Annotated in this window: 33 protein-coding genes and 2 pseudogenes; 14 read left to right on the forward strand and 21 right to left on the reverse strand. The window is 57.6% G+C overall.

Annotated features, from left to right (window positions below; translation table 11 throughout):
- Positions 1-119: 119 nt before the first annotated feature.
- Together IV01_RS07905 and IV01_RS07900 are read right to left on the reverse strand one after the other, a co-directional pair.
- A complete protein-coding gene (locus tag IV01_RS07905) occupies positions 120-1,094 on the reverse strand; it encodes a 2-hydroxyacid dehydrogenase (protein WP_032630068.1) in 975 nt (324 codons plus the stop codon).
- A 312-nt stretch (positions 1,095-1,406) separates the two neighbouring features.
- Positions 1,407-2,354 carry a LysR family transcriptional regulator gene (locus IV01_RS07900; RefSeq protein WP_032630069.1) on the reverse strand — a complete coding sequence of 316 codons (948 nt, stop codon included), beginning with the start codon at positions 2,352-2,354 and terminating at the stop codon, positions 1,407-1,409.
- Positions 2,355-2,536: 182 nt separating this feature from the next.
- Here IV01_RS07900 and IV01_RS07895 point away from each other — a divergent pair, with 182 nt between their 5' ends.
- The 4 genes from IV01_RS07895 (at position 2,537) to IV01_RS07880 (ending at position 7,432) form a co-directional block, all read left to right on the forward strand.
- On the forward strand, positions 2,537-4,045 hold the full coding sequence (locus IV01_RS07895) for an efflux transporter outer membrane subunit (RefSeq protein ID WP_032630070.1): 1,509 nt from the start codon (positions 2,537-2,539) through the stop codon (positions 4,043-4,045).
- A 130-nt stretch (positions 4,046-4,175) separates the two neighbouring features.
- Positions 4,176-6,362: an FUSC family protein gene (locus IV01_RS07890; RefSeq protein WP_032630071.1), complete on the forward strand. Its 2,187-nt coding sequence runs from the start codon at positions 4,176-4,178 to the stop codon at positions 6,360-6,362.
- Positions 6,352-6,552 carry a DUF1656 domain-containing protein gene (locus IV01_RS07885; RefSeq protein WP_032630072.1) on the forward strand — a complete coding sequence of 67 codons (201 nt, stop codon included), beginning with the start codon at positions 6,352-6,354 and terminating at the stop codon, positions 6,550-6,552. Before IV01_RS07890 ends, IV01_RS07885 begins: the two co-directional genes overlap by 11 nt.
- Before the next feature lie 16 nt (positions 6,553-6,568).
- Entirely contained in the window at positions 6,569-7,432 is an 864-nt protein-coding gene (locus IV01_RS07880; protein ID WP_032630073.1) for an HlyD family secretion protein, read from the forward strand.
- Positions 7,433-7,618: 186 nt separating this feature from the next.
- Here IV01_RS07880 and IV01_RS25950 read toward each other — a convergent pair whose 3' ends face one another.
- The 4 genes from IV01_RS25950 to IV01_RS07865 all read right to left on the reverse strand — a co-directional run bounded on the left by IV01_RS25950 (position 7,619) and on the right by IV01_RS07865 (position 11,944).
- The gene (locus IV01_RS25950) at positions 7,619-9,727 is read right to left on the reverse strand and encodes a hypothetical protein (RefSeq protein ID WP_050507800.1); all 2,109 of its coding nucleotides are present in this window, start codon (positions 9,725-9,727) and stop codon (positions 7,619-7,621) included.
- Between the two features lie 231 nt (positions 9,728-9,958).
- Positions 9,959-10,366: a hypothetical protein gene (locus tag IV01_RS07875; RefSeq protein ID WP_032630074.1), complete on the reverse strand. Its 408-nt coding sequence runs from the start codon at positions 10,364-10,366 to the stop codon at positions 9,959-9,961.
- Positions 10,367-10,648: 282 nt separating this feature from the next.
- The gene (locus IV01_RS07870; RefSeq protein WP_032630075.1) at positions 10,649-11,461 is read right to left on the reverse strand and encodes an SDR family oxidoreductase; all 813 of its coding nucleotides are present in this window, start codon (positions 11,459-11,461) and stop codon (positions 10,649-10,651) included.
- An 18-nt stretch (positions 11,462-11,479) separates the two neighbouring features.
- Positions 11,480-11,944, reverse strand: a complete 465-nt coding sequence (locus IV01_RS07865; protein ID WP_032630076.1) for a hypothetical protein — start codon at positions 11,942-11,944, stop codon at positions 11,480-11,482.
- Positions 11,945-12,156: 212 nt separating this feature from the next.
- Here IV01_RS07865 and IV01_RS26415 point away from each other — a divergent pair.
- Positions 12,157-12,588: pseudogene (locus IV01_RS26415) on the forward strand (REP-associated tyrosine transposase).
- A 208-nt stretch (positions 12,589-12,796) separates the two neighbouring features.
- Here IV01_RS26415 and IV01_RS07860 read toward each other — a convergent pair.
- From IV01_RS07860 to yaaA, 13 genes are all read right to left on the reverse strand, one after another.
- Entirely contained in the window at positions 12,797-14,248 is a 1,452-nt protein-coding gene (locus IV01_RS07860) for a mannose-1-phosphate guanylyltransferase/mannose-6-phosphate isomerase (protein ID WP_032630077.1), read from the reverse strand.
- Between the two features lie 133 nt (positions 14,249-14,381).
- Positions 14,382-15,065 (reverse strand): alginate O-acetyltransferase AlgF, encoded by a 684-nt coding sequence (locus tag IV01_RS07855; protein WP_050507802.1) that lies wholly within the window; start codon positions 15,063-15,065, stop codon positions 14,382-14,384.
- A gap of 13 nt (positions 15,066-15,078) precedes the next feature.
- Positions 15,079-16,254, reverse strand: coding sequence for an alginate O-acetyltransferase (locus tag IV01_RS07850; RefSeq protein ID WP_032630078.1), 1,176 nt, complete (start codon positions 16,252-16,254; stop codon positions 15,079-15,081).
- 10 nt (positions 16,255-16,264) lie between these two features.
- Entirely contained in the window at positions 16,265-17,842 is a 1,578-nt protein-coding gene (locus IV01_RS07845; protein WP_032630079.1) for an MBOAT family O-acyltransferase, read from the reverse strand.
- A 202-nt stretch (positions 17,843-18,044) separates the two neighbouring features.
- A complete protein-coding gene (locus IV01_RS07840) occupies positions 18,045-19,157 on the reverse strand; it encodes a mannuronate-specific alginate lyase (protein WP_032630080.1) in 1,113 nt (370 codons plus the stop codon).
- Positions 19,158-19,165: 8 nt separating this feature from the next.
- Positions 19,166-20,605 carry an alginate O-acetyltransferase AlgX-related protein gene (locus IV01_RS07835; RefSeq protein WP_032630081.1) on the reverse strand — a complete coding sequence of 480 codons (1,440 nt, stop codon included), beginning with the start codon at positions 20,603-20,605 and terminating at the stop codon, positions 19,166-19,168.
- A gap of 13 nt (positions 20,606-20,618) precedes the next feature.
- Complete coding sequence (gene algG, locus IV01_RS07830; protein ID WP_032630082.1) at positions 20,619-22,235, reverse strand: mannuronan 5-epimerase AlgG; 1,617 nt, start codon at positions 22,233-22,235, stop codon at positions 20,619-20,621.
- A 26-nt stretch (positions 22,236-22,261) separates the two neighbouring features.
- On the reverse strand, positions 22,262-23,743 hold the full coding sequence (locus IV01_RS07825; protein WP_032630083.1) for an alginate export family protein: 1,482 nt from the start codon (positions 23,741-23,743) through the stop codon (positions 22,262-22,264).
- Positions 23,740-25,155 carry an alginate biosynthesis TPR repeat lipoprotein AlgK gene (gene algK, locus IV01_RS07820; protein ID WP_032630084.1) on the reverse strand — a complete coding sequence of 472 codons (1,416 nt, stop codon included), beginning with the start codon at positions 25,153-25,155 and terminating at the stop codon, positions 23,740-23,742. Before algK ends, IV01_RS07825 begins: the two co-directional genes overlap by 4 nt.
- Position 25,156: 1 nt before the next feature.
- Positions 25,157-26,329, reverse strand: a complete 1,173-nt coding sequence (locus IV01_RS07815; RefSeq protein WP_032630085.1) for an alginate biosynthesis protein Alg44 — start codon at positions 26,327-26,329, stop codon at positions 25,157-25,159.
- Positions 26,330-26,369: 40 nt separating this feature from the next.
- Positions 26,370-27,851: a mannuronan synthase gene (gene alg8 / locus IV01_RS07810; protein ID WP_032630086.1), complete on the reverse strand. Its 1,482-nt coding sequence runs from the start codon at positions 27,849-27,851 to the stop codon at positions 26,370-26,372.
- 132 nt (positions 27,852-27,983) lie between these two features.
- Positions 27,984-29,300, reverse strand: a complete 1,317-nt coding sequence (locus tag IV01_RS07805; protein WP_032630087.1) for a nucleotide sugar dehydrogenase — start codon at positions 29,298-29,300, stop codon at positions 27,984-27,986.
- An 814-nt stretch (positions 29,301-30,114) separates the two neighbouring features.
- Complete coding sequence (gene yaaA, locus IV01_RS07800) at positions 30,115-30,894, reverse strand: peroxide stress protein YaaA (RefSeq protein ID WP_032630088.1); 780 nt, start codon at positions 30,892-30,894, stop codon at positions 30,115-30,117.
- Between the two features lie 536 nt (positions 30,895-31,430).
- On the opposite strand from yaaA, the gene IV01_RS0125325 reads away from it, so the two are divergent.
- The 5 genes from IV01_RS0125325 to moaE all read left to right on the forward strand — a co-directional run bounded on the left by IV01_RS0125325 (position 31,431) and on the right by moaE (position 35,609).
- Positions 31,431-32,567, forward strand: a complete 1,137-nt coding sequence (locus IV01_RS0125325; RefSeq protein ID WP_032630101.1) for a polysaccharide deacetylase family protein — start codon at positions 31,431-31,433, stop codon at positions 32,565-32,567.
- A gap of 333 nt (positions 32,568-32,900) precedes the next feature.
- On the forward strand, positions 32,901-34,295 hold the full coding sequence (locus IV01_RS07795) for a PhoH family protein (RefSeq protein WP_032630089.1): 1,395 nt from the start codon (positions 32,901-32,903) through the stop codon (positions 34,293-34,295).
- A gap of 131 nt (positions 34,296-34,426) precedes the next feature.
- Positions 34,427-34,909, forward strand: a complete 483-nt coding sequence (gene moaC / locus IV01_RS07790) for a cyclic pyranopterin monophosphate synthase MoaC (protein WP_032630090.1) — start codon at positions 34,427-34,429, stop codon at positions 34,907-34,909.
- On the forward strand, positions 34,906-35,151 hold the full coding sequence (locus IV01_RS07785; protein WP_032630091.1) for a MoaD/ThiS family protein: 246 nt from the start codon (positions 34,906-34,908) through the stop codon (positions 35,149-35,151). Before moaC ends, IV01_RS07785 begins: the two co-directional genes overlap by 4 nt.
- A gap of 2 nt (positions 35,152-35,153) precedes the next feature.
- Complete coding sequence (gene moaE / locus IV01_RS07780; protein ID WP_032630092.1) at positions 35,154-35,609, forward strand: molybdopterin synthase catalytic subunit MoaE; 456 nt, start codon at positions 35,154-35,156, stop codon at positions 35,607-35,609.
- A gap of 123 nt (positions 35,610-35,732) precedes the next feature.
- Here the strand turns inward: moaE and rhlB are convergent, their stop codons facing one another.
- Together rhlB and IV01_RS07770 are read right to left on the reverse strand one after the other, a co-directional pair.
- Positions 35,733-37,226 carry an ATP-dependent RNA helicase RhlB gene (gene rhlB, locus IV01_RS07775; protein ID WP_032630093.1) on the reverse strand — a complete coding sequence of 498 codons (1,494 nt, stop codon included), beginning with the start codon at positions 37,224-37,226 and terminating at the stop codon, positions 35,733-35,735.
- A 196-nt stretch (positions 37,227-37,422) separates the two neighbouring features.
- Positions 37,423-38,079 (reverse strand): alpha/beta hydrolase, encoded by a 657-nt coding sequence (locus IV01_RS07770; RefSeq protein WP_032630094.1) that lies wholly within the window; start codon positions 38,077-38,079, stop codon positions 37,423-37,425.
- A 479-nt stretch (positions 38,080-38,558) separates the two neighbouring features.
- Here IV01_RS07770 and IV01_RS07765 point away from each other — a divergent pair, with 479 nt between their 5' ends.
- The 4 genes and pseudogenes from IV01_RS07765 to glnQ form a co-directional block, all read left to right on the forward strand.
- Complete coding sequence (locus IV01_RS07765) at positions 38,559-39,587, forward strand: amino acid ABC transporter substrate-binding protein (RefSeq protein ID WP_032630095.1); 1,029 nt, start codon at positions 38,559-38,561, stop codon at positions 39,585-39,587.
- A 69-nt stretch (positions 39,588-39,656) separates the two neighbouring features.
- The gene (locus tag IV01_RS07760) at positions 39,657-40,838 is read left to right on the forward strand and encodes an amino acid ABC transporter permease (RefSeq protein WP_032630096.1); all 1,182 of its coding nucleotides are present in this window, start codon (positions 39,657-39,659) and stop codon (positions 40,836-40,838) included.
- A gap of 10 nt (positions 40,839-40,848) precedes the next feature.
- Positions 40,849-41,946, forward strand: a complete 1,098-nt coding sequence (locus IV01_RS07755; protein WP_032630097.1) for an amino acid ABC transporter permease — start codon at positions 40,849-40,851, stop codon at positions 41,944-41,946.
- A gap of 10 nt (positions 41,947-41,956) precedes the next feature.
- Positions 41,957-42,110: pseudogene (gene glnQ / locus IV01_RS07750) on the forward strand (glutamine ABC transporter ATP-binding protein GlnQ); the annotation flags it as partial.

The following is a 42,110-nucleotide window of genomic DNA, read 5'->3' on the forward strand; positions in this document are numbered from 1 at the left end:
CACAACCCTGTGGGAGCGGTGCTTGCCCGCGATGAACGATAGCGCGTTGTCACTGAATACCGCGTCATCGTTCATCGCGGGCAAGCACCGCTCCCACAGGGGGAGATCTCCAGTGTTTGTTACCCCTTCCATACCTGCGGATTCACCAGGCTCTGCGGCTTCTCGCCCAGCAATGCGGCGCGCAGGTTGGTGTAGGCCAGGTCAGCCATGGCCTGACGGGTTTCAGTGGTGGCTGAGCCGATGTGCGGCAAGGTCACGGCGTTGCTCAGCTTGAACAGCGGCGAATCGCTCAACGGCTCTTTCTCGTAGACGTCCAGCCCGGCACCGCGGATGGTGCCGTTCTGTAGCGCTTCGATCAGTGCAGCTTCGTCAACAATCGGCCCGCGAGCAATGTTGATCAAGATCGCGCTGGACTTCATCAAGCCCAGTTCACGGCGGCTGATCAGGTGTTTGGTTTTTTCACTCAATGGCACCACAAGGCAGACGAAGTCCGCTTCGGCCAGCAACTCGTCAAGGCTGCGAAATTGTGCGCCCAGCTCCTGTTCCAGCTCGGGCTTGCGGCTGTTGCCACTGTACAGGATCGGCATGTTGAAACCCAGACGGCCGCGTCGCGCAACCGCCGCGCCGATGTTGCCCATGCCGACGATACCCAGGGTCTTGCCATGTACATCAGTGCCGAACTGTGGCGCCTCGACACTGCGCTTCCAGTTGCCAGCCTTGGTCCAGGCATCCAGCTCCGCTACGCGACGGGCGCTGCTCATGATCAATGAAAAGCCCAGGTCGGCGGTGCTTTCGGTCAGCACGTCCGGGGTGTTGGTGAGCATGATGCCGCGCTCGTTGAAATAGCCGACGTCGTAGTTGTCGTAACCCACCGAAATACTCGACACCACTTCAAGCTGGGTGGCTGCCGCCAGTTGCTCACGTCCGAGTTGCTTACCCGCGCCGATCATGCCGTGGCATTTGGGCAGCGCTTCGTTGAACTGGGCATTCAAGTCGCCCAGCTTCGGGTCGGGCACGATAACGTTGAAATCCCGCGCCAGGCGCTCGGCCATTTCGGGGGATACACGGCTGAAGGCAAGTACAGTCTTTTTCATCGGGCAGCTACTCCTCGGACTTTTGTTAGAGATGGGTAGCACGCTAACATTCTTGGCCGTCCTGAGGCATCCGGTTTTTACGCAGTGTTGTTGTAGGAGCGCGCTTGCCCGCGATGAACGATAACGCGGTGTGTCTCACACACCGCAGTTCGCAGCCTTCGGCAGCTCCTACAAATCCAGCGTTTTTTCAGGCACAACTCCAAACCTGTAGGAGCGCACGAGCACCGCGAGGCCGCGATGACGGTGTGCCTGACTCACCGCGATCGCTGGCCTCGTAACCTCGGTGAGCTCCTACAGGAAATGCATTTCAGATCACGCGATATCCCGCAGCGCATGGCTCTGCAGATCAGCCTCATGGGCGGCGAGAATTTCCGGTAGCGAGCCGCGCAGGTATTCCACCCAGGTCTTGATCTTCGCATCCAGGTATTGGCGCGACGGGTAGATGGCGTACAGGTTCAGCTCATGGGAACGATACTCAGGCAGCACCCGCACCAGTGTGCCGTTGCGCAGTCCTTCGATGGCGCAGTAGATCGGCAGGATACCAACGCCCATTCCGCTGCTGATCGCGGCTTCCATGGCGTCCGCCGAATTGACCTGGAAGGGCGAGGTGTTGATGGTGACCATCTCCTGACCTTCAGGGCCGTTGAACAGCCATTTCTCCAGCGGGAATACCGGGCTGACCAGGCGCAGGCAGGCGTGGTTAAGCAGATCAGTCGGTTTGATCGCCATGCCGAAGGTTTTGACGTACTCCGGTGAAGCGCAAACGATGCTGTAAGTGATCCCCAGGCGCTGAGACACAAACCCTGAGTCCGGCAGCTCGCTGGCCAGCACGATGGACACGTCATAGCCTTCTTCGAGCAGGTCCGGCACGCGGTTGGCCATGGTCAGGTCGAACGATACGTCCGGGTGGTTGCGCCGATAGCGGGCAATGGCATCAATCACGTAATGCTGACCCACGCCGGTCATGGAGTGCACCTTGAGCTGCCCGGCCGGGCGCGAATGAGCATCGCTGGCTTCGGCTTCGGCCTCCTCGACGTACCCGAGGATCTGTTCGCAACGCAGCAGGTATCGCTTGCCGGCTTCTGTGAGCGCGATTCGGCGAGTGGTGCGGTTGAGCAGGCGGGTTTGCAAATGAGCTTCGAGGTTCGAAACGGCGCGGGAAACGTTCGCGGTGGTGGTGTCGAGCTGCACAGCGGCAGCGGTAAAGCTTCCCGCTTGCGCCACACAACTGAACGCGCGCATGTTTTGCAGGGTATCCATGGGCAGTTCTCTGGAGAGATGGCAAATTGTGACACGAAGTAACTGATCCATGTCAGCATACCAAAGGATTATCTCCGTTTTTGTAACAAAGAATCACACTTCTCCCGGCTTATCGGCGTACGTGGCGACCCCTAGAATCGCGGCACTCAGGTCGTTTCACCTTACGTCGGGAAGCTCTAGCAGTGCGTCGCATTATCCGGGGGGCCGCGCCCTTCAGTGTCTGGGCTTTAACGTTAGTCATCAGCGGCTGCATCGGAACCGGCGGGATCGCACCTCAAGGCAGCGCTTTGCCTGTCGAAAGCCTGGCCACCGATCAGGCCATCCAGAACGCCGACCGCGACGCCCACTGGCCCGCTGCGCAGTGGTGGCAGGCCTATGGCGATCCGCAGCTCAATCACTGGATAGAACTGGCCGCCGCCAGCGCACCGAGTCTGGCCATGGCGGCTGCGCGAGTGCGTCAGGCTCGCGCCCTGGCTGGCGTGGCTGAATCGGCCGAGGCGTTGCATATCAATGGTGACGCATCCCTCAAACGCCACAACTGGCCCAACGATCAGTTTTACGGCCCCGGCGCGCTCGCCAATACCACCACTTGGGACAACAATGCGTCTCTGGGTTTGAGCTACTCGCTGGATTTCTGGGGCCGGGAAAGCAATGCCAGCGAGAAGGCCCTTGACCTGGCGCACATGAGCGCCGCTCAGGGCAGGCAGGCGCAGTTGGAGTTGCAGGACAACATCGTGCGGGTCTACATCCAGTTGTCGTTGCATTACGCTCAGCGAGATATCGTCGAAGCCACCCTGGCTCAGCAGCAACAGATTCTTGATCTGGCCCAACGTCGTCTCAAAGGCGGCATCGGCACCCATTTCGAAGTCAGCCAGGCTGAAACGCCGCTGCCCGAAACTCATCGGCAACTCGACGCCCTGGATGAAGCCATTGCACTGAGCCGTAATCAACTCGCAGCCCTTGCCGGTAAAGGCCCGGGCGAGGGCGCGGCACTGCAACGCCCGTCGCTGTCGCTCAGTAACGCGCTGAAATTACCCTCGGCCCTGCCTGCGCAATTGCTCGGCCAGCGTCCTGATGTGGTCGCCAGCCGTTGGGCAGTCGCGGCGCAGGCGCGGGGTATTGATGTCGCCTATGCCGGTTTCTATCCCAACGTCGATCTGATCGGCAATCTGGGGTACATGGCCACTGGCGGTGGCATGCTCGAATTCCTCGCCGGCAAGAAATTCAACTACAGCGGCGGCCCGGCGGTGAGCTTGCCGATCTTTGATGGCGGGCGTCTGCGTGCGGAGCTGGGTGAAGCGTCGGCGGGTTATGACCTGGCCGTGGCTCAGTACAACCAGACCCTGATCAGTGCGCTCAAAAGCATCTCCGATCAGCTCATTCGGCGCGAATCCATGGATAAACAGCAGGTGTTTGTCAGTGAGTCCGTGGCGTCGGCGCAGAAGACTTACGACATTGCCAAGATCGCTTATCAACGGGGCCTGACTGACTACCTCAACGTGCTCAACGCTCAGACGTTGTTGTTTCGTCAGCAACAGATTCAGCAACAAGTTCAGGCCGCCCGCCTGACTGCCCATGCCGAACTGGTGGTGGCACTGGGTGGCGGGTTGGCGGCCGGGGATGATGTGCCCGCCGCAGAGAAGACCCAGGCCCCGAAAACCCCGGCTGCGCTGGCGGTGTTTGGGCGGTGAAACCAATAGATTTTCAGTGCCAGAACCGACGTCATCGCGGGCAAGCGCGCTCCTACAGAAGGACGAGTTCTCCTGTAGGAGCGCGCTTGCCCGCGATTGCGGTTCTGAATCCAGCAAGGTTCCTTGCTCAATGAATGCAACCCTATTGCGCATCACCCAACTCCCCTGGCGGCGGGAATTCAACAGCTGGGCGCGTAGTGACGGGGTGACCTGGATCTACATCTTCAAGGTGTTGATCGCGGCTTTCCTGACTTACTGGCTGGCCCTGCGCCTGGAATTGCCGCAGCCACGCACGGCGATGATCACCGTGTTCATCGTCATGCAGCCGCAAAGCGGCCATGTGTTCGCCAAGAGTTTCTATCGGCTGCTCGGCACCCTGGCGGGGTCGACGGTGATGGTCGTGCTCATGGCCCTGTTTGCACAGAACTCCGAACTGTTCCTCGGCAGCCTGGCGCTGTGGGTAGGTTTTTGCTCGGCAGGCGCGGCGCGTTATCGCAATTTTCGCGCCTACGGTTTTGTCCTCGCTGGCTACACCGCCGCGATGGTTGGCCTGCCCGCACTGGCGCATCCCGAAAACTCGTTCCTGGCGGCGGTCTGGCGGGTGCTGGAAATCAGTCTCGGCATTCTGTGCTCGACCGCCGTTACCGCCGCCATCCTGCCGCAAAGCTCCGCCGCAGCCATGCGCAACGCGTTGTATCTGCGCTTCGGCGTGTTCGCTCGCTTTGTCGCCGATGGTCTGCGGGGCAGCAACTCTCGGGAGGCTTTTGAAACCGGCAACGTGCGTTTCGTTGCCGAAGCCATTGGCCTGGAAGGGATGCGCAGCGTCACGGTATTTGAAGACCCGCACATGCGTCGGCGCAATGGTCGGCTTAATCGTTTGAACAGCGAATTCATGGCCATCACTACACGCTTCAACGCCTTGCACCAACTGCTTGAGCGCTTGCGCGGCGATGGCGTCAGTCGGGTGATGATTGCTGCCGAACCGGGGCTGAGTGCTTTCGCCCGGATGCTCGACGGCTTTGCCAATCGATTCCTGACCCCCGGGGACGCCGCGAAACTGGTGCACGAACTGGAAGAGTTCAAGGCAGGCCTGCCGGAGCGCGTAAGGACCGAACGGGCGGCTCTTGAAGAACTCCAGCCCAGCGAAGCCGAACTGCTGGATTTTCACACCGCGTATGAGCTGCTGTATCGCCTGCTCAGCGATATGCACGACTACGCCCAGACCCATGCGTCGCTGGCTGCTCACAACCACATTCGGGAAAAATGGCAGGAAGAGTTTCTGCCCAAGACCAGTTGGATGACGGCGGCGGCAGCGGGTATTCGGGCGACCTTCATTCTGTCGGTCATGAGTGTGTATTGGGTCGCAACCGCCTGGCCCAGTGGCATGACAATGATTCTGGTGTCGGCGGCCACCGTGGCATTGTCTTCTACCACCAACAACCCCAAACGCATGTCCTTTCAAATGGCCTGCGGCACTTTGCTGGGCGCGCTGCTGGGCTTCACCGAAACTTTTTTCATCTTCCCGTTCATCGATGGCTTCCCGCTGCTGTGTCTATGCCTGGCGCCAGTGTTCATGCTCGGCGCTTTCCTTGGTTCCCGTCCACAGTGGGCAGGCTACGGGCTGGGTCTGCTGATCTTCTTCGGCATCGGTTCGGTGCCGGACAACCTGACGATCTACAACCCTTACACCTACATCAACGACTACATCGCCATGGTCATCGGCATGCTGCTCTGTGCGGCAGCCGGAGCAATCATCCTGCCGCCCAACAGCCGATGGATGTGGCGCCGGCTGGAAAATGACCTGCGCCGCCAAGTGGTATTTGCCATCAGTGCGCCGTTGCATAGGCTGAGCTCAAGTTTCGAAAGCCAGACCCGGGACCTGATGCACCAGGCCTATGGTTTGGCGTCGGGCAAACCGCTGGTGCAGCGCGAATTATTGCGCTGGATGTTCGTGGTCCTGGAAATCGGCCACGCGATTATCGAGTTGCGTCGCGAGCAAGAGCTGCTACCGGTTCACCCCGCTTATGCGCCTTGGCAGTCCTGGCGGGTGGCGATCCGGGTGATGGGCCGGGCGTTGATTCGCCTGTTCATCCAGCCGGATTACAGTAACTGGCAGCGGGCGCTGGCGGCCGTCGACCATGCCATCAACCGGGTGCAAAACAGCGACGAGCCCTTCGGTCCGCACTTCGATACCTCCGTGTTGCGGCGGGTGAAAAGCTATCTGCACTTCATCCGCTCGTCGCTGCTGGACCCTCAATCACCTCTGGCCGCGCTGTCCCGTGACGGGCAGCGGCAAGGATCGATTCATGCCACGTGAAATCGCTTTTCATGGCCTGTACATGCCCAGCGTCACCGTTCTGTTTCTGATCGCCATGGTCCTCGCCTGGGCACTCGACCGGCTGTTGTCTGGCCTGGATCTGTACCGGTTTTTCTGGCACCCGGCGTTGCTGAGGCTGAGCCTGTTTGCCTGCATTTTCGGCGCCATGGCGCTGACCGTTTACCGTTGATTCTTGAGTAGCCCTGATGAAAAAGCTCTTCAGTCTGATCGCCACACTACTGGTTCTGGCGCTGGCCATCTGGATCGGTCGCACCTTGTGGGTCCACTACATGGACACGCCCTGGACCCGCGATGGCCGGGTACGCGCCGACATCATCAACGTTGCGGCTGATGTCAGCGGCACAGTCGTTGCCGTGCCGGTGCGCGATAACCAGCAAGTCAAAAAAGGCGACTTGCTGCTGCAAATTGATCCGGAACACTACGAAGTGGCGGTCAAGCAAGCCCAGGCATTGGTGGCGTCACGCAAGGCCACCTGGGAAATGCGCAAGGTCAACGCCAAGCGGCGAGCGGACATGGACAACCTGGTGATCTCCACCGAAAGCCGCGACGACGCCAGCAACATCGCCACATCCGCACAGGCTGATTACCAACTGGCACTGGCCGGGCTGGAAGCGGCGGAATTGAACCTGCGTCGCACCCGAGTGCTGGCGTCGGTGGACGGTTACGTCACCAACCTCAACGTGCATCCCGGCGACTACGCGCGTATCGGTGACGCGAAAATGGCCGTGGTGGATATGAACTCGTTCTGGGTCTACGGCTTCTTCGAAGAAACCAAGCTGCCGCACATCCGTATCGGCGACCCGGCGGACATGCAGCTCATGAGCGGCCAGTTACTCAAAGGCCACGTGGAAAGCATCGCCCGCGGCATCTACGACCGGGACAACCCGCAAAGCCGCGAACTGATCGCCGACGTCAACCCGACCTCCAACTGGGTACGCCTGGCCCAGCGCGTGCCGGTGCGTATTCACCTGGATCAAGTGCCTGACGACGTGCTGCTGGCGGCAGGGCTGACGTGCACCGTGATTGTGAACCCGGACGTGGAGCGTTAATCAATGATTGAAATGCAAGCACCCACAGGACTGATCTCAATATTGGCGTGACGACGTGGGACCGGCTTTAGCCGGGAAGAGGCCAGTACATTCGCAGCCTGTCTATTGAGTGGAATGTCGCCTTCCCGGCTAAAGCCGGTCCCACGGGTTAGCGCTCTCAAACCTGCGCGTTATCGTTGAATGAGCCTAGGAAAACAATTTAAGGGTCGCCCCGATGCTCATGCTGACCTCGTCTGCCGCTATTTTCTGAGTCGCGCGGCTGAACGTGCGTCTAGTCAGTTCTCGCTCAAGTCGCGCCTGATTGATCCGCGCGGTTCTGCGCACCCCGTCGAGGTTTGGAATGAACAGACCGTCCTTGTCGTAGGCACCGACAATCGCCGAGGGTGGTATATCGGTTGCGAAGTTGATTTCGACCGGAGCCAGATTCAAGCGTGGAGATTGAGGGTAACGTGCAGCGAAATCATTGGCATAAAGGTGATAACCGTCGAGCTTGCGCGCATCGATGAGGTAAGTGTGACCCCCTTTAGCTCCGCCGTAGGTAAAAGCCCCGACGTGATCCTTGTCGTAGAAAACCGATGTCGAGATGCCTCTGCCATCAGGGTCCAGGGCGTCATGGCCACCCCCGAATCCGCCGCGAACGCCGGTCGCCTGATGGATGTCTTTTTGCAGATCAGCGGCCGGCGTTCGCAGTTGGAAGCCTTTTTTGAAGATGACCTCCGGGGCGCGAGAATCGCCGCGAAAAACATAACCGCGATACACCGTAATGTCATACGGCTCGATGAACTGCTGTGAAAAACGCCCTTGCTGTTCCACCCAATGCTGGGTGACGTGCGGACCTCTTTTAAAGTCGGCATTCAGTTTCAGTTCAAGGGCGCGCATCTTTGCCGAGTATTTAGAACGCTCCAATGCATCGATCAAATAGGGCGTTGCTGAAGATGGCAGTTTTTTCGTGTTCAGGATGACTCTGAGCTTTTGTGCAAGCTGAGTCCTGGCCAGCACTGAAAGTCCTTTGCCGGCAACCTTCAACACCAGAGGGCCAATGATTTCAGCCACTGCTCCGATGATGGCTGCGCGGTACAAATCAGCCGCTACTTCGGGCAGATCTTCGAGTTCGGCCCTCACTGCATCGGTTGCTGCAGAAGCAACCCCCAAAAGGAAAGCTGCAATCAGCCTGACGGGCACCAGACTGACGCTTACCGGCAGCGTGATGCCCAGCGACAGGCCTGCCAGGAGATAGCCGCTGAACTCAAGCGCCGAATCAGCGAGACGCTCACCATCGGTTGAAACCAGCGTATCGATGTCTGACAACAAGCGCTGGTAGCTCAAGTCAAACAGCGCGTTGGCGATGTCGGGGTCTGCATGGAAGGTGATGGGAGCGACCCAGTAATACTTGGTCTCGAACCTGCGGACATATTTGACTTCGTCGTTCCCCGGCTTGAGTCGCTGGTAAAGCGGAATCCGCGCCAATACCTTTTTGCGCAGTGCAGCGTGTTTTTCGATCAATGCACGAAACTGAGTGAAATCACGCGGTATTTCGTAGACCGATCTTTGCTGTGGTTCATTACCCAGAAATACCAATAAGCCTTCAATTGTCTGGTCTTCATAATATTCAGGCGTTGGCAGAAACACCGCCCGTTCCAGCTTGACTCGCGTGGTGCCCTCAAACTGCACAAGCAGTGGTTCGATCCAGTCATTCAAGTAGTCATTAGCCAGCGCATTCAGAGTTGTGGTTGAGGGGCCGCGCTCCAGATAGCGGCGGATAATATTATCCAGTTCATTTCGTGTAAGCAGCAGGGAAAGTTCTTTGACCTGTGGCCGATTAAAGTGCGCCTCGACCTCGTTTATGTAGCGCTCCTGCAGGTTTACCGTATGGAACAGTTCGCGTAGCTCAGGTGGAAACGCAGGGGGCCAACGAATGCGCAGTCTGGTCGCGCCTTTCAGATCGTGGCGGAAGAAATCAGTGACGATCTGATGGAGTTCGAAAGTGGCGATTTTGGGACGGGGAGGGCTTACGCCTATCAATCCGCTGTGGTGAGAGTCGGTGTATTCGACATTAATCTTCATGTTGCTGGTGACCAGTGCTTTATGCGGCTCATGCATTGTTGAGCGCTTTACTTCTGTACGAATGAAATCATCAATAAAAGCAAAAGGGGAAAGCAATCTGGGTTGGGAAACCGCGTCGATCAACTCGGCCAGTTCACTGGCTAATTGATCAATATCGGGGGGAACGGAAACCGGCGGGTTCGGGCTGTTGTCGTCGTCAAAATCATCGGGTGCTGACAGGGTCGCGTGCATTTATCACTCCTTGATGGCGCTTGCAGTGCATCCATTGCTCTGCTTGAATTCAGGGTTGGGTCTCCTGTGAAAAATATAGGGTGGCTAATGCGGTGTGGCTGTAGGGCGTTTCGCTATTTTGGCGCGATCGAAGCTTGGTTGAATCACTCTTGGATGATCGGGGTGTAAGAAACGGCTCTTGGCAGGGGGGACCGGGTCGAGGGCTCACCCGGTCGTGGTGACGAATGGCTGTTAAGCAACCACGGTGTAAACCATAGAGGCCGGGCCATGGGTCCATCTTTCTTCGTCTACATACCAGTAATGGTTATGTATTTTTACGGTGTCATTAACTTTGAAATGGTTATCAACATCTGCTGACGTGTAAGTGAGGGTTGTATCTACACCCGTCTGAGGAAAGGCATCCTTGATGGGGATTGGATATGCCACATCAGTGCCGCTTACAAGGTATATAAGGACCCTGTTGAAGGATCGGTCGCTAAACGCCGGCACGACAACGGAAAATCCGCCGTTGGCCACGGCGATTGGCAATCGGTCGCTCCCAATAGGCATTTCGCTAATATAAGGCGGAGCTAATGACTGTTTTGATCTGTCTTTGGATAAGGTGGTTGAGGGTGAAAGACGTTCTTTGGAATGTTTCATTTTTCTAATTCCTTTTAGTTATTACTTTCTCAAATCATGGCGGCATATTTGCTATCTGATTTGTATGAATATGCTATAGCTGCTGACTCAGCTTGGGTACTGTCATAAATGCCAGTCGCCGACGAGTGGGTACGGGGCATGCGGGAATCATGTCCTGGCTAAGGGTGGAACATTGTTCGCTTGGAATACTCTTCGTGGTCCCCCAATAGGCGGGATTTGTGGTGCGGAGTCGAACCCCGCGGATCGAAGCGCCGATTCTGCATCTTGTAGGAGCTGTGTCAGTCAGAGCTTTTTATCCAACCCAAACCGCTGGCGCAGTTTGCTATCCAGCAACCCTTTGGGCAGCAGCCACGCCATCAGCGGCATCAACCGCGAGCCGTTGCCCAAGCGCAGCAAACGGGGTGGGTTGGCTTGTTGCACGGCGCGCAGCAGGTTGCGGGCGAAGTCGGTGGCGGGGGTGGGGTTGTCTTGTGAGGCCTTGGCACGGGCACGAATGCCTTCGCGCAGCGGCCACCAGGGGGATTGTTCGCTGATCAGTTGTTCGGCTTCATGGCTGGCGTTCTTCGCGAAGCTGGTGGCAATGGCGCCGGGCTGAACCTCCATCACCGGAATCGAAAACGGCGCCAGCTCCAGCCGCAACGCTTCACTCAAGGCATGCACAGCGGCTTTGGACGCGCAATAAGCGCCGGCAAAGGGCGTGACCAATACCCCGGAAACGCTGCCAATGTTCACCACCAGACCTTTGTTGCGCCGCAAGGCCGGAAAGAACGCACGAGTCACGCCCACCACGGAAAACACGTTGGTCTCGAACTGACGCTGCATGGCCTCGACGCCGCCATCCAGCAACGGCCCCATGGCACCGTAACCAGCGTTATTAATCAACACATCCAGCCCATCAAACTTCGCGGCCAATTGATCCAGCGCCGGGCCGTCATTAACGTCCAGTTGCACGCCCGTGAAACCAGCCGCATCCAGCGCTGCAACATCCTCAGCCTTGCGCGCCGTGGCCCAGACCTCATACCCCGCGCTCTTGAAAGCATCGGCCAGTGCGCGGCCGATGCCGGTGGAGCAGCCGGTGATGAGAACGTTGGGCATGTCAGTGTTCCTTGTGGGTTAGTCAGCAAAACTGCCTTGTAGATGCTCGGCGCGGAACTCCAGCGTTTGCGGACGATAGCCCGGACGCAGGGTGGGCAGGGGCAAGCAATCCTGCCACTGGCTGCCAGCCTGTAAATCTCCCGGACCACGGTAGCGCGGGCCGGCATAGGCGTCGTCGGTGAGATTGACGGTATCGCCCGGTGCATAAGCGGCCACTCGCCAGCGCAACTCACGTAGCGGCACTTTGTTGGTGTTGTCGATGAGTACCAGCAGGGGTTTTCCAGCGGGGCATTGGTCCGGCGCGTAATCCATCCGCAAACCCAGACGCTCCAGTTGCCGGGTTTCCTGGCTGTCTTGCCAGATCACCACCATGGCCACGATCCCCAAGCCCATAGCGGCGGCCAGAGACACAGGCAAGGCCTTGGCCGGATAACGCAGCAGCAGGACCAGCCAGGTCAGGATAAGCAATGCGCCGAACAACATGAGTCGCGCCTCGTGAACACAGGAGCGAGCATCGTACCGAAAGAGGGGTGGAGGGTGGTAATGGTGCTCCACAGCACAACGCATTTTCCTGTGGGAGCGTGGCTTGCCCGCGATAGAGGCGACTCGGTTTCTAAATATCCAGTCAAATAATTCAGTTTATCTACGCAACAGCTGCGCTAGTTTTCAAGTTCGAAAAGCACAGAGGCAATGGAATGCCCTCACCTCATCAACCGAGTCGGCTTCGAACAGGTCGGCACAGCGAACATGGCCGAATCTATCTGGTTACGTCCAATACCAAGAATCGTCAGCCTATCTTTCAGGATTGGAGATTGGGATGTCTTGTGGCAAAGCAGTTCAGGCAAGCCGAAGAAGACAATCTCGTCCGGTCTCGGGCTTAGGTGGTGATGCCTGATCATTTTCATTGGTTAATTGAGCTAAAGAGCGATTCGCTGAGCCAAGTAGTTGGCCACACGAAATCTCTCGCAAGATTGACAGTAAATGCTGCGCAAGGCTGTACCGGGAGTATCTGGCAACAGGGTTTTCATGATCGAGCCCTACGTCGTGAACAAGATCTCAGGGCGGTAGCGCTTTACATTGTGATGAACCCCGTACGCGCCGGGCTGGTCAAGCGCGTTGGGGATTAGTCGCTGTGGGATGCTGTCTGGGTTTGATCTGAATGACCGAGTCGCCCTTATCGTCGGAATGCCGCCTAGACCAAGCCACGCTCCCACAGAGTTATATCCCATTTCAATTTCAACGGATCGCAGGCCAAAAAAAACCTCAACAACCCTCTGCGGATGGGGATACGCAAAAGGTTGTTGAGGTGCACTGCTTTACACAGCTAAAGGGAAATCAACGAGCGATGGTTTGTGTTTTCACACCCGCCTCTACCGCGCCGGAGCGGCCGTAGACGTCTTCGAAGCGCTCGATGTCGTCTTCGCCCAGGTAGCTCCCCGATTGCACTTCGATGATTTCCAATGGAATCTTGCCCGGGTTTTTCAGGCGATGGACCGAGGCGATCGGGATGTAGGTGGACTGGTTTTCGGTCAGCAGGAACACGTTCTCATCGCAGGTCACCTGAGCCGTGCCTGATACCACAATCCAGTGTTCTGCGCGGTGGTGGTGCATCTGCAGCGACAGGCTGGCGCCCGGCTTGACCGAGATGCGCTTAACCTGGAAGCGGCCACCCATGTCGACCGAATCGTAGGAACCCCACGGGCGATAAACTTCAAGGTGATTCTGGGTTTCGCTACGGCCTTGCTCGTTGAGCGTGTTGACCATCTGCTTGACGCCCTGAACCTTGTCTTTGTGGGCAATCATCATGGCGTCTTTGGTTTCGACGACGACGATGTTGTCCAGACCGATCACCGAAACCAGCTTGCCGTTGCCGTGGATCATGCAGTTGCGGCTGTCCTGGATGACCACGTCGCCTTTGGTGACGTTGCCGTTGCTGTCTTTTTCCTGCACGGCCCACAGCGAGGCCCAGCAGCCGACGTCGTTCCAGCCAGCGCTCAAAGGCACGACACAGGCGCGTTGGGTTTTTTCCATCACGGCGTAGTCGATGGAGTTGTCCGGGCAGCAGGCGAAAGTGGCTTCATCGATGTCGATGGTGTCGCCTTCGTGCTTGCTGCGTTCCAGGGTCATCATGCAGGTGTCGTAGATGTCCGGATCGTGCTTTTTCAGCTCTTCCAGATAACGGCTGGCGCGGAACAGGAACATGCCGCTGTTCCAGAAGTAACCACCGGCTTCAACGAATTCGGCAGCGCGTTTTTCGTCTGGTTTTTCGACGAATTGCGATACTCGGCTAACGCCTTCTGGCAGCAGCGCATCGGCGGTGGATTTGATGTAGCCATAACCGGTTTCCGGCTTGGTCGCCGGAATGCCGAACAGGACCATTTCGCCACGCTCAGCGGCCACGGTGGCCAGAGCCAGTGCGCGTTGCAGGGCTTTCTGATCGTCGATCACGTGATCGGCTGGCAGCACCAGCATCAGCTCGTCATTGCCTTCGCTGAGCAGCAGCATGGCAGTGATGGCGACGGCTGGAGCCGTGTTGCGGCCGAACGGTTCCATGATCACGGTCTGGGTGTCCAGGCCCAGTGCGCCCAGCTGTTCGTTGACGATGAAACGGTGTTCTTTGTTGCAGACCACGATCGGGTCTTGCATGCCATCGAACTTCAAGCGCTCGAGGGTTTGCTGGAAGAGGGTGTGGTTCCCGGTCAGGGCCAGGAACTGTTTTGGGAATTGCTTACGCGAAAGCGGCCAGAGTCGTGAACCGCTACCGCCTGACAAGATCACTGGAATCATTTTGTTTCTCCAATAGCATTCGAAATGGGGCTGTACGTCGGTCTGTCGTTTCAGTCTTTTTCTTGTTTCCGCGTCGGCCGCTGCGCGTCTCTCTTAAATCTGAAAAAGGGCGCAGCGACTGACTAATCCGTTATTAGCGCGTAGCGACCGGTGGCTTTACCCACACTGGCGACAGGCTGCTGCCGCTACCGGTGATGTACAGCACGGCCGCTTCGCCGCGTTCCAGGGCGACCGGTTTCAGGTCGCTGACTTTCTTGTCGCCGTCGTACAACGCCAGGCTGACTTTGACTGGATTGATTTCACGCTCGCCGGTGCCTTTGGCAGCAACGGCCTTGACGACATCGGTCTTGCCGTCAGCGGTTTTCAGGGTCAGGGCCTTGTCGCTGAGGTTCTGCACACGCACCAGAGACTTCTGCTTGTTCTTGAACGGCGGTTCTTCAACCAGTTGCGGCTTGCCGGTAGCGTTGTTGACCAGGGTGTAATAGTGATCGCCGGCCAGTTTCACCGGGACGGTCTGGCTGCCGAGCTTGGCGCTGTAGTCGCCCTGGGGCATGAAGCTGAACGCGGTGCTGGCTTGCGGTGCGACTTCGTTGAGGTTGGTGTTGCCAACGCTGGCGCTGATTTCCGCGCTGCTGGCGTTGTAGACACGTACGAAGGTCGAGCCTTTCGGGGCGGTCGGGCCGTACAGTGCCGAATCACCGGCGAAGGCTTGCAGGGAGAACAGGCTGATGCCGGCTACGAGAGCGCAGGTTTTCAGCAGGCCTTTTTTGCCGTTACGGGTTTGTGGCAGCAATTTCGAAGTTGTCTGTAAGGTCATTTGGGTAGTCCTCTCAGTTTTGCGCCTGGGTAGGCGACTCGGAAGATTTGGCGTTAAGTGCCAGGTTTTGTTGCGATTCGCCGGCCTTTTTGAGTTCGGCAATCCACTTCGGATCGAACTCGCCAAGGTCGTTGTGTGCGGGCAGATAGCGTTCCGGGAATTCCCAGATCAGCACCTGAGGCGGGCTGCTCTTGAACGCATCGGTCTGCAGGTACTTGAGCATTGGCAGGATTGGGCCGTGGCCGTCTTCTGCGTAATTCACGACGTCGCTGTGCAGTGCCTGTTTAAGGGCGCCGACGAAGTTCCAGTTCGGGTTGGCGCTGTAGCTGGTGCCCACCAGGCCGACCGCGACACTGTTGTCGGCGAACAGGGCGTCATCGCCTTGAGCGTCGGCAGCAACCGGGTCGGTGCTGCGTTGTTGCAATTGATCAGGCTGTGGCAGCAAGTTGCTGAACAGCGGGTCCAGTGGCAGGAAGTTGGTCAGATCGCCTTTGTAGGGCGCTGTTTCCTTGGCCTGGGTGACGAACTTTTCAGGTTCGCCGCTCAATGGCGTTTGCTGGGCAACCACTGCGCCCAGCTGCTGCGCGACAACTTCGGCACCCATTGGCGTCCAGTGCGTATCGGTACGCAGGAACACCTGGCCGTGTTGCTTGGCGCCTTGCAGCGGTGCCAGCAGATCCGGAGCTACCAGGCCAGCCTGAGCGGCCTGAGCGTGGAATTGCTGATACAGATCGGTATGCAGCGACGCAGGCTTGGCATCGCCGATGTGCTCTGGATACAGGCGAGTCTTGGCCGGGATGATCGCCAGTACCAATTGCGTGCCCTGGGCTTTCAGCGCGTCACGCACGCCCTGGATGATTGCCAGGTTGTCCGCTTCGTTCTGTTCGCCGTTGGCTACCGCGTCAAACTCTTCATCGGTGTACAGCCACTGGTCCTTGCCCAGCACAACGCCGGGACGACCTTCGTTGAACAGTTTGTAGTCCAGCGCCGCCCAGAGGTTGGTACCCAGACGCTTGATGGGAAACTCTTCGTCGTAATGAGTTTCCGCCGCCTTGGTCCATTTGCCGTTGAGCACGGTGGTTTCGGCCGATGTCGAGAAGCTGCCGAAACTGCGCAGCGACCAGGCACCCAGACCCAACAGGATGGCCAGGAACAGGGCGATATAGAGGATGCGTAATGATCGCGTCATGACAGGCCCCTCAGAACTGGAAGTAAAGGAACGGCGAGAAGCTTTGCGCCGAGAGTTTAAGAATCGAAGCAATGAACAGCAGCAGTATCAGTGCGCGCATTGCATAGCGTGGCCAGTCGGCAACCCAGTAAGCCGGTTGCACTTGAGCATCGGTGCCTACGATGTAGCCCGGCTGATGAATGCTTTCTGGCTTGTCGCCCGGTACCGCTTTGATCATGCCTGGCTGCGCAGTGGCAGGGCCGTCGGCCTGAACGCCCAGATCCGGAGTGTTCTTGCTGACTGCTTTTTCCGCAGGACGATTGGCGTAGAAATCACGCAGCCCGAAAAACGCCAGTGTTGCGTAGGCCACCACCAGGGTCGCCACTTGCAGACCGGTGAGGCTGGCCTGATTGAGCTCCGACAGGTTCCAGTCACCAAAGCTGAACATCGCGCCATACATACGGCCGGCAACGTGCAGGTTTTCGGAGCGGAAGATGACCCAGCCTATGACCACCAAAAGGAAGGTCAGTGCCCAGCGAATCACGTTGAAACTGCGCGGCGTGGTGTTGATGCCGACCGCTTTCTCGATGGCCAGCCAGATACCGTGCCATGCGCCCCAGATCACGTAAGTGATGTTTGCGCCGTGCCACAGACCGCCCAGCAACATGGTCAGGAACAGGTTGCGATAAGTTGCGAACTTGCCGCCGCGATTGCCGCCCAGGGTGATGTACAGATAGTCACGCAGCCAGGTGGAGAGGCTGATGTGCCAGCGACGCCAGAACTCGGTGATCGACTGGCTGATGTACGGCTGTTTGAAGTTTTCCATGAAGCGGAAACCCATCATCAAGCCCAGGCCGATGGCCATGTCGCTGTAACCGGAGAAGTCGAAATACAGCTGCGCGGTGTAGGCCAGAGCGCCAAGCCAGGCATCGCCCGTGGTCGGGTTTTGCAAGGCGAAGCAGTGGTCGGCGACAACCGCGAGGGTATCGGCGATGAACACCTTCTTGATGAAACCCTGCATGAACCGCGTGCAGCCCTCGGAGAATTTGTCGAGGGTGTGAGTACGATTGTTGAACTGGTCAGCCAGGTCGCGAAAACGCAGCACGGGGCCAGCGATCAAGTGCGGGAAGATCGCCACGAACGCTGCGAAGTCGATCAGGTTGCGCGTGGCCGGTGTGTCACCGCGATAGACGTCGATGATGTAGCTGATGGACTCGAACACATAGAACGAGATACCGATCGGCAACAGCACGTGGGTCAGGATGAACGGCTCCAGACCGACGGAGGTCATCATCGCGTTGATGCTGTCCACGCCGAAGTTGGCGTACTTGAAGTAGCCCAGGATCCCCAGGTCGACGACCACGCCCAACAACAGCCAGCGCTGCGCGGGTTTGGTACGCACGCCTGCTGCGCCCACTTTCAGGCCGATCCAGTAGTTCCATACGGTGACGCCAATGAACAGCGCGAGGAAGTCCACACGCCACCAGGCATAGAACACGTAACTGGCAACCAGCAGCAGCAGATTGCGATAACGTTGCCCGCTCAGGTAGTACAAGCCGAGAAAGATCGGCAAGAACAGGAACAGGAACACGTTGGATGAGAAAACCATCCTGATATCTCCGTTGATCCAACAGTCAAAGGCCGAAGCCCCCCCAAACCCCCCATAGAAAATATGGGGGTTAAAACGTATTTCTATTGCCTCACCCGGTAGGAGCGCGCTTGCCCGCGATAGCGTCAGGTCAGTCGACTCGTTCGGTGTCTGTCACGCCGCCATCGCGGGCAAGCGCGCTCCTACAGGGGTGGTATTTTACTTACGACCCTTTGTCACCCTTCTCATGACTCGGGTCGAAGACCTTGGTCAGGTCACCGCCGAGGCGGAAAGTTTTGAAGGGCTGCATTTCATGCTTGTGCTCGAGAACTTCCGGCTTGCAGGTGTAGAGCGAGCAGTAGGGTTCGAGCCAGGCAAATTTGCTGTCGATTTTCAGGTCGGTCATGTCCTGTTTGTCGCCATTGCGTTTGGCAAAAGCACTCGGGTCCTTGACGCCATCCAGTACCCGCTCGCCTAGACGTTGCAAGGCGCCGTTGTTTTCCGGACGCAGATCCACACCGTTGACCTGGGCGAAACTGGCGATCATTGCCAGCGGCGGCAGGGCATAGTTGTGATAGGCGAGGGCGCGTTGATTACGCTTGAGCTCGTTGGGCAGATAGCCGTCCTGATCGATCTGATTGGCACCGATCTTGAACTCTTTGACTGCCCAGTCGAACAGATCCCGGCGGTCAGTTGCGACAGCAGTTGCCATCACTGCCCAGGCGGACCAGTACGAATGGTTGTTGATTTTTTCCAGCGGCAGATTGCTCCAGTCGCTGACTACCTGATCGCCAAGCTTGCTGAACCAGGTCTCTATGATCTTCGCTTCTTCCTGGCGGTTAGCCAGTGGCTTGGAATCGGAGAACTTGAGGCGCAGGTAAGCAGAGGACATGCTGCCCAGTGCCCATTTGCGCATGGACTTGCCGGTGTGGTTGAAGTCCGTGGACTCCAGTGCGTCAGCCTTGGCCCAAGTGGTGAGCATGTTCAGCGCGCAATCCAGTTGTTCCGGACGGCCATCGCGCATGTACTGCATGACGACTTTGCTGATACCGCGTTCCAGGGTGGTGATGGACTTGGTCGCATCACGGAACGCTTGTTCGGATTCTTTATTCAGGGTCGCCCGGGCTTTATCGGAACCCTCATATTTGCTGCGGAACACCAGTTTGTCGGTGTACGGCTTGGGCACCGCTGCACAGCTGAAGTTGTTTTCACCGGTCTTGAATTTCTCGATCGGAGCGTAATAACCCTTTGGCGGCACGAGATTGGCGGCGCTTGCTGCACCCGCGAACATCGCGAGCGACAGCAGGGTAGGGAGCATCAGTTTCGGAGTCTGCATAAATGGCCTCATAACCCGGCCTGCGCGGTTTGCTGCGCAGTACCTGGGAACACGTTGCGTTTGCATACTTTCGCTTCGACTTTCTGGGGTGCAGCGCCCGCTTCCGGACCCTGGATTTCCAGTGCGAGCAGCTGCTGGTCAGCCCAGTCTTCATCTGTTCGCAATTCGAAGGAGAAGCGCCCGTCTGTATCGGATGTTTCCGGTTTTTCGATTTTCAAGTCTTCGTGACGACCGTTCATGTACCAGAGTCTGGCCTGAAGGACTTTCACCGAAGGGTCGGCATAACGGATGTCAATCTGGTTGCTGCCGTTGCGGATGTTCTTGATGCCGTTCTTGCCGTTGACCAGCACTTCATTGGTGCCGGTTTTTAGAGTTGTACTGGCGCTCATGACCGCCGGTTTGCCTTCGCAGCCGTTATCCAGCAGCGACATCATCTGGCGATAGATGGTTTCCTGGTCCAGGCGGTACAGCGGCGAGAACTCCCAGATCAGGATTTTTGGTGGGCGCTTCTGGAAGTCTTCACTGCCCAGATACTGCAGCATCGAGCCTTCCAGACCGCCGCCAGGGAAGGCGACGTTGAGAATGTCAGCGCCGATGTATTCCTGCAGGAAGCCGGCGAAGTTGTAGTTCTTGCCGCTGTGGCTGGTACCGACCAGGGTGATTTCCGGGTTGCCGGTATCGCCGAACAGATCGCCGTCCGCCGCTTCACCCTTGGGTTCGGTGGTGAACTGGTCCATGTACTGGATGGCATACGTGTTGCCGCACAGTTGCGCCGCCATGTTATGCAGGGTGCCGGTTTTGCCCATGCGCCCGCTGACATGACTTTCGAATTCACGCTTGGGAATGTCAGCGTAGCCCGGCACCTTTTTCACGGTTTCAGCGACGATTTTTGCTGTGCGCTGAGCACCATACGGGGTCCAGTGCTGGTCGCCGCGGAAGTAGAAATCGTGGGCCTGTTGCTCATTGGTCAACGGCGACAGGTCAGGTACCCAGTAGCCCATTTTGTCGAAGCGACCGAGCATGGCCTTGTAGTTGTTCAGTGCTTTTTCATAGTCGAACTTGTCGCGTTCTGCCGGGAACAGTTTGTTGCGATCCACCAGACCACGGGTCGGTTGATACACCACTACCAGCTCCACGCCCTTGCTCTTGAAGGCATCGTGCAGCTGCTTCATGCGGCGATAACCTTCCGGCGACGTGTCGAATTCGGTGCGCAAATCTTCCTGGGTACGGAACAACCAGTCGCCCTGGGCCTGCACCAGCGTGGTGAAGTTCTGCTGATAGCGCGTGGTGTAGTTTTTCGCGTCATGGGCTTCAGGGCACAGTTGGCAGCAAGGTTCGGCCGTGAATGCCGGGGCCTGGACTTCGTCTGCGCGAGCGCCGCTGCTGATGGCAAGCAAGGCTGCGGTCAGGCCGGACAGGCTGAGTAACTTGATCGAGTGTGCGTGCATAAAAATTACCTTCTCAGTCCTGAAGTTCTTTCTGGCTTTCGACCGGATCGATCAACACCGCTCTCTGCTGGCGCACCAGCAGGTCGAGAATTTCGTCCTGACGTTCACCGAGAACACCGTTGAGGCTGATGCCGTTGGACTTGGTCGGTGCGAGCATGGCCACGCGGTACAGCTCGATACTCAGGGGCGAATCGATGGACAGCGGGCCGGAGTTGTTGCCGGTCAGCTCGCCGCCGACGACGATCAGGGACACTTTGGTATCGAACGGGTCCAGGGCGATGTCGCGGTCGGTATTGCTCAAGTCTTTGATGTGCCCGTAGACGCCCATCAAGCCGTTAGCCATGGCTTTGTTCTCGTACAGCTTGATATTCACGCTGTTACGTACACGGATGCCGTGGCGACGGTTGGCGATGACTTTGTTACCCCAGAGCAGGTTGTCGCCGCTTTCGTACAAAGTGATGCCGTCGGTATGGTTCTGGTAGATCTCGTTGTAGGCGACGATGTTGTTGACGCTGTTACGGTCCAGGACCAGGCCGGACAATTTGTTGTCGTGGCTTTTGTTGTTGAAGATGAAGCTGTCGTTCACCTCACGGGAAACAATGATCCCGTGCTTTTTCTTGGTCCCGTAAACGTCGTTTTCGGCAATGATCAGACCGTGGGAACGGTCATGGGGGTCGATGCCGTAAACGATGTTGTCGCGGTAGGTATTGCCCTTGACCACGAAGTCGCGGGTTTCATAGCAATAGAAGCCGTACCACATGTCCGAGAACTCGGAGCCGACAATCCAGCCAGTCGGATCAGGCTTGTTCATCAGCTTGACCATGTTCGGCGTGTATTGGGAAATACTCACGCCGTAGGACTTACTCTTGTTGTAACCCAGGCTGGCCACCTTGGTGTTGATGATGTAGGCCTGCGAACCGCCCCAGGTCAGCAGGAACGGCCGGAACTCATCAGGCTTGCGGAAGGTCGCCGGGCCGTTGTCTTTTTCACGCCAGCCACTGATCTGGGTATTGCTGGTGAACAGCTTGCCTTCGACGACGAGGAACGAGCCTTTCTCTTGGGACAGGCGCAGCTCTTTGGTCTTTTTGTCGACTTCAAGAATGCCGTCGGCCTTGACCAGAATCGGCAGGCGCGCCACGTAGACCCCTGGCGAAACTTCACTGAGGAACTGTTTCGGGACCTTTTTTGCCAGGTCCTGAAGGCTCATGTATCCACCTTCGACAACGATTGCCTGAGGGATGCCTTGCTGACGCGCCACCCACTCGGCCATCTTGTTGTCGCCGCCGATGAATTCCTTCAGGCCGACTTCTTCCATCATCCGCGTAATGCGGACTTTGCCGGGTTTGCTGCGCACGATTTTCTTCGCGGCGGCAGCCTCGGTGTAACCGGAGATATCCGGCAGCCGCGGCTTTTCCATGTGCAGCGTGGCGGCATCAGGGCTGGTGATGGTGTAGTTTTTCGCTTGCTGCAGCTCTTTGACCACAGACGCTTTTTCGGCTGCAGTCGGCTCCACCGCAACGGTGTTGGCCATGGCGGAGCTGGCGAGCAACAGCGCACTGCTCAGCACTGCGCTTTCGAGCAATGCATGTGGCCATGCGCGGCTGCGCAGACGGCTTGCTTGACTGTTCATCTCATCGCACTCCTTTCGCGTTTGCATCAGAAGCGCCAGATGACGTCAACGACGGCGCGGTGCATGTAGCTGTCTACCTGGCTGCCATAGGCATCGCCCGGTTTGAAGACACCGGCACGCAGACGAACCAGGGCCGATGGGTCATCCATCGATTGGCTGAGGGCAGCCGGCAACAGGCCGCTTTTGAAGTACTTGGTGACCACCAGGTCCATTTCCTGACCCAGATCTTTATCGCCATCAGTGGTCAGCGGCAGGGAAGAGAGAACCCCGCTGTCTTCCGCGCCCACAGCGTTGATGCCCGACGTACCGATGCGCGCATTGCCATCCACGCGACGGAAGTTGTGGTAGATCAACGAGGCGTCGTATTCATCACGCAACTGCCAGGAAGCGAACAGTGAGCCGCTTTCCACGTTGGCCATTTCGCCCTGGAACGCTTCGCCGAAACGGTGTACGCGGGAGCGGGTACCGGTCCAGTTCGAGCGGTTCGATTCCAGACCGTTCTGTTCGTATTCCTTGCTGGCGCGCGAGTAAGCGGCGCCGACTTGCCATTGCGGATCAACGCGCAGACGCAGACCCAGGTCAGTGGCCCAGCCATTGACGTTGTTATTGGTCTTGTCGCCGGCCTGATAAGTACCGTCAGGCTGAGCGATGGCAGCGATCTGACTACGATCACCGGAGAGCCAGGTCAGGCTGCCCCAGTAATTGATAGGGTTGGTGTTGCGATGGTTGTAAGCATCGCTGTTGGCTTGCAGGCCCAGCCAGGTGAGGTCGCCGTTGGAGGTCTTGTCCAGATCGTCGAGGTTTCTGCCCGGCTTTTTCAGGTTGCCGTCGTCCTGGCTGTGGTGTGCACGCACACCGGCCCATTGACCCGGCATCCACTGGTAGCTGACGTCACCGAAGATGTGTTTACGGTCTTCGTCTTGCGGGGACAGTTCGGTCAGGTCCGTGCGGTATTCGCTGAAGCGCTGGGCAGCACCCACGTCTGCACGCAGCAGGGTGGTGTCGAAGACCCAGTTGACGGCTTCAATGTTGGTGTCATGCCATTGACCGTCGTCATTTCGCAGACGCTGACGGCCGACTTTGAGCATCTCGCCAGGGTAAGGCGTGAAACCGCTGTAGCCGATCCAGAATTCACGCAGGGCCAGGTAGTTCTTGTCGACTTCGCGCTCGCTGGCATTGCCGCGAGCCTGGGTGCTTTCCTGAGTGATGGAGTCGGTCTGCTCAAGGGGGTCAGTCTGAATCGTGTCAGTGGCGGTGACCACTTGACCCATTGCGTAGCCACTCCAGGCGCCACGTTCGCCGTACACCCAAGGGCGCAGGTCCAGACCGATACCATTCACATCGCCACCAGAGCGGGTGCCCAGGTCGCGGTCGTCTTCGGCCTGGCCGGTGATTTTCACTTCGAGACCGAAATTCTTGTCTTCGGTCATGGCTGCCAATGTCGGGGTCGCCCACAGCAGGGTAAAGCCAAGACCCAGGCCAGCGGCCATCAGGGAATTCAACTTCATAGTGGTTTTTCCTCGCCGTCTTCTTCTTTCAGGGCTTGCATGGCCAGCGCGTTCTGGCTGGTTGCGCCCCGGACGTTTTGCTCTTGTTGCAACAGCCGTTGGGCGGTGGCGAGCTTTTCTGGCGGTAGTGCTGCGCTGACTTGCTGCGCGAGTTCGACGGCAGCCGGGGTTGGCTCGGGTTTTTGCACAGCCAGTTGGCTGAACACCCAGGCGTTGACCGGGTTGGGCATCGTGCCCTTGCCTTGAGAAAACAGTTGAGCAATGGCGAAGTCGGCGCTGTTCTGGCCGCCACGTGCAGCCGTCAGCAATTCATCCAGTGCTTTTTGTGAATAGACCTGGCCGAGGTAACCACGGCGATAGATCTGACCGAGGTAGTAGTGCGCGGAGATTTCGCTGCCAGCGGCCTTTTTCAGGTGTTCCTCAGCTTTGTGCGAATCAGCCGGGACCCATTTGCCTTCGTAGTAAAGGCGACCCAGCAGCAGCTCGGCGCGCGGCTGATCCGCGGCACGACCGTTGTTCAGGTACTCCATCATCTTGTCGACGTCGCCCAGATCAGGGAAGTCGTAAAGCAGTTTGGCCAACGTCACCCAGGAAACCGGATAGCCCGGAGCGACCTGCTCCAGCAATTGCTGGGCGGTCTTTTCGTCCGGGGTGCCGATGCTGGTATCACCCAACACTCGAGCCACGCTATCGACCCGCTGCGCATCGACACGGCCGATGGCGTAAGCGCTGCGCAGTTGCTCGATGAGCGCTGTGCGTTGTTCGGTCTGATTACGTTTCTGATACACCGTGGTCAGCTCGACGTAGCAGATATCGACGCTGTTCAGTGCGGCTTTGCAGATGCTTTCTACGTCATCCAGGTGCTGGTCGTAAGTGCCCTGAGTGCGATACAGCAGCACTTGGGCCAGACCGGCTTCCGGGTAACCTTCGGCGCGCCACTGGTTGATCTTCTGCTGCGCATTCACGTTGGGAAACGAGTGCGGATATTGCAGATAGAGCATGGCCAACGGCGTCAGGGAAGAAGTATCGCCACTGGCGAAGGCTTTCTTCAGCAGGTCTTCGGCTTCATGGTGCTCGGCCTCGGTCGCACCCGGCTTGGCCGCCAGCAGGCGACCCAGACGTGCCTGGGCGCGTGGCGAGGTTTCAGCCGCCGCACGGTAAGTTGCTTCGGCTTCCTTGATCTTCTGTGGGTCGCCGCTTTGTACGCCAATATCTGCCAGACCAACCTGTGCATCGCTGTAGCCCAGGTCCGCCAGTTGCCGATAATTCTGCTCAGCCAGTGCGGTGTCACCGTTTTTCAGGGCTTCATTGGCCAGGCGTTGATCGGGCAGACCGGCGCAACCGGTCAGTGCGATGGCAACGGCCAGGCTCAATAGCGTGGGGCTCGACAAGCTTCGTAGTGGGCTACCCATGTTAGAGACCCGCAGCCATGGCTTTGTCGATCAGCCAGTTCATCGACGGACCACGGTCGCTGGTCACGTCAACAGGGCGGCCAGCCAGGGAGGCATCGAGGACTTCGTCAGGCTTGATCTGCACACGGATGTCGGTGGCCAGATCGGCGTCGTTCAGGTTAGTGCTGCTGACGATCTTGCCGGTACGTACGGTGTCGTCGCCTGCAACCGTGAAGTTGACGCTGGTGCCTGGCTTGATGTCGTTGAACTGGCGATAGGTGAAGCGCGCTTCAACATTGGCGGCGGTATTGCGCGGCACCAACTGGAAGATCACCTGGCCTTTGGCGGCGAACTGACCGTCAGCGACCAATTGCTTGGCGATCACGCAGTCGCATGGGCTGGTCAGGGTACCGGCCATTTGCTTGCCGTACAGCTCTTCGATTTTCGCAGGCTGCAGGTCGTCGCCGTTCAGGCTGCCTTTGAGCATTTCCAGCATGCTGGTGTTGAACGAGGCCATCGGTGCGCCTTTGGCGACCGGCGTGTTGACCGCGACCAGACTTTGCACAGTGCCTTCACGAGGCATGGTCACGTCCATGGCGGGCAGCGACACCAGACCGGCCGAGGCGTGGCTGACGAAGTACAGGCTGTAGACGGTCTTGAAGATAAAGCCGAATGCCGCCAGGCCGACAATGAAGATGCCGAGGCTGAAGGTCACGGCGCGCAGACGACCCATGGCGCTCATGCCGCTGCCGTCGCCTTTGACCTTGCGCGCTTTGGTGAAGTTGTCGCGCTGCAGCGTGGCGAGCACTTCACCCATGCTGACGATATCGCCGCTCAAGTGCGAAGTGATCAGGTGGCGCAGGGTGGCGATGTCCTGGGCTTCCAGATTCTGGAACTGGCAGCCGACGCGACCGGTGGAAGCGTCCAGGCTGCGGACCTGCAATTCCACGTCCATGGCCAGGCCAAGGTTGTCGATCAGAAATTGCAGACGAGCCTGAATGACTTCACCCACTGCCGGACGTTGCTGGGCAGGAGCGATATAGCTCAGGCCGCCCGCAGACAAGTCTTCGATACGCACCAGCGGCGCGTTGGGGGCACCGTTGAGCAGGCGCAGCTTGGCCGGGATTTTGACCCGCGCATGTTGGCGCTGGGCTTCGGATTCATGCACAACATTTGTATTCACGGCTGTATTCATGGCTAATTTTCCTACTTAAGCGATTAATCCGTTTGTCCGGTCAAACCATCGTCAACAGCACGGCGACGAAGATGGTGCCAGCCGAGAAAGTCATGGTTCGAGACGACCAGGTGTTGAACCAGCCTTGAAAACTGGCCATGTCACGGCTGAGTTTGGTGTCCTGGCGCGTCCACGACTGGCGGTCCAGGCGAAAGAACACGTAGATCTTCATCAGGGCGCCAACGATCTGGTTGTAATAAAGAATGATCGGGTAGGCAGGCCCGATTCTGTGACCCGAGCAGGACAACAGCAGGGTCAGGATCAGGCGGGTGATGCCGATCCACAGCAAGTACATCAGGATGAACATGCCGCCGTATTTGAAGCTGGCGATGATTGCGACGGTCAGGCCCAGGATCGACGTCCACATGGACACTCGCTGGTCGAACAGCACCACGCTGGTGAACAGACCCAGACGACGCACACCTAGACCCAGAGCCCGTGAGTTCTGGCGCAGGTTGTTGCCGTACCAGCGATACATCAGTTTGCGGCTGGCCTTTAAGAAGCTTTTTTCTGGCGGATGTTCAACGGTGTGAATCGCCGCGTCCGGCACGTAGAACGTGTCGTAGCCAAGGCGCATCAAGCTGAACCAGCTCGATTTGTCATCACCGGTCAGGAATCGGAAGGTGCCCAGACGCCAGTGGTGCAGGGAATCGCTCTCAACGTCGCGGATGAATTCCGGGTCGGTCACGACGGTGGCACGGAACACCGACATCCGACCGGTCATGGTCAGTACGCGTTTGGACAACGCCATCGAGCACATGTTGATGTGGCGTTGGGCGAAGCGCAGTTTGTGCCACTCGCTCATGATGTAGCCGCCGCGGACTTCGCAGAACTCGTTGGTGGTCAGGCCGCCGACATTGCCGAACAGCTGAAACCACGGCACGGTCTTGCGCACGACGCCTTCAGCCAGCACGGTATCGCCGTCGATTACGGCTACTACGGCGCGGTCGTCCGGCATGTGCCGGGAAATCGCGCGGAAACCAAAGGCCAGGCCGTCACGCTTACCGGTACCGGCGATGCGCACGAAGTCCAGTTTGACGTGCTCAGGCGGATTCGCCTTTTCCCACATAGCCTTGACCAGCAGCTCGTCAGACATTTCCACCAGAGAGCAGACCACGGTGGTCGGGAAGCCGCATTCAATGGCCTCACGAATTACCGAGCTGTACACCTGCGCGGTGGTCAGCGCGTCGATACGAAAGCTGGTGACCATCAGGAACACGTGAGACGGGTCCGCCGAATCGCCCAGCTTGCGTACTTTGCGACGCAAGTGCGGGTAAACGATGTAGAGAAAAATCATCCCGCGCACAAAGTGCGTAATACCCATCGAATAGCGCCAGATACCCACGGCGCCAATCAGGAAAATAAAGTTCTTGGACTGTGAGTCGAAGATACTTGTGGGCAGCGCCGCAGCGAGTGCCCCTAATAAACTCAAATAAAACAGCCAACCTGCGGCCTGTAAAAGGCCATGCTTTAGCCTGTGCATAGTCTGTATCCGCATAGTTTGAAACGTGACCTGTTGGAGCGAGGCTTGCCCGCGAACAAAAGTTCTGCGGAGTCTCTGACTGACCGCGTTGCTTTCATCGCGGGCAAGCGCGCTCCTACAGCTTGCGGCTGCTTACCAGCAAATACCTTCGGCACGCTCGTTTTCGCTGGTCGTGGTGGTCATGAAGCCCACCAGATCGACCACGTGCTTGCCCGCAGGTGCCTTGTCGGCCAGGGCGCGGAAGCGCTCGTCGCGGTTACCGAGGATGATCACGTCGGAGTCGTTGATCACTTTGTCGAAGTCCGAGTTGAGCAGGGACGACACGTGAGGGATCTTCGATTCGATGTATTCCTTGTTGGAACCATGAACGCGAGCGTATTCAACGTTGCTGTCAAAGATGCTCAGCTCGAAGCCTTTACCGATCAGCATTTCGGCCAGCTCTACCAGCGGGCTTTCGCGCAGATCGTCGGTGCCAGCCTTGAAGCTCAGGCCCAGCAGGGCGACTTTGCGAGTGTCGTGGGCAGCCACGATGTCGAAAGCGTTCTGTACCTGGGATACGTTGCTGCGCATCAGCGAGTTGAGCAGAGGCGCTTCAACATCCAGGCTGCCAGCACGGTAGGTGAGGGCACGGACGTCTTTAGGCAGGCAAGAGCCGCCGAAAGCGAAGCCTGGGCGCATGTAGTACTGCGACAGGTTCAGTTGCTTGTCCTGGCAAACCACTTCCATCACTTCACGACCGTCAACGCCGCACGCCTTGGCAATGTTGCCGATCTCATTGGCGAAGGTGACCTTCGTGGCGTGCCACACGTTGCAGGTGTACTTGATCATTTCGGCTACAGCGATGTCCTTGCGGATGATCGGTGCGTCGAGCTCTTCGTACAGCGCTTGCAGAACGTCGCCGGAAGCCTTGTCGAATTCACCGATAACGGTCATCGGCGGATGATCGTAGTCTTTGATCGCGGTGCTTTCACGCAGGAACTCAGGGTTCACTGCAACGCCGAAATCAACACCGGCTTTCTTGCCGGAGCAGTCTTCGAGGATCGGGATCACTACGTTGGCAACCGTGCCCGGCAGAACTGTGCTGCGGACCACGATGGTGTGGCGAGAGGCTTTGTCACGCAGGACAAAACCGATTTCGCGGCACACCGCTTCGATGTAGTCGAGTTCCAGGTCACCGTTTTTCTTGCTTGGCGTACCGACGCAGATCATCGATACATCAGTGGCACGAATCGCTTCGGAAAAATCGGTAGTGCCGCGCAGTTTGCCAGTGCGAATACCACGGTCCAGAAGCTCTCCGAGACCCGGTTCAACGATTGGCGATTTGCCGCTATTGATAAGGTCAATCTTGGCGCTAGAGATATCCACACCAACAACATCATGACCCCGCGCAGAAAGGCAACCGGCACATACTGCACCGACATAACCCAAACCAAAGATGCTGATACGCATCGTATTCTCCTCGTTTTCACGCCATAAGTTGGCTGGATATTAAATTTTAAACAGCAGTTATCGCGCACCAGAAAGTGTGACTTATAAAAGTCTCATAACTAGTACAGGCATATTTGAAAGGTGAGTGCCGAATGACTAAGGCAAACTCAAATACTGCTAGGTATTGAACGGCAAGTGACCTGTTCAGGTTGAGCTACAGGGCCTTGCTCTGGGATGTGGTAAACCACTCCTCGTGGGTGCTGCGCCGGCTTCGTGGCTGGCAGGCCCGGGGCAAAGCCTCGGCTGTCTTCATGAACCCTTTGTCTGTGCACCTGAACAGCGCTTTGCCAAACTAGTGAAGTTGTAATGGTGCATTTGTCTCCTGATACCTACCGCCTATGACCCTAAGGTCAAATCATGTGGGGCGGCAACTTCCAGTTCTTCTGCGCCGCTTGTAAGTGATCTCTCACAAGGTGGGCGAGAATTGTTACGGGATGTAGGAGCGTCTGATTTCCAGATAAGTTCCTGGCCGCTCGTCCTCTTTTCGAGAATTTGGATTTTCCTCGGCCTTATTTCAGTGATTGCACATTGATAGCAATTCTTGTTTGGGCCTTAGTTCATGGGTGCTTCAGGGAGTTGAATGTAAAAGTGCCACTACTGCAAAAAAGCTAAAGGCTAGTACACAAAAAAGTTGTTAATTTTTTGAGAATTCCAACTTCAAAATTTAGATGCCTATATATTGGCGTCAAGCTACTGTCATTTTGCATTTTGCAAGACGGGGCGGGCGGGGGGCTGCGGCGCATCGAGAAGAGTCGATGCGCCACTATTGAACGCTTTACTGTTCAGTCGAGTCGCGCAAAAAGACCAGTTTGGTGGCGGTGGACTGCTCGCTGCTGTAGCGGTAGCCGTTCACGTCGAACTGTTTCAGTGCATCGGGTGTATTGATCTGCTCTGAAATTACAAACCGGCTCATCATGCCGCGGGCCTTCTTGGCGTAGAAGCTGATGATCTTGTACTGGCCGTTCTTCTGATCCTTGAACTCGGTGTCGATGATGCGCGCCTTGAGTGCCGAACGCTTGACTGCCGAGAAGTACTCGTTGGAAGCCAGGTTCAACAGCAAATCATCGCCTTGTTCGGCCAGGGCTTCGTTCAACCATTCGCTGATCCGTGTGCCCCAAAAGGCGTAGAGGTCCTTGCCGCGGCTATTGGCCAGCTTCGTGCCCATTTCCAGACGATAGGGCTGCATCAGATCCAGCGGGCGCAGCAGGCCATAAAGCCCGGACAGCATGCGCAGGTGATCCTGGGCGTAGGTCAGTTCTTTTTCGCTGAGGGTTTCGGCCTGCAAACCGGTGTACACATCGCCCTTGAACGCCAGCAGCGCCTGCTTGGCGTTTTCCGGAGTGAATCCCGGATTCCAACTGCCAAAGCGTGCAGCGTTCAGGCCGGAGAGCTTGTCGGACAGGTGCATCAACTCGCCGATCTGCGCAGGCGTCAGCTCGCGCAGCTGGGTAATCAGCTCCTGGGAGTGATCCAGATACTGCGGCTGAGTGAAACGCGTGGTGCTAGGCGGGGTTTCGAAATCGAGGGTTTTCGCTGGGGAAATCACCATCAGCATGTCTTGGTCTCCTTTAATCGTCGGGGGATTCTAGGGACTGTTGCTGCGGGACTCCAGCTATGGCGGTGATAGGTGGGGTGATTTGCACTCCGTGTAGGCGCTGCCGAAGGCTGCGAACCGCGATGTATCTGATACACCCCTGTTCGCAGCCTTCGGCAGCTCCTACAAAATAGAGGTGTGCCTGAATGAATGCATGACCCGTAGGAGCGCGCTTGCCCGCGATTGGTTTTATCAGGCGCCATCTCTACCGCCAGATCCGGCGCCATCGCGGGCAAGCGCGCTCCTACAGGTTCGGTGTTTTTTCAGGCACACCTCGGTCACTGTAGGAGCGAGCTTGCTCGCGATTGGGTTGATCAGGCTAAATCTTCACCGGCTGACTCGACGCCATCGCGGGCACGGTGGAGCGCCACCCCGGTCGCTCCTACGGGTCAACGCGAGGCGTATTTGTATCACCCCCGACATCAGCCATTGCGTGCAGATCAGCTATAGTGCGGCGCTAATCGGGATTCGATGTTCAGGGTAGGGAGCTTTTGGTTTTGCGTATTTTTCTGGCAGTTTGCGCGTGTCTGTTCTGGGTCCAAGCCAATGCGGCCTTACCGCCAGTGGCAATCATTGATCGCAGTACCTGGCCTGAGCGGTTGGAAACCCCCGACTTGTTCGACGTCGCCTCCCGTGCGGAGATTCTAGGTTTTGCCCATCAATTGCTGCTGAGTGAAAACCTCGACGAAGACGGCCTCAAGCAGCGCCTGGGTTTACGCTACATCAACGTGTCTTCGTTGAACCTGGTACGCAACCGCTTGTGGACCCGCCTGCTGGAAAACTATCAGAACGCGCAAAAAAGCTGCGAGCGCGATGCATCGTTCTGTGTGCTGGTCGAAGACATGGACCAACTGCGCCAGCGCGCCACTGAATACACCATCGCCAATGACTCGTTCTACGCCAATTGGGCAGCACCCAGCGCAGCTTTTTTTGAGCGTTACCTCAACGAGCTGCTGTATCAGGCAGCGCTGTTCCCGCAGACCAGCAGTGAAATCGCTCTGTATAACTCGGACGAGCTGAGCGGTGACGCAATGGCCGATCGAACATTCCAGCTCAATTTCGAAGGCGGCCCCACCGGCGCTGATGGCGGCACTGACTGGCTGGCAGATTTCATGCGCCAGCAAAAAATGAACGCGACCTTCTTCGTGCTGGGTAAAAGCCTGCAAGAGCGGCTTGAAGCCGGGACGGCGGCTGCGCTGCAGTCGTTGTATCGGCTGCAATGCGTGGGCATTCAAGGCTGGGAGTACCGTTCCCACAGCCAGTGGCTGGACTGGAAGGACTCGGTTCAGCGCAGCGCCGGGCTGACTCAGCAATTGCTGCCCGATAACTACCTACCGCTGTTCCGCCCACCCTACGGCCACCGCCGCGCCGACAGCGGTCAATATTTCCGCGATCAGAATCTGCGTGTTTCGCTGTGGAATATTGATGCTCAGGACGCCAACGGCCGTCTGTCTTCGGAACAGATCAGTGACCGGGTCATCAGCCTGATGTTGTTGTGGCGACGGGGTACGGTGGTTTTCCACGATGCCAGCGCCAGGGTGCAATCAGCGGTGCCATTGCTACTGGCCCATACCGCGCAAAGCGAATTGATCTGGGACGATTGCCATAACATCCCTGAAAGGCCCGCAGGCTAAGGGGTTGCACGCATTTGAGTGGATGCTGAAGGCGGATTTTCAGGGGATTTCAGGCGTGGCGGACTTCCGACTGTAAACGGGTCGCGGCGGGTCGCCAAGGGCTATTCGTCAAACTGTGAAATAAACTTCAAAAATCTGTCAAAGAGCTTTTTTCTGTCATGTGTTTTGCGGTATTACCACTACAGACCGCCGAAACCTGCAACACAGGTGGCGTCCTTCCAGACCCATCTTGAGCATTTTCTCTCCTGCCTGAAGGAGAGAGCCCGGCGGCCTTTTCGTGGCGCAGTTTTGTAGTGGTTCTGCGTCGCCTGGCTTTTATAAAGGTGAGCGAGTATGGATGATCACGGACGCACCCCTTCCTCTAACCAGCCAATCCTTTACGTGCTCGATACTAACGTACTGATTCACGATCCTAATGCCCTGCTGAATTTCGAAGAACACCGCGTTGCAATCCCCATGACCGTGCTTGAGGAGCTGGACAAGCTAAAGGCCGGCAAGCATTCGGTCGCTGCCGAGTGTCGTCAGGCTATCCGATTGATCGACAAGACCTTGGGGGAAGCCACTCCCGATGAAGTCGAGAAGGGCGTGCCGATTGACCGTGGGACGGGGGTTTTCAAAGGTTATCTGTCGATCCTGATGAGCAAGCGCGAGGAACCCAACAGCCTTCTGCCCGAACACCTGAACGACAACATCATCATCAACCAGTTGATTGACCTGCATGCGCGCGACAAGGACCTGCGCCTTGTACTCGTCACCAAAGACATCAACATGCGTCTCAAGGCCCGCGCCTGCGGTATTGCTGCCGAGGACTACAGCACCGACCAACTGGTCGACGACGTTTCAATGCTGTCCCGTGGTTATCACACGGTTACCGGTTCGTTCTGGGATCGGGTCAGCAAGGTCGACACCCGCCAAGACCACGGCCGCACCTGGCACCGGGTTCAGATGACGGAGATGCTTCCGTCGGTCCATATCAATGAGTTCATCATCGACGAACAAGGCTTCGTGGGCTGGGTCAAGGGCGTCAAGTCCGACGAACTGATGATCCTCGACATGCATCAGGAGCCACTGCTGCATCAGGAAGCCTGGGGCCTCAAGCCGCGGGATATCTATCAAGGCCTGGCACTGTTCGCTTTGCTTGACCCGGATATTCATCTGGTCAACCTGTCCGGCGCTGCCGGTTCCGGCAAGACTATCCTGGCGCTGGCTGCTGCCATCGAGCAGACCATGGTCAGTAAACGCTACCGGCGCATCATCGCCACCCGCAGCGTGCAGGGTCTGGACCAGGAAATCGGTTTCCTGCCCGGCACCGAAGCGGAAAAAATGGAACCGTGGCTCGGCGCAATCACCGACAACCTCGAAGCCCTGCACATGGATGACGAAAACACCCACGGGAGTGTTGATTACATCCTCAGCAAAGTACCGTTGCAGTTCAAATCCCTCAACTACATCCGGGGCCGCAGCTTCCAGCAAAGCCTGATTCTGATCGACGAATGCCAGAACCTCACCCCGCACCAGATGAAAACCATCATCACCCGTGCCGGCGCCGGTTCCAAAGTGGTCTGCCTGGGTAACCTGGCGCAGATCGATACCCCTTATCTGTCTGCCACCAGTTCCGGCCTGACTTACCTGACGGAGCGCTTCAAAGACTTCCCGAACGGCGTGCACATCTCTCTGCAAGGCGTGCCACGCTCCATCCTGGCTGAATATGCGGAGTCGCATTTGTAGTCGGGCGAACCGCCTAGCCGCAAGCGTCAAGCTGCATGCTGCAAGCTTTGAGTCAGGAAGCTTGTGGCTTGCAGCTTGTAGCTTGCGGCTCTTCCTACCTACAATCCCCACTCCTGTTCAGGAGTAAAGCTGTGCTCACTCATCTCGATTCCCAAGGTCGCGCCAATATGGTCGACGTCACCGATAAAGCCGTGACGTCCCGTGAAGCCGTGGCTGAAGCGTTAATCCGTATGCTGCCTGCAACCCTGCAAATGATTGTCAGCGGTGGGCATCCCAAAGGGGATGTGTTTGCCGTGGCACGTATTGCCGGGATTCAGGCAGCGAAGAAAACCAGTGATTTGATCCCGTTGTGCCACCCGCTGATGCTCACCAGTATCAAGGTTGAACTCAGTGCCGAAGGTGCGGACGCGGTGCGTATTGTCGCTCGGTGCAAGCTGGCCGGGCAGACAGGCGTGGAAATGGAAGCACTGACCGCCGCCAGCGTCGCCGCTCTGACTATCTATGACATGTGCAAGGCGGTGGATCGCGGCATGGTCATCGAAACCGTGCGTCTGCTGGAAAAACTCGGTGGCAAGAGCGGCCACTTCATTGCCGACGAGTTGGAGGCGCAATGAGCGTAAACGTCCAGTATTTCGCCCGTTATCGGGAAACCCTCGGCCTGGATGGCGAGTTGGTGGAAGGCGACTTCCCCAACATTGATGCCCTGCGCCGACATTTGCTCGCACGTGACGGTGCGTGGGAGGTCCTGGCAGAGCAAAGCCTGATGTGCGCCCGCAATCAGGAAATGTGTCAGCTGGACGAGCCGTTGCAGGCCGGTGACGAAGTGGCGTTCTTCCCGACCGTGACCGGAGGCTGAGCATGGCGATTCGGGTTCAAGCAGCACCGTTCGATCCGGGGGCCGAGGTCAACGCGCTGCACGCGGCCAATGTTGGCGTCGGTGCAGTGGTCAGTTTTGTGGGTTACGTACGAGATTTCAACGAAGGGCGGGAAGTGTCAGGGATGTTCCTTGAGCATTATCCTGGAATGACCGAAAAAGCCCTGGGCAAGATCGCTGACGAAGCGCAGCAGCGCTGGCCATTGCTAAAGCTGGAGGTGCTACACCGGGTCGGTCCGCTGGAGCCTGGTGAGCCTATTGTGTTTGTCGGGGTTGCCAGTGCACATCGCCAGGCAGCATTCGAAGCCTGTGATTTCGTCATGGACTACCTCAAGACCCGGGCACCATTCTGGAAGAAGGAAAATACTTCTGCAGGGCCGAAGTGGGTTGAGGGACGTGAGAGTGATCATGCGGCGGCGGGAAGGTGGGACAAGCGCTGATACGGCGCTAAACCTTGTGGGAGCGAGCTTGCTCGCGAAGGCGGCGGTGAGTCAGACACAGTTCTAGAGCCTGAAATACAGCCTTCGCAAGCAAGCTTGCTCCCACAGGATTTTGAAGTGCAGTTACACCGGCTGAGCTGGCTTGCGAACCACAGCCCTTAACAACTCGGTCGGCGGCGTTTCGCAGCTGATCTTGCGACCCAGTTTCTCTTCGATCGATGGCAGCTGGTAAGAATCGTCTTCGCCGGCAAAGCTAATGGAAACCCCTGCGGCCCCTGCACGACCAGTCCGGCCGATACGGTGCACGTAGTCGTCCGGCACTTCTGGCAGGGTGAAGTTGATCACGTGGCTGATGCCGTCGATGTGGATCCCGCGTCCGGCCACGTCTGTGGCGACCAGCACGCGAATCTTGCCTTCGCGGAAGCCTTCCAGAGTCTTGATGCGTTTGTGCTGCGGCACGTCGCCGGACAACTGGGCGGCGTTGACGCCATCACGCACCAGGCGCTCTTCGATGCGGCGCACTTCGTCCTTGCGGTTGGCAAAGACCATGACCCGCTCCCAACCGTTGTCGTTGATCAGGTTGTAGAGCAGCTTGTATTTGTCCGCACCGGCTACGGCATAGATATGTTGCTCAACGTTTTCGCTGGCAACGTTCAAGGCTTCGATTTCGACAATGGCCGGATCGGTGGTCCACTGCTTGGCGAGGTTCATCACGTCTTCGGTGAAGGTGGCCGAGAACAGCAGAGTCTGACGTTCGCTTTTCTGCGGCGTCTGGCGAATGATCTGGCGGACCTGCGGGATGAAGCCCATGTCGAGCATGCGGTCCGCTTCGTCGAGGACCATGACTTCGACCATGTCCAGATGCACTTCACCGCGCTGGTTGAAGTCCAGCAGGCGGCCAGGGGTGGCGACCAGAATGTCGCAGTGCCGTGCTTCTAGCTGCTTGAGCTGTTTATCGAAGTCCATGCCACCGACAAAAGTCATGACGTTCAGGTTGGTGTACTTGGTCAGGTCGGCGGCGTCTTTGGCGATCTGTACCACCAGCTCTCGGGTCGGGGCGATGATCAGCGCGCGGGGTTCGCCCATGTAGCGTTCTTTGGGCGGCGGCGTTTGCGTGAGCTGCGAGATGATCGAAATCAGAAAGGCGGCGGTTTTGCCGGTGCCCGTCTGTGCGCGACCGATGGCGTCCTGGCCCTTGAGCGTAAAGCCCAGGACCTGTGCCTGAATCGGCGTGCAATAAGGAAAACCAAGGTCCTGGATCGCATGCATCAGTTCAGGAGCGAGGGCGAAGTCGTGGAAGCGGGTCTTGCCTTCCTGGGGCTCCACGCTGAAGTCTGCCAGGGTCCACGGGATGACCGGTGGCTTTGGCGCACGTTCGCGACGTGGGCGCTCGGATTTTGGCCTGGCGGCGCTGGTCAGCTCTTGGGTCGCAGTTTGCGCGACCTCCTCTGGAGCGACGGCTGGGCTCGTAGCCGGGGCTGAAACAGGGGCGCTGTTAGCCCGCGGGGCGCTTTCGATCTTGCCGGCGGGAGCGGGGGAGGTGGTGACAGGGCCAGCTGCGAGCGGCTCAACCTCGCCTTTACCAAACATCTTCTTAAGTGCTTTGAGCACGGTGATCTCGTCAGTTGATTAAGGAATGTACGCCCAGCAGTGTAAAGCAAGAATCATGCGCGGGCATCTGAATCGCTGCCGTGGGACCGGCTTTAGCCGGGAAGAGGTCGGTACTATCACTGACATTGAGTGACAGAGACACCGCCTTACCGGCTAAAGCCGGTCCCACGAGCCGGTCCCACGTCTATCCTTAAGTAGTCGATCAACTCAGTTTGTCGACCAGCCACGCGCCGATGTCGGAAATCTCCTGCGGTAACACTTGGTGCTCCATTGGGTATTCCTGCCATGCGACGGTTACGCCCTGAGCCTTCAAACGGTCATAGACGCTTCGCCCCATGGAAGTCAGGACCACATTGTCATGAGTGCCGTGCAGGCAGTAAGCCGGAATGCGTCTCTGGCTGGCAGACAGCTCCATCTCATCGCTGAAAGTCGGTGCATAAGTAGAAAGCGCCAGGACACCGCCCAGCGGTCCTTCCCAGCGCTTAAACGCCGCGTGCAGCACTACCGCGCCACCTTGAGAGAACCCGGCCACAAAGATCCGCGCCGGGTCGATGCCGCTGTCGCGTTGGGCTTCGATGAGGCTCAGGACAGTCTGAGCCGAAGCCTCAAGCTGGTCGTGATCAATAGCCCTGGCGGGGCTCATGGCGATAATGTCGTACCAGCTGGGCATCTCGTAGCCGCCATTGATAGTCACTGCCCGGGTTGGTGCCTGCGGCAGGATGAAGCGGGTGCTCAGCAAAGTTTCCTGAAGCGCTTCAGCAACCGGCATGAAGTCGTAACGGTCGGCACCCAGGCCGTGCAGCCAGATGACGCAGGCATCTGCACTGTTAATGGGTTCCAGAATCAGGTGTTCGCTCATGGTTGCTCCAATGCAGTGCGCTCGCTCTTTTGCAGTGCGTTAATGCGGTGCGCGTGTATTTAAAAGTGAAAGAAGATGTCGCAAGGTTACAAGTTTTCCTCTTGACCTGTCGCTAATTCGACATCGCCACCATGCTGGTACGGGCTTTGCTATGAAAACCCGGGAGTGAGAGCGCTCACCTCGGGCGGTAACACTATTGTGCTATTAGTGATGCTCGCCGGGGACAGCACGGAATCCATGCATCAGGATTTTCGGCAAGGTTCGTCCTGTACCGGGTTGGTTCAGGAATATCATGGCGCTTGAATCCGATGGGCCGTCTACGATTGATGATGCAGGCGATGAGATGAACTCACGTCTGGTTGGCAATCTGGCCTGACGTCCAATGACCCAAAAAAAAGCCAGCACGGGTCATGTATGCCTCACAAGGGTGCGACGGGATTCAAGTGCCTAAACAACAAAGAGCAAAACTGGAGGTTTGAATGAAGATGTTGAAATCCACCCTGGCTGTAGTAGCCGCTGCAGCAGCACTCGGCGTGAGCAGTTTTGCTCAGGCAGGCGCAACACTGGACGCCATTCAAAAGAAAGGCTTCGTACAGTGCGGCGTCAGCGATGGTCTGCCAGGTTTCTCCGTTCCTGATGCTACCGGCAAAATCACCGGTATCGACGCCGACGTTTGCCGCGCTGTTGCAGCGGCCGTTTTCGGTGACGCGACCAAAGTGAAATTCAGCCAGTTGAACGCCAAAGAGCGTTTCACCGCGCTGCAATCGGGCGAAATCGACATCCTGTCCCGTAACACCACGTGGACCAGCTCCCGTGACTCGGGCATGGGTCTGGTATTCACTGGTGTGACTTACTACGACGGCATCGGCTTCCTGGTAAACAACAAGCTGGGCGTCAAGTCGGCCAAGGAACTGGATGGCGCAACCATCTGTATTCAGGCGGGTACTACCACCGAGCTTAACGTTTCCGACTACTTCCGTTCGAACGGTCTGAAATACACCCCGATCACTTTCGACACCTCTGACGAAAGCGCCAAATCCCTGGAAGGCGGCCGTTGCGACGTTCTGACCTCCGACCAATCCCAGCTTTACGCACAGCGCAGCAAGCTGGCCGCGCCGAACGACTACGTTGTTCTGCCGGAAGTCATCTCCAAAGAGCCTTTGGGCCCTGTCGTGCGTAAAGGCGACGAAGAGTGGTTCTCCATCGTCAAGTGGACCCTGTTCGCAATGCTTAACGCTGAAGAAGCTGGCATTACCTCGAAAAACGTAATGGCAGAAGCCAAGTCCACCAAGAACCCGGACGTTGCCCGTATGCTGGGTGCTGATGGCGCTTACGGTGCCGACCTGAAACTGCCGAAAGACTGGGTAGTGAAGATCGTCTCGCAAGTCGGTAACTATGGCGAAATGTTCGACCGTAACCTTGGCGAATCGACCCCGCTGAAAATCAAGCGTGGCCAGAACGCCCTGTGGAACAAAGGCGGCATTCAGTACGCTCCACCAATTCGCTGATTGACCCGGCGCTCGACAGTCTGAAAGGGCTGTCGGGCGTCGTTCGTTCCATTTTTCCTGGGGCACTTCATGGAAAAGCAAATCGTCGCACCCAAGCAAAAGCTCTCCTTGAGCGACCCAAAAGTGCGCGCGTGGTTGTTTCAGATCATCACCGTAGTTGCAGTGGTTTCGTTGGGCTGGTTCATGTTCGACAACGTCCAGACCAACCTCGAACACCGTGGTATCACCTCGGGTTTCGGCTTTCTTGAGCGCAGTGCCGGATTCGGCATTGCTCAGCACCTTATCGATTACACCGAAGCGGACAGCTATGCCCGCGTTTTTGTCATCGGCTTGCTCAACACCTTACTGGTCTCGGTCATTGGTATCTTCCTGGCCACGATCCTGGGCTTCATCATCGGCGTCGCACGCTTGTCACCCAACTGGATGATCAACAAGCTGGCAACGGTGTATGTCGAAGTCTTTCGTAACATCCCGCCACTGTTGCAGATCCTGTTCTGGTACACCGCTGTCTTTCTGACCCTGCCAGGTCCAAGACAGGCTCACGGTTACTTCGACATGTTCTTCATCAGCAGCCGCGGCCTGAACATGCCGAGCGCTTATGCTGCCGAAGGTGCCTGGCCATTCTTTATCAGCATCTTGCTGGCCATCGCGGCCGTTGTGCTGATGACGCGCTGGGCGAACAAGCGTTTTGAAGCCACGGGCGAGCCCTTTCACAAGTTCTGGGTTGGCCTGGCACTGATCCTCGTGATCCCTGGCCTGAGCATGCTGATCTTCGGGGCCCCAGTGCACTGGGAAATGCCTGAGCTCAAGGGCTTCAACTTCGTCGGCGGCTGGGTACTGATCCCGGAACTGATCTCTCTGACGCTCGCCTTGACGGTCTACACCGCAGCGTTTATCGCTGAAATTGTGCGTTCGGGTATCAAGTCGGTCAGTCACGGCCAGACCGAAGCGGCTCGTTCGCTGGGCCTGCGTCCGGGGCCAACGTTGCGCAAGGTCATCATCCCGCAGGCTCTGCGCGTGATCATCCCGCCGCTGACCAGCCAATACCTGAACCTGGCGAAGAACTCTTCGCTGGCCGCAGCCATTGGTTATCCGGAAATGGTTTCGCTGTTTGCCGGTACGGTGCTCAACCAGACCGGTCAGGCGATTGAAGTCATTGCCATCACCATGAGCGTGTACCTGGCGATCAGTATCAGCATTTCCCTGCTGATGAACTGGTACAACAAGCGCATTGCGCTGATCGAGCGGTGAGGAAACGCGCATGACAACTCATATTTTCAAACCTGACATGCCGCCACCGGGCAAAGTTTTCGGCCCGGTTGCCTGGATGCGCCAGAACCTGTTCTCCAGCTGGATCAACACGCTGCTGACCTTGCTCTCGCTGTATCTGGTGTATCTGGTGGTTCCGCCGATCCTGAGCTGGGCGTTCCTGGACGCCAACTGGATCGGCACCACTCGCGCGGACTGCACCAAGGAAGGCGCGTGCTGGGTGTTCATTCAGCAACGCTTCGGCCAGTTCATGTACGGTTATTTTCCGACCGAACTGCGCTGGAGAGTGGACTTGACTGCCGTCCTGGCAATCGTCGGTGCTGCACCACTGTTCATCTCCCGCTTTCCGCGCAAGGCTGTCTGGGCGATTGGCTACCTGGTGATTTACCCGGTGCTGGCGTTCTACCTGCTGCACGGTGGCGCGTTCGGCCTGACCAACGTGCCGACCAGCCAATGGGGCGGCCTGATGCTGACCCTGGTGATCGCCACTGTCGGTATCGCCGGTGCATTGCCGCTGGGTATTCTGCTGGCGCTGGGTCGACGGTCCAACATGCCCGCCGTGCGCGTGGTGTGTGTGACGTTCATCGAGTTCTGGCGCGGCGTGCCGTTGATCACCGTGCTGTTCATGTCTTCGGTGATGCTGCCGTTGTTCATGCCTGAAGGGATGAACTTCGACAAACTGCTGCGCGCGTTGATCGGTGTGATCCTGTTCCAGTCGGCGTACATTGCCGAAGTGGTACGTGGCGGCATGCAGGCCATCCCTAAAGGTCAATACGAAGCTGCCTCGGCGATGGGGCTGGGTTACTGGCGGAGCATGGGGCTGGTCATCCTGCCTCAGGCGTTGAAGATGGTTATTCCCGGCATCGTCAACACCTTCATTGCCCTGTTCAAAGACACCAGCCTGGTGATCATCATCGGCCTGTTCGACCTGCTCAACAGCGTCAAACAAGCCACTGCCGATCCGTCATGGCTGGGCATGGCCACAGAAGGCTATGTCTTCGCGGCCCTGGTGTTCTGGATCTTCTGTTTCGGTATGTCCCGCTATTCCATGCATTTGGAACGTAAGCTGGACACAGGCCACAAGCGTTAGGAGTTTTGACATGAGTGAAGTTATCACCAAGCCTCTGGGCGCCGAAGGCATGATCCGCATGGAAGGCGTACACAAGTGGTACGGCCAGTTCCACGTGCTCAAGGACATCAACCTGAACGTGCGTCAGGGCGAGCGTATTGTGTTGTGCGGGCCATCGGGCTCGG

Origin of the sequence: Pseudomonas syringae, assembly GCF_000737245.1 — a bacterium.
Classification (GTDB): Bacteria; Pseudomonadota; Gammaproteobacteria; order Pseudomonadales; family Pseudomonadaceae; genus Aquipseudomonas; species Aquipseudomonas syringae_J.

Coding starts and splice junctions, on each gene's coding strand:
- IV01_RS07795 (WP_032630089.1), top strand. CDS start 32,901: ATGGATGATCACGGACGCACCCCTTCCTCTAACCAGCCAATCCTTTAC.
- IV01_RS07865 (WP_032630076.1), bottom strand. CDS start 11,944: ATGTTGTTCGGCGCATTGCTTATCCTGACCTGGCTGGTCCTGCTGCTG.
- IV01_RS07860 (WP_032630077.1), bottom strand. CDS start 14,248: ATGATTCCAGTGATCTTGTCAGGCGGTAGCGGTTCACGACTCTGGCCG.
- IV01_RS07880 (WP_032630073.1), top strand. CDS start 6,569: ATGAAAAAGCTCTTCAGTCTGATCGCCACACTACTGGTTCTGGCGCTG.
- IV01_RS07825 (WP_032630083.1), bottom strand. CDS start 23,743: ATGAAGTTGAATTCCCTGATGGCCGCTGGCCTGGGTCTTGGCTTTACC.
- IV01_RS07770 (WP_032630094.1), bottom strand. CDS start 38,079: ATGAGCGAACACCTGATTCTGGAACCCATTAACAGTGCAGATGCCTGC.
- yaaA (WP_032630088.1), bottom strand. CDS start 30,894: ATGCTGATGGTGATTTCCCCAGCGAAAACCCTCGATTTCGAAACCCCG.
- IV01_RS07765 (WP_032630095.1), top strand. CDS start 38,559: ATGAAGATGTTGAAATCCACCCTGGCTGTAGTAGCCGCTGCAGCAGCA.
- algG (WP_032630082.1), bottom strand. CDS start 22,235: ATGAACAGTCAAGCAAGCCGTCTGCGCAGCCGCGCATGGCCACATGCA.
- IV01_RS07905 (WP_032630068.1), bottom strand. CDS start 1,094: ATGAAAAAGACTGTACTTGCCTTCAGCCGTGTATCCCCCGAAATGGCC.
- moaE (WP_032630092.1), top strand. CDS start 35,154: ATGGCGATTCGGGTTCAAGCAGCACCGTTCGATCCGGGGGCCGAGGTC.
- IV01_RS07870 (WP_032630075.1), bottom strand. CDS start 11,461: ATGCCCAACGTTCTCATCACCGGCTGCTCCACCGGCATCGGCCGCGCA.
- IV01_RS07785 (WP_032630091.1), top strand. CDS start 34,906: ATGAGCGTAAACGTCCAGTATTTCGCCCGTTATCGGGAAACCCTCGGC.
- IV01_RS07835 (WP_032630081.1), bottom strand. CDS start 20,605: ATGCACGCACACTCGATCAAGTTACTCAGCCTGTCCGGCCTGACCGCA.
- IV01_RS07840 (WP_032630080.1), bottom strand. CDS start 19,157: ATGCAGACTCCGAAACTGATGCTCCCTACCCTGCTGTCGCTCGCGATG.
- IV01_RS25950 (WP_050507800.1), bottom strand. CDS start 9,727: ATGCACGCGACCCTGTCAGCACCCGATGATTTTGACGACGACAACAGC.
- IV01_RS07850 (WP_032630078.1), bottom strand. CDS start 16,254: ATGACGCGATCATTACGCATCCTCTATATCGCCCTGTTCCTGGCCATC.
- IV01_RS07815 (WP_032630085.1), bottom strand. CDS start 26,329: ATGAATACAGCCGTGAATACAAATGTTGTGCATGAATCCGAAGCCCAG.
- IV01_RS07760 (WP_032630096.1), top strand. CDS start 39,657: ATGGAAAAGCAAATCGTCGCACCCAAGCAAAAGCTCTCCTTGAGCGAC.
- IV01_RS07890 (WP_032630071.1), top strand. CDS start 4,176: ATGAATGCAACCCTATTGCGCATCACCCAACTCCCCTGGCGGCGGGAA.
- IV01_RS07755 (WP_032630097.1), top strand. CDS start 40,849: ATGACAACTCATATTTTCAAACCTGACATGCCGCCACCGGGCAAAGTT.
- IV01_RS07875 (WP_032630074.1), bottom strand. CDS start 10,366: ATGAAACATTCCAAAGAACGTCTTTCACCCTCAACCACCTTATCCAAA.
- IV01_RS07805 (WP_032630087.1), bottom strand. CDS start 29,300: ATGCGTATCAGCATCTTTGGTTTGGGTTATGTCGGTGCAGTATGTGCC.
- IV01_RS07845 (WP_032630079.1), bottom strand. CDS start 17,842: ATGGTTTTCTCATCCAACGTGTTCCTGTTCCTGTTCTTGCCGATCTTT.
- IV01_RS07855 (WP_050507802.1), bottom strand. CDS start 15,065: ATGACCTTACAGACAACTTCGAAATTGCTGCCACAAACCCGTAACGGC.
- IV01_RS07900 (WP_032630069.1), bottom strand. CDS start 2,354: ATGGATACCCTGCAAAACATGCGCGCGTTCAGTTGTGTGGCGCAAGCG.
- algK (WP_032630084.1), bottom strand. CDS start 25,155: ATGGGTAGCCCACTACGAAGCTTGTCGAGCCCCACGCTATTGAGCCTG.
- IV01_RS07885 (WP_032630072.1), top strand. CDS start 6,352: ATGCCACGTGAAATCGCTTTTCATGGCCTGTACATGCCCAGCGTCACC.
- alg8 (WP_032630086.1), bottom strand. CDS start 27,851: ATGCACAGGCTAAAGCATGGCCTTTTACAGGCCGCAGGTTGGCTGTTT.